At 66.4% G+C, this 57,671-nt stretch carries 44 protein-coding genes and 1 tRNA gene (2 of these 45 running past the window's edge); 15 read left to right on the top strand and 30 right to left on the bottom strand.

The window, feature by feature from the left end:
• The 9 genes in view from BZF59_RS14200 to BZF59_RS14160 are tightly spaced (at most 22 nt apart) and all read right to left on the bottom strand, a layout consistent with a single transcriptional unit that may run on beyond the window.
• A protein-coding gene (locus BZF59_RS14200; protein WP_086608887.1) for an ATP-binding response regulator crosses the window boundary here: on the bottom strand, positions 1 to 1,242 show its 5' portion. Its footprint begins 228 nt before the window's first position; only the first 1,242 of its 1,470 coding nucleotides appear in the window; it begins with the start codon at positions 1,240 to 1,242; its stop codon lies off the left edge, out of view.
• Position 1,243: 1 nt separating this feature from the next.
• On the bottom strand, positions 1,244 to 3,010 hold the full coding sequence (gene atzF / locus BZF59_RS14195; protein WP_211277404.1) for an allophanate hydrolase: 1,767 nt from the start codon (positions 3,008 to 3,010) through the stop codon (positions 1,244 to 1,246).
• Positions 3,007 to 6,549, bottom strand: coding sequence for an urea carboxylase (gene uca, locus BZF59_RS14190; protein WP_086608885.1), 3,543 nt, complete (start codon positions 6,547 to 6,549; stop codon positions 3,007 to 3,009). Before uca ends, atzF begins: the two co-directional genes overlap by 4 nt.
• Positions 6,546 to 7,181, bottom strand: coding sequence for an urea amidolyase associated protein UAAP2 (locus BZF59_RS14185; RefSeq protein ID WP_086608884.1), 636 nt, complete (start codon positions 7,179 to 7,181; stop codon positions 6,546 to 6,548). Before BZF59_RS14185 ends, uca begins: the two co-directional genes overlap by 4 nt.
• A gap of 22 nt (positions 7,182 to 7,203) precedes the next feature.
• Positions 7,204 to 8,025 carry an urea amidolyase associated protein UAAP1 gene (locus tag BZF59_RS14180; protein WP_086608883.1) on the bottom strand — a complete coding sequence of 274 codons (822 nt, stop codon included), beginning with the start codon at positions 8,023 to 8,025 and terminating at the stop codon, positions 7,204 to 7,206.
• A complete protein-coding gene (locus BZF59_RS14175; RefSeq protein ID WP_245806169.1) occupies positions 8,022 to 8,498 on the bottom strand; it encodes a CopG family ribbon-helix-helix protein in 477 nt (158 codons plus the stop codon). The genes BZF59_RS14180 and BZF59_RS14175 overlap by 4 nt, the downstream gene beginning before the upstream one ends.
• 12 nt (positions 8,499 to 8,510) lie before the next feature.
• On the bottom strand, positions 8,511 to 9,314 hold the full coding sequence (locus tag BZF59_RS14170) for an ABC transporter ATP-binding protein (protein WP_086608881.1): 804 nt from the start codon (positions 9,312 to 9,314) through the stop codon (positions 8,511 to 8,513).
• A 3-nt stretch (positions 9,315 to 9,317) separates the two neighbouring features.
• The gene (locus BZF59_RS14165) at positions 9,318 to 10,133 is read right to left on the bottom strand and encodes an ABC transporter permease (protein WP_086608880.1); all 816 of its coding nucleotides are present in this window, start codon (positions 10,131 to 10,133) and stop codon (positions 9,318 to 9,320) included.
• Between the two features lie 4 nt (positions 10,134 to 10,137).
• Positions 10,138 to 11,223 (bottom strand): putative urea ABC transporter substrate-binding protein, encoded by a 1,086-nt coding sequence (locus BZF59_RS14160; protein ID WP_086608879.1) that lies wholly within the window; start codon positions 11,221 to 11,223, stop codon positions 10,138 to 10,140.
• 171 nt (positions 11,224 to 11,394) lie between these two features.
• Here BZF59_RS14160 and BZF59_RS14155 point away from each other — a divergent pair, with 171 nt between their 5' ends.
• The gene (locus tag BZF59_RS14155; protein WP_086609232.1) at positions 11,395 to 12,366 is read left to right on the top strand and encodes a Vgb family protein; all 972 of its coding nucleotides are present in this window, start codon (positions 11,395 to 11,397) and stop codon (positions 12,364 to 12,366) included.
• 82 nt (positions 12,367 to 12,448) lie between these two features.
• Here BZF59_RS14155 and BZF59_RS14150 read toward each other — a convergent pair whose 3' ends face one another.
• Together BZF59_RS14150 and BZF59_RS16270 are read right to left on the bottom strand one after the other, a co-directional pair.
• Positions 12,449 to 14,986, bottom strand: coding sequence for a TonB-dependent receptor (locus BZF59_RS14150; protein WP_086608878.1), 2,538 nt, complete (start codon positions 14,984 to 14,986; stop codon positions 12,449 to 12,451).
• A 50-nt stretch (positions 14,987 to 15,036) separates the two neighbouring features.
• Positions 15,037 to 15,192, bottom strand: a complete 156-nt coding sequence (locus BZF59_RS16270) for a hypothetical protein (protein WP_211277403.1) — start codon at positions 15,190 to 15,192, stop codon at positions 15,037 to 15,039.
• A gap of 178 nt (positions 15,193 to 15,370) precedes the next feature.
• On the opposite strand from BZF59_RS16270, the gene BZF59_RS14145 reads away from it, so the two are divergent.
• The 8 genes from BZF59_RS14145 (at position 15,371) to BZF59_RS14110 (ending at position 29,758) form a co-directional block, all read left to right on the top strand.
• Positions 15,371 to 16,036, top strand: coding sequence for a GntR family transcriptional regulator (locus BZF59_RS14145; RefSeq protein ID WP_086608877.1), 666 nt, complete (start codon positions 15,371 to 15,373; stop codon positions 16,034 to 16,036).
• Positions 16,037 to 16,219: 183 nt separating this feature from the next.
• Positions 16,220 to 17,128: a hydroxymethylglutaryl-CoA lyase gene (locus tag BZF59_RS14140; RefSeq protein ID WP_086608876.1), complete on the top strand. Its 909-nt coding sequence runs from the start codon at positions 16,220 to 16,222 to the stop codon at positions 17,126 to 17,128.
• A 15-nt stretch (positions 17,129 to 17,143) separates the two neighbouring features.
• Entirely contained in the window at positions 17,144 to 19,201 is a 2,058-nt protein-coding gene (locus BZF59_RS14135; protein ID WP_086608875.1) for a hydantoinase/oxoprolinase family protein, read from the top strand.
• Positions 19,202 to 19,205: 4 nt separating this feature from the next.
• Complete coding sequence (locus BZF59_RS14130; protein ID WP_086608874.1) at positions 19,206 to 21,095, top strand: hydantoinase B/oxoprolinase family protein; 1,890 nt, start codon at positions 19,206 to 19,208, stop codon at positions 21,093 to 21,095.
• Positions 21,092 to 22,276 carry a CaiB/BaiF CoA transferase family protein gene (locus BZF59_RS14125; RefSeq protein ID WP_086608873.1) on the top strand — a complete coding sequence of 395 codons (1,185 nt, stop codon included), beginning with the start codon at positions 21,092 to 21,094 and terminating at the stop codon, positions 22,274 to 22,276. The genes BZF59_RS14130 and BZF59_RS14125 overlap by 4 nt, the downstream gene beginning before the upstream one ends.
• Positions 22,276 to 22,914 carry an isochorismatase family protein gene (locus tag BZF59_RS14120; protein ID WP_086608872.1) on the top strand — a complete coding sequence of 213 codons (639 nt, stop codon included), beginning with the start codon at positions 22,276 to 22,278 and terminating at the stop codon, positions 22,912 to 22,914. The genes BZF59_RS14125 and BZF59_RS14120 overlap by 1 nt, the downstream gene beginning before the upstream one ends.
• A 134-nt stretch (positions 22,915 to 23,048) precedes the next feature.
• The gene (locus BZF59_RS14115) at positions 23,049 to 24,263 is read left to right on the top strand and encodes a M48 family metalloprotease (protein WP_211277402.1); all 1,215 of its coding nucleotides are present in this window, start codon (positions 23,049 to 23,051) and stop codon (positions 24,261 to 24,263) included.
• The gene (locus BZF59_RS14110; protein WP_245806168.1) at positions 24,260 to 29,758 is read left to right on the top strand and encodes an AAA domain-containing protein; all 5,499 of its coding nucleotides are present in this window, start codon (positions 24,260 to 24,262) and stop codon (positions 29,756 to 29,758) included. Before BZF59_RS14115 ends, BZF59_RS14110 begins: the two co-directional genes overlap by 4 nt.
• Positions 29,759 to 29,813: 55 nt before the next feature.
• Here BZF59_RS14110 and BZF59_RS14105 read toward each other — a convergent pair whose 3' ends face one another.
• The 5 genes from BZF59_RS14105 to BZF59_RS14085 all read right to left on the bottom strand — a co-directional run bounded on the left by BZF59_RS14105 (position 29,814) and on the right by BZF59_RS14085 (position 38,153).
• Positions 29,814 to 33,341, bottom strand: a complete 3,528-nt coding sequence (locus BZF59_RS14105) for a CHAT domain-containing protein (RefSeq protein ID WP_086608871.1) — start codon at positions 33,339 to 33,341, stop codon at positions 29,814 to 29,816.
• A 14-nt stretch (positions 33,342 to 33,355) separates the two neighbouring features.
• Positions 33,356 to 34,213, bottom strand: a complete 858-nt coding sequence (locus BZF59_RS14100) for a caspase family protein (RefSeq protein ID WP_086608870.1) — start codon at positions 34,211 to 34,213, stop codon at positions 33,356 to 33,358.
• 39 nt (positions 34,214 to 34,252) lie between these two features.
• Positions 34,253 to 35,338 (bottom strand): ComEC/Rec2 family competence protein, encoded by a 1,086-nt coding sequence (locus tag BZF59_RS14095; protein WP_086608869.1) that lies wholly within the window; start codon positions 35,336 to 35,338, stop codon positions 34,253 to 34,255.
• Positions 35,335 to 36,645 carry a S8 family peptidase gene (locus tag BZF59_RS14090; RefSeq protein WP_086608868.1) on the bottom strand — a complete coding sequence of 437 codons (1,311 nt, stop codon included), beginning with the start codon at positions 36,643 to 36,645 and terminating at the stop codon, positions 35,335 to 35,337. Before BZF59_RS14090 ends, BZF59_RS14095 begins: the two co-directional genes overlap by 4 nt.
• 65 nt (positions 36,646 to 36,710) lie before the next feature.
• Complete coding sequence (locus tag BZF59_RS14085; RefSeq protein WP_086608867.1) at positions 36,711 to 38,153, bottom strand: alpha/beta hydrolase; 1,443 nt, start codon at positions 38,151 to 38,153, stop codon at positions 36,711 to 36,713.
• 361 nt (positions 38,154 to 38,514) lie between these two features.
• Here BZF59_RS14085 and BZF59_RS14080 point away from each other — a divergent pair, with 361 nt between their 5' ends.
• Positions 38,515 to 40,299 (top strand): IlvD/Edd family dehydratase, encoded by a 1,785-nt coding sequence (locus tag BZF59_RS14080; RefSeq protein ID WP_086608866.1) that lies wholly within the window; start codon positions 38,515 to 38,517, stop codon positions 40,297 to 40,299.
• A 491-nt stretch (positions 40,300 to 40,790) separates the two neighbouring features.
• Positions 40,791 to 40,988, top strand: coding sequence for a DUF5818 domain-containing protein (locus BZF59_RS16110; protein ID WP_143738181.1), 198 nt, complete (start codon positions 40,791 to 40,793; stop codon positions 40,986 to 40,988).
• On the opposite strand, the gene BZF59_RS14075 is transcribed toward BZF59_RS16110, so the two are convergent.
• Complete coding sequence (locus BZF59_RS14075; protein ID WP_086608865.1) at positions 40,985 to 42,271, bottom strand: tyrosine-type recombinase/integrase; 1,287 nt, start codon at positions 42,269 to 42,271, stop codon at positions 40,985 to 40,987. The two genes, BZF59_RS16110 and BZF59_RS14075, sit on opposite strands and share 4 nt — an antisense overlap.
• A 157-nt stretch (positions 42,272 to 42,428) precedes the next feature.
• Positions 42,429 to 42,518, bottom strand: a tRNA-Ser gene (locus BZF59_RS14070).
• A gap of 180 nt (positions 42,519 to 42,698) precedes the next feature.
• Between BZF59_RS14070 and hspQ the strand changes: the two genes are divergently transcribed.
• A complete protein-coding gene (gene hspQ, locus BZF59_RS14065) occupies positions 42,699 to 43,079 on the top strand; it encodes a heat shock protein HspQ (protein WP_086608864.1) in 381 nt (126 codons plus the stop codon).
• A gap of 200 nt (positions 43,080 to 43,279) precedes the next feature.
• Here hspQ and BZF59_RS14060 read toward each other — a convergent pair whose 3' ends face one another.
• Entirely contained in the window at positions 43,280 to 44,128 is an 849-nt protein-coding gene (locus BZF59_RS14060) for an ABC transporter permease (protein ID WP_086608863.1), read from the bottom strand.
• A gap of 141 nt (positions 44,129 to 44,269) precedes the next feature.
• Between BZF59_RS14060 and BZF59_RS14055 the strand changes: the two genes are divergently transcribed.
• Together BZF59_RS14055 and BZF59_RS14050 are read left to right on the top strand one after the other, a co-directional pair.
• Complete coding sequence (locus BZF59_RS14055; protein WP_086608862.1) at positions 44,270 to 44,974, top strand: GcrA family cell cycle regulator; 705 nt, start codon at positions 44,270 to 44,272, stop codon at positions 44,972 to 44,974.
• 85 nt (positions 44,975 to 45,059) lie between these two features.
• Positions 45,060 to 46,031, top strand: coding sequence for a DUF481 domain-containing protein (locus BZF59_RS14050; RefSeq protein WP_086608861.1), 972 nt, complete (start codon positions 45,060 to 45,062; stop codon positions 46,029 to 46,031).
• Here BZF59_RS14050 and BZF59_RS14045 read toward each other — a convergent pair.
• The 6 genes from BZF59_RS14045 to BZF59_RS14020 all read right to left on the bottom strand — a co-directional run bounded on the left by BZF59_RS14045 (position 46,028) and on the right by BZF59_RS14020 (position 51,850).
• Positions 46,028 to 46,669, bottom strand: a complete 642-nt coding sequence (locus BZF59_RS14045; RefSeq protein ID WP_143738180.1) for a hypothetical protein — start codon at positions 46,667 to 46,669, stop codon at positions 46,028 to 46,030. The genes BZF59_RS14050 and BZF59_RS14045 overlap by 4 nt on opposite strands.
• 60 nt (positions 46,670 to 46,729) lie before the next feature.
• Complete coding sequence (locus BZF59_RS14040) at positions 46,730 to 47,407, bottom strand: polyamine aminopropyltransferase (protein ID WP_086608859.1); 678 nt, start codon at positions 47,405 to 47,407, stop codon at positions 46,730 to 46,732.
• A 145-nt stretch (positions 47,408 to 47,552) separates the two neighbouring features.
• Positions 47,553 to 49,844, bottom strand: a complete 2,292-nt coding sequence (gene pnp / locus BZF59_RS14035) for a polyribonucleotide nucleotidyltransferase (RefSeq protein WP_086608858.1) — start codon at positions 49,842 to 49,844, stop codon at positions 47,553 to 47,555.
• Between the two features lie 175 nt (positions 49,845 to 50,019).
• Entirely contained in the window at positions 50,020 to 50,289 is a 270-nt protein-coding gene (rpsO, locus tag BZF59_RS14030) for a 30S ribosomal protein S15 (protein WP_086608857.1), read from the bottom strand.
• Positions 50,290 to 50,303: 14 nt separating this feature from the next.
• Positions 50,304 to 51,278, bottom strand: a complete 975-nt coding sequence (truB, locus tag BZF59_RS14025; RefSeq protein ID WP_086608856.1) for a tRNA pseudouridine(55) synthase TruB — start codon at positions 51,276 to 51,278, stop codon at positions 50,304 to 50,306.
• On the bottom strand, positions 51,275 to 51,850 hold the full coding sequence (locus BZF59_RS14020; RefSeq protein ID WP_086608855.1) for a thymidine kinase: 576 nt from the start codon (positions 51,848 to 51,850) through the stop codon (positions 51,275 to 51,277). The genes truB and BZF59_RS14020 overlap by 4 nt, the downstream gene beginning before the upstream one ends.
• An 81-nt stretch (positions 51,851 to 51,931) precedes the next feature.
• Here BZF59_RS14020 and BZF59_RS14015 point away from each other — a divergent pair, with 81 nt between their 5' ends.
• Positions 51,932 to 52,519 (top strand): YceI family protein, encoded by a 588-nt coding sequence (locus BZF59_RS14015; protein WP_086608854.1) that lies wholly within the window; start codon positions 51,932 to 51,934, stop codon positions 52,517 to 52,519.
• Positions 52,520 to 52,600: 81 nt separating this feature from the next.
• Here the strand turns inward: BZF59_RS14015 and rbfA are convergent, their stop codons facing one another.
• The 5 genes in view from rbfA to nusA are tightly spaced (at most 9 nt apart) and all read right to left on the bottom strand, a layout consistent with a single transcriptional unit that may run on beyond the window.
• A complete protein-coding gene (gene rbfA / locus BZF59_RS14010) occupies positions 52,601 to 52,996 on the bottom strand; it encodes a 30S ribosome-binding factor RbfA (RefSeq protein WP_086608853.1) in 396 nt (131 codons plus the stop codon).
• On the bottom strand, positions 52,996 to 53,439 hold the full coding sequence (locus BZF59_RS14005) for a PaaI family thioesterase (RefSeq protein WP_086608852.1): 444 nt from the start codon (positions 53,437 to 53,439) through the stop codon (positions 52,996 to 52,998). Before BZF59_RS14005 ends, rbfA begins: the two co-directional genes overlap by 1 nt.
• A complete protein-coding gene (gene infB / locus BZF59_RS14000) occupies positions 53,436 to 55,985 on the bottom strand; it encodes a translation initiation factor IF-2 (RefSeq protein ID WP_086608851.1) in 2,550 nt (849 codons plus the stop codon). Before infB ends, BZF59_RS14005 begins: the two co-directional genes overlap by 4 nt.
• A 9-nt stretch (positions 55,986 to 55,994) precedes the next feature.
• Positions 55,995 to 56,774: a DUF448 domain-containing protein gene (locus BZF59_RS13995; protein ID WP_086608850.1), complete on the bottom strand. Its 780-nt coding sequence runs from the start codon at positions 56,772 to 56,774 to the stop codon at positions 55,995 to 55,997.
• Positions 56,755 to 57,671, bottom strand: partial view of a transcription termination factor NusA gene (nusA, locus tag BZF59_RS13990; RefSeq protein WP_086608849.1) — the 3' portion only. 712 nt of this gene lie beyond the right edge of the window; the window shows 917 of its 1,629 coding nt (coding positions 713-1,629); its start codon lies beyond the right edge, outside the window — the gene reads right to left on this strand; the stop codon is at positions 56,755 to 56,757. The genes BZF59_RS13995 and nusA overlap by 20 nt, the downstream gene beginning before the upstream one ends.

Genomic DNA, 57,671 nt, shown 5'->3' with positions numbered 1-57,671 from the left:
CGAAGGCGCAGCGCCCGCGGCCGCCGGAGCCGCCCCGGCCACGCGCAGCCACACGAGCTCCAATTGCGCGGCGATCACATCGAGCAGCACGGCAAAGTCGAAAGGCTTCATCACGAAAGCATCATTGGCCGGGAGGGCAGCCGGGGCAAGAGCCGAGAGCGGCCCTTCCCCCGACACCATCACGATCCTGAGCGCTTCGCCGTGGCGACGACGCAACTGCGCGGCGATGTCCCACCCGTTCTCGCCCGCCAGCATCACGTCGCACAGCACCAGATCGGGCTGGACCTCGGCGGCAAGTGCCAGCGCGCGCGCTCCCGTGCTGGCATCGTGCACCTGAAAGCCGAGCGGTTCGAGCAAGCCGCGCAGCATCGTCAAGTGCGCCGGATCGTCGTCGATCAGCAGCACCCGGCGCTCGCGCCCGAGATAGCCGGTCACTGCACCCGCCGCCGGGGCCGGATCGGTCGGCGGGCTGAGCGGCTGCGACAGCATCAGCCGCACGCGGAAGCACGATCCCTCGCCCGGCATGCTCTCCACCGTGATCTCGCCGCCCATGATGTGCACCAGCGCCTGCGTGATCGCGAGGCCGAGCCCCACGCCGGGCCGCTCGCCGCCGACCCGCTCGAACGGCGCAAAAATGCGCTCCGCATCGGCAGGCGCGATGCCGATCCCGGTGTCGATCACGCTGAAGGTTGCCAGCTGATTGCGGTATTCCACCCTGAGCGTGACCGTGCCCTGATCGGTGAACTTGATCGCGTTGGTGACGAGGTTGATCAACACCTGCCGCAAGCGCTTGGGATCGGTGTTCACGAACTCGGGCAGCCCCGGCGGGCGATCGAGCACCAGCGCCAGCCCCTTGGCCCGCGCCTGCAATTGCAGCATGTCGATCAGCTGATCGAGGAACTCGGGAAAGCGGATCGGCTCGCGCGCCAGCGTCAGCGCGCCGCCTTCGATCTGGGCGATGTCGAGCAGGCCCTCGACGAGGCTGGAGAGATGCTCGGCGCTGCGGCGGATCACCCGCGCGGCGGCGAGCGGGTCGGTGCCCTCGCTGCGTTCAAGCAGCTGGGCATAGCCGTAGATCGCATTGAGCGGCGAGCGGATTTCGTGCGCCAGACTGGCGAGGAAGCGGGTCTTGGCCTCGTTGGCGGCCTCAGCCGCGTCCTTCGCGGCGGCAAGGCGGGCGAGCGCGTCGGGCGCGGATGCGCCTTCCGCCGTCAGCCCGTCATGCCGCTGCCCCGCCATCATCTCACCGTGACGCGATGAAGGCGCGCCAGCCGCCCAGATGGGTGATGTCCTGCGCCCCGGTCAGCGCGCGCGGCTCGGCGACGAAGCCCTTGACGCTGCTGCCATCGGCGAGCGTGACCGTGCCGATCGCAAGCGGCGGGGGCACCTCGGCGACGAAGCTGCCAAAGCTTGCCATGTCGAGCTCGTAGACCTCCAGCGCGATGGCGGCGCCGTCCTCGGCATGCACCAAAGCAGGCTTGGGGGGCACGGAATCGGCCATGGCGTAGAGCCGGTAGTTGGGCGCGGTGGTGAAGGCTCCGACGAAGGTCGCCCCCCGGCTGGTCAGCTGCCAGTGCAGCGGCATGCCTTCGAGGTGGGCGCCCACGACGGCGAGTTTGACGGTCTCCATACGGTCTCCAAGATCGAGCGGTGGTGGGGGCTTCAGGGCGGCTACGGACAGATAGGCACCCGCGAGGGCGATCAGTGCCTTGTCGCTATGGGCCGGGCCGATCAGGGTGATACCGAAGCCCGTGCCGTTGGACTTCGCCCCCGCCGGGACGGCAATCGCAGCCATATCGAGCAGGTTCACGAAATTGGTGTAGCGCCCGAGATTGCTGTTGAGCGCCACCGGCGCTTCGAGCAATTCGGCCACGCGGTAGGTCGTGCCGGTGGTCGGAAAGGCGAGCGCATCGACCTCGCCCCACATCGCCTCGGCATGGCGCTGGAGTTCGGCGAGGCGGTAGATGCCGTTCCACAACTCGGTAGCCAGCATCGCGGCGCCCGGCGCGATCACCTCGCGCACCACGGGGTCGATCGCGAGCGGGTTGCTTTCGAGCAGCGGCGCGATCGCGGCGGTGCGCTCGGCCACCCAGGGCCCGCCATAGAGCAGCTGCGTGGCCTCGAGCAGCGGGTCGATGTCGATCTCCACCAGCACATGATCGCGGGCCAGCGCCTCCAGCGCGCGGGTGTAGAGATACTCTGCCTCAGTATCGCCGAAGAACTGCCGCTGATCCACGCGCGGCACCCCGATCCGTCTGCCCCCCAGCGCGACATCCTGCGGCGCGCGGGAGAAGGCATCCTCGGCATCGAAACCCGCCAACACGCCATCGACCAGCGCCGCATCCTCAAGGCGGTCGGCAAACACCGTGATGCAATCGAGCGTGCGGCAGGCCGGCACCAGCCCGCGCGTGCTCCAGCGGCCCTTGGAGGGCTTCAGGCCGACAAGATGATTGAACGCCGCCGGCACGCGCCCCGACCCGGCTGTGTCGGTGCCGAGCGCAAAGGCTACCAGCCCCGCCGCAGTCGCTACGGCACTCCCCGACGACGACCCGCCGCTGACATAGTCGCGGTTGTAGGCATTGCGCGGGATGCCATAGGGGCTGCGCGTGCCCACAAGGCCCGTGGCGAACTGGTCGAGATTGGTCTTGCCCACACAAATCGCACCCGCCGCTTCGAGCCGTTCGATCACCGTGGCCGAGCGTTCGGGCCGATAGGCGAAGGCCGGGCAGGCGGCGGTGGTCTCGAACCCCGCCACGTCGATATTGTCCTTGGCCGCATAGGGCACCCCGGCGAGCGGCAGGTGCTCGCCCGCTGCGACGCGCGCATCGATGGCGCGGGCGGCGGCGCGCAGGGCTTCGGGGTCGGCGCGGGAGATCCACACCTGCGGCTGATGCGCGTCGTAGGCGGCGAGACGCACGAGGGTCTCTTCCATCACGGCCAGCGCGGTGGTCGCCCCGCTGCCGACGGCCCCGGCGATCTCGCCAGCGGAAAGGCGGGCGAAGTCGGTCACGAGGCCCTCCTCAGCGCCAGCATCGGCGCGCCGGGGGCGAGCGACTGGCCCTCGCCGATATAGACGGCCTCCACTGTGCCGCTGGCAGGGGCCTCGAACGGACATTCCATCTTCATCGCCTCAATCACCGCGATCACATCGCCCTCCACCACCGCATCGCCGGGGCTGACCAGCATCTTCCACACGCTTCCGCCAAAGGGCGCCTCGATCAGGTCCGCGCCTTCGGGAACGTCGATGGCGGCGGCATCGCCTGTCCCGTCCTCCGCCCCGAGCAGTTCGCTCACCCGGTCGAACTCGCCGCTCGCCTCCCACGCGGCGCGCTCGGCATCGAAGGCAGCCTGACGGGTGCTCTCGAATTCGGCGATGCTGGCGGCGTTGTCGGCGAGGAAGGCGCGGTAATGGGCGAGGCGGAAGGTGGTCTCCTCGACCCGGATCGCGCGCCGCCCATGCGGGAAGTCGCGCCGCCATTCGACAAGCTCCTCGGCGCTGACAGGGAAGAAACGGATCTGGTCGAAGAACCGCAGCAGCCACGGCTTGCCCTCGGTAAAGTCCTGTGTCTGACGGTGCGTGTTCCAGACCTGAATGGTGCGCCCGAACAGCTGGTAGCCGCCCGGGCCTTCCATGCCGTAGATGCACATATAGGCCCCGCCGATCCCCACCACATTAGGCGGCGTCCAAGTGCGCGCGGGGTTGTATTTGGTGGTGACAAGCCGGTGTCGCGGATCGACCGGGGTCGCGACCGGCGCGCCGAGATAGACGTCTCCCAGCCCGAGCACGAGGTAGCTCGCATCGAAGATCAGGTCTTCCACCGCCTGCGTGTCGGGCAGGCCGTTGATGCGGCGAATGAACTCGATATTGTCGGGGCACCACGGCGCATCGTCGCGCACGGTGCCGACATATTTGGCGATGGTCTCCGCGATTGCCGGGTCGCGCCAGCTCAGCGGCAGATGGACGATCCGCGAGGGCGCCTCGAAGTCGGCAAGGTCGCCCATCGCCGCCTCGGCCTGCTGCAAGGCGGCAAGCGCGCGGGCCTGATCGAGCCGCTCGCCGTCGAAATGCAATTGCAGCGAGCGGATGCCCGGGGTGATGTCGATCACGCCGGGGAGTGCCATTGCCTCCAGCGCCTGCATCAGCGCATGGATGCGGATGCGCAGCTCGATGTCGAGCACGATCTCGCCATATTCGACAAGGATGTTGCGGTCGCCCTGCTGGCGATATGTGGTGCGCGGGCGGCAGCTTGTCGCGGGGAATTCGGCGAGGATCGGCGAAAGGTCGGCGATGGGGCGCGGCACGGCGGTGTCGGCAATGCTTACGGGCACGAAGCGCACCCGGTCATCGGGGCTCAGCTGGCCGATCTTCCACCGGTCGTCGGCGATCACAGTGAAGGGGCAGACGAAGCCGCCCAGCGACGGCCCGTCCGGCCCGAGGATGATCGGCATGTCCCCGGTGAAATCGACTGCGCCGATGGCGTAGGCGTTGTCGTGGATGTTCGAGGGGTGCAGCCCCGCCTCCCCCCCGTCACGCCGCGCCCATTCGGGCTTGGGGCCGACGAGGCGCACCCCGGTGCGATTGGAGTTGTAGTGCACCTGCCACTCGGCTTCGAGAAAGCGGGCGATGTCGCCCTCGGTGAAGAAATCGGGCGCGCCGTGGGGGCCGTAGAGGACGCGCAGCTCCCATGTTCGGGTGAGCGCGGGGAGCGCTGCGGGTTCGGGCGCGCTGGTCGGGCCGTCGCCCAGATGCAGCACATCGCCCGCCACCAACCCGCGCGCCGCATGGCCGCCGAACTGGCCGAGGGTGAAGGTTGCCGCCGAGCCGAGATAGGGCACCACATCCAGCCCGCCCGCGATCAGGATATAGCCGCGCATCCCCCCGCCGCTGGCCCGCCCCATGGCGAGGGTCTGCCCGGCGTGGATGCGGAGCGCTTCACCGCGCGGCACCGCCACGCCATCGAGCGTCGCCCCGAAATCCGCACCGGCAAGGTAGATGGTCGCATCGCTCTCGAACAGCAGAGTCGGGCCGCTGGCGGTGACCTCCAGCCCGGCCGTGCCCTCGGGGTTGCCGAGGATGCGGTTGCCGGTGCGGAAGCTCAGGTCATCCATCGGGCCGCTAGGCGGCACGCCCACGTTCCAGAGCCCGAGCCGCCCCGGCCAGTCCTGTACCGACGTGGCGGTGCCGCCGGCGATCACGCGGATCGCGTGGCGCCGGTAGTTCACGCCTTCGAGCAGTCTGGTGGAGACATTGCCGCTGGTGAAGCCCTCTTGCCGGACAACCTCCCGCAGCCAGCGCAGGTTGGTCTCGATCCCGTCGATTCGGGAATGGTCGAGCGCCGCCTGCATCGCCGCAATCGCATCCTCGCGGGTATCGGCGTGGGTGATCAGCTTCGCCAGCATCGGGTCGTAAAAGGCGCTGACCTCGCTGCCCGCCATCACCCAGGTCTCGGCGCGAATGCCTTCGGGAAAGGCGACATTGGTGAGCGTGCCGGTGGTGGGGCGATAGTCCTGTCCCGGATCCTCGGCGTAGAGCCGCACCTGCACGGAATGGCCGTGCGGCCTCGGCGCGGGGGCATCGAGCATCGTGAAATCGCCCGCCGCGCCGCGGATCATCCATGCGACCAGATCGATCCCCAACACTTCCTCGGTGACACCGTGTTCGACCTGAAGGCGGGTGTTCATCTCGAGGAAGAAGAAGTCCTCGCGCTGCGCATCGTAGAGGAATTCCACGGTGCCTGCTGACAGGTATCCCGCCGCCTCGCCGAGCCGGACGGCGGCGGCAATCAGCTCGGCGCGCTTGGTGTCGGAGAGGCAGGGCGCGGGGGCCTCCTCAACGACCTTCTGGTTGCGCCGCTGGAGCGAGCAGTCGCGCTCTCCCAGCGCCATGACGCGGCCCTTGCCATCGCCGAAGATCTGCACTTCGATATGGCGCGCGCGGAGGATGTAGCGTTCGAGGAACACGCCCGCATCGCCGAAGCTCGCCTCGCCCTGACGCACCACGGCGGCGAACCCCTCGCGCACTTGCGCCTCGGTCTCGCACACCCGCATCCCGATGCCGCCGCCCCCAGCGGTGGCCTTGAGCATCACCGGATAGCCGATCCGCGCCGCTGCCTCCGCCGCCGCGTCCTCGCCGGTCAGCAGATCGGTGCCGGGCGCGAGTGGCAGGCCGTGCGCCTTCGCCAGCGCGCGGGCAGAGTGCTTGAGGCCGAAAGTGCGGATATTCTCCGGCGTCGGTCCGATGAATGCGATCCCCGCCGCCGCGCAGGCTTCCGCAAAGTCGGCATTCTCGGCGAGGAAGCCGTAGCCCGGATGGATCGCCCCTGCCCCCGTCGCCTTGGCCGCTGCGAGGATCGCCTCGACATTCAGATAGCTCTGCGCCGCCGGCCCCGGCCCGATGCACACTGCTTCGTCCGCCGCGCTGACATGGAGCGAGCCCGCGTCGGCCTCGGAATAGACCGCCACCGTCCTGAGCCCCATCCCGCGCGCGGTGCGGATGATCCGCGCCGCAATCGCGCCCCGGTTCGCGATGAGGACGGTATCGAAACTCATGCCGCAACGATCATCCGCACCGGCGTGGGGTTGAATCCGTTGCAGGGATTGTTGATCTGCGGACAGTTGGAGACGACGACGATCACGTCCATCTCCGCGCGCAGGTCCACCGTCAGGCCCGGCGCCGAGATGCCGTCGACGATGCCGAGCGTCCCGTCATCCTCGACCGGCACGTTCATGAAGAAGTTGATGTTCGAGACGATATCGCGCTTGCCGCGCCCTTGGGTGAGGTTCGCTTCAAGGAAATTGTCGACGCAGGCGTGTTGATGCCTGGTATGATGTCCATAGCGCAAGGTGTTGGATTCGCAAGAACAGGCGCCGCCGATGGTATCGTGATATTCGACCGCGCTGTCGACGATGGTCATCAGCGGGTTGCCCTCGTTCGAGAGCAGCACGGTGCCCGTGCGCAGGAACAGGTTGCCCTGCGCCGCCACCGTGTCCTGTGCGGAGTAACGCTCGGCATCGTCGGCTGCGGCGTAGATCAGGAAATCGACCGCCTGATTGCCCTCGACATCGACGATTCGCAGCACCTCGCCCTTGCGGACATGGTGCAGCCACGGCGCGCGGGCGGGCACGATTTCGTCGTGGACGATGGAGCCGGAAAGGCCGGAGAGGGCCGGATCGTCGGTCATGTTTTGCCTTTGGACGAAGGGGTTAGCGGCGGTAGTAATCCTCGGTGTTGAGGAAGGCGCGCTGCCCTTCTGGCGTGGCATTGCGCACGGGGTCTTCGTGTGGAGTGATCGGGCCACGCCACGCGGTGACTCGCAGCGGGGTCGAATGGTATCCGGGGCGCGGGTCGAGCACGTGGGGGCAGTTTGCGATCACGAGGATCACCTCCATCTCGGCGCGCAGCAGCACGGCGCGGCCTGCGTCGAATGGGCCGATAAGGGGGGTGATGCCGCCATCGGCCTCGATCTTAGTGCCCTTGAACAGGTTTATCGCCGGATGGACATCGCGGCGCGTCAGCCCATGCTTGGCCGCGCCGAGGATCAGCCGGTCGCGCCCGTTGGGGTAAGCACCCGAATTGCGACCCTCGCCATATTTCCGCAGGTTGCTGGCGGCATTTGAGACACCGCAGAAGGTGTCATGCGTCCCCGAGCCGTCTTCCAGAATGCTCGCCAGCACCCGGCCCATGTCGCTCAGCAACAGCTTGCCTTCGCCCAGATAGGCGTTCCACTGCACCTTCACCGTATCGGCGACATTCAGCCGCTCGGTCGGCATTTCGGCGTTGAAGATATTGAGGCTCGCGCAGGCATCCCCTGCTTTGTCGATCAGCCGCAGCCGCGTGCCGCGCGCGATCCGGCGCGAGGTGTAGCCGCCGGGGGCGACGGTCTCCTCCCAGACGAGGTCTTCCGGCGCGACACCGTTAGGCAAGTCGTCGGCGACCGGAGGCAGCACCGGCATGGTCTCGACCCGCGTCCCGCCTTGCGCGCGGGCGTGTTCACGCGCCGACTTGGGATCAGCGGTGCCGCTCATTCGGCGGCCTCCTGCGCAGGGCTTGCATCCTGCTCGTGCAGCGGCGGGAGCAGCGCGGTGGTGGTGACGAGCTGCAATTGCTGCACGCCCCGGATCTTGCGCAGCGCATCGCAGAGCTGCTTCAGCCGCACCGCCGGGCCCTGCACCAGCAACACCTCGAGCGACTGGTCTTCCTCGAGGAAAACGTGCTGCGAGGAGATCACCTCCTTCAGATAATCCACCTGCGTTTCAGCGAGTTGCTGGCGCACCCTGCCACCGCCTCCAGCATAGACGATGGTGATCGTGCCCGCGAGCGTCTCGTCCGGGCGGGTCAGCGCTTCATGCTCGGCAAGCGCATGGCGGATCAGTTCGGCGATCAGCTGCGAGCGCGAGGGCAGCCCGCGTTCCTCCACCATCATGTCGAGCTGGCGGAACAGCTCGGCCGGCAGGCTCATCGAAAGGCGAGCAAGGCGGGAAGGCTCGGAAGTGCTCATGCGCAGACCATTTCAATTATTACCAACTGTGTCAATCGTAATACCAGCGGCCGCGATACCGGCAGCCATCTCCGCCGCTTCGGTCTCGTCACTCACCGCCTGCTTGCGGGTCAGTTCGAGGTCATAGACCACACCTGCCCCGTAGCGGTGCGGCGCGTGCGGATCGTGGCGGCGCTTGTCGAGCGTGAGCACGCGGGTGCCGAGGCTGAAAGCCTCCTTGATGTCGTGCGTCACCATGATGATGGTCAGCCCATGCTCGCGCCACAACCGGGTGATGAGCGTGTGCATATCGGCGCGGATACCGGGGTCGAGCGCGCCGAAGGGCTCATCGAGCAGCAGGATGCGGGGCCGCTTGATCAGCGCTTGCGCGATGGCGAGGCGCTGCTGCATCCCGCCCGACATCTGCGCCGGATAAAGCTGCGCGCTATCGGCCAGCCCCACCTGTTCCAGCATCGCCTCCGCCTCGGCCCGCGCGGCGCGGCGGGCGCTGCCGAACAGGCGCGCCGTGAAGGGCGATGCGCCGAATTCCAGCCCGAGCAGCACATTGCCCAGCACGGTAAGATGCGGGAAGACCGAATAGCGCTGGAACACCACGCCGCGGTCGGGCCCGCATTCCTCCGGCAGCAGCGCCCCGTCAAGGCTGATACGCCCGCGCGTCGGCTGCTCCTGCCCGAGGATCAGGCGCAAGAGGCTGCTCTTGCCCGCCCCCGATGGCCCGATGATCGAGACGAAGGACCCCTTGGCGATATCGAGCGAAATCCGCTCGAGCACGACCTTATCGCCATATTCGACCCAGACGTTGCGCAAGGTCAGCATGGCTCAGTGCGCCCCTGCATGGGCCCAGCCGAACAACCGGCGGCTGGCCTGCGTGAGCGCGAAGTCCATCACCACCGCCAACAGCGCGATCCACACCACGTAGGGCAGGATCACGTCCATCGCGAGGTAGCGCCGCACGAGGAAGATGCGGTAGCCGAGGCCGACATCGGCAGCGATCGCCTCGGCCGAGATCAGGAATACCCATGCAGGGCCGAGCGAGAGGCGCAGGGCCTCGATCAGGCGCGGCATTGCCTGGGGCAGCGCAACGCGCAGCATCACGCCCCACGAATTCGCGCCGAGCGTCAGCGCCTTGATCACCTGCTCACGGGGCAAAGCGCCGATGTGGCCGGCGACGTCACGGATCATGAACGGCGCGACCCCGACCACGATCAGCGCCACCTTGGCGGTCTCGCCCAAGCCGAAAACGATGAACAAAATCGGCAGCAGCGCGATCGGCGGGACCACCGCGATCGCCGTCACCAGCGGGCCGAGCGTGCTTCTGACCGGCGGCAGCGTGCCCAGCACCAGTCCGACCACGAGGGCCGAGAGCGTCGCGATCCCCAGTCCCGCCCCCAACCGCCACAGGCTGGCGAGCGTATCGGCCCAGAACAGATACTGGCCCGAGAGCGGATCGGGCTCGAACACCAGACCCGCCATCGCCGCCGCCATCGCGCCGGGGAGCGGCAGGATCTTGTCGGCAGGGTTCTCCGCATGGCGTGCGGCGGCGGCGATGATGTAGGCCAGCGCCAGCACCAGCAGCGGCAGCACGCCGAGCATGAGCCCGCGGCTGCGCTGCGGCTGGGCTGTCACCCAGCGCATCGGCTTAAAGCTTCCCGTCCGCGGCCATCTGCATATAGGTCGGATCGAAGCGCAGCGTGATCGCGGCCTTGTCGCCGAGCGTCTTGCCACCCGGAAACTCCATCCCCACCGCATCGGCCGAGCGCGCGCCCTGTCCGAACAGGCCCTGCGCGAAGGAGAAATCGCGCACGCGGGTCATGGTGGTCAGCAGGTCGCCCGATTGCATCGCCGCGACCGCCGCCTTGGGATCGGTGTAGAGGAAGGTGGTGGCGAGCTGGCCTTCGAAGGCCTCCGGGGTCGTGCCCGCCAGCTTCGCCATCGCGGCGCGCGCGGCTGCGCCTTCGGCATCCTGCCGCGCCATCAGCGTCATGGTCTCGTACCAGATCCCGGCAAGCGCCTTGCCCAAGTCGGGATTGGCCTTGAGCGTCGCGGTATCGACCACCAGCAGGTCGAGGATCTCGCCCGGAATATCGGCCGAGGTGAACACCACCTTCGTCCCCGCAATCCCCTTCATGGTGGTGACCTGCGGGTTCCAAGCCACCGCCGCGGTGACATCGGGCGACGAGAAGGCGGCGGCAATATCGGCATCCGAGGTGTTGACCGTCTTCACGTCAGTCAGCTTCATTCCGCTGGTTTCGAGCGCGCGGGCGAGCAGGTAGTGCGAGACCGACAGCTCTGCGAGATAGACCTGCCGGCCCTTGATCCCGGCTACCCCGTCCGCGCCCTTCAGCAGCACCGCGTCATTGCCGTTGGAATAGTCGCCGAGGATGATCGCCGAGGTGTCCTTGCCGCCCGCTGCGGGAATGGTGAGCGCATCCATGTTGGCGACCGTCACCCCGTCCAGCTTGCCGGCGGTGTACTGGTTCACGCTCTCGATGTAGTCGTTGACCTGCACGAACTTGATATCGATGCCGTATTTGTCGCTCCACTTCTTCACGATCCCGGCTTGCTGGGCATAGGGCCAGGGCATCCAACCGGCATAGATCGACCAGCCGATCGCGAATTCGGTCTTGGGTGCGGCGGGTTCTTCCTCGCCCCCCGAACAGGCGGCCACCGCCAGCGCGCAGGCAAGAAGCAGGAAACGAGCCGCACGGCGAAGCTGATCGAGCATGATTCGGGGGTCCTTTCGCAAGCGCAGCATCCCCGCAAACCTGGCGTTTGTCCATGGGGAATTATTACGATTGATTGCAAACGTAATATGGTGATGATGGGCCCCACGATGGCAGGAAATGCGCCCGCCGGGTGCACCGATCTCTCCCTGCCCCGGATGGAGGCACGACCCATGATCCGCACACCCGTTCCGCGCCCGATCGTCACCGTTATCGCTGCGTCTCTGGCCCTTAGCGCCTGTGCGCCCGAGGCTAGCGAGCCTCCGCAGGACACCACCGGCTCCGCGCCCGACCTAACCGAGAACGCGATGAAGGTGCCCGGTTTTGCCGACTTTCTCGCGGTCGATGGCGATACCGTGTGGGTCACCAATGACGGGCGGGTCGAACAGTGGTCGCCCAGCGGAAAGATCGCCGCGACGCCTGTCCCGCGCCCCTGCGGCACGATGGCGATTGCGGAAGGCGCGCTGTGGGTCGCCAATTGCAAGGGCGGGGAGGTGTGGCGCATCAACCTGAAGACCGCGGCGGTCGAAGCCAAGATTGCGACCGGCCTTGCCAATCCCAAGGGGGAGACCAACGTGGTCGCAGGCGCAGGCGCGGTGTGGGTGCCGTCCGACGCGGCGGGCAAGGTCGCGCGGATCGACCCTGCCACCAACACCGTCACCGCCACCGTGAGCGTCGCGCCCGAGACCTGGTATCTCGCCTATGGCTTCGACGCGCTGTGGGCGGTGTCGAGCGAAGGCAAGCTGCTCCAGAAGATCGACCCGGCCACCAATGCTGTCACCGGCACGGCGGCGCTCGGCGACACGCCGGGCTTCCTCGCAGCAGGCGAGGGCGCGGTGTGGGTGCAGGAACAGGGCGACGGCACCGTGGCCAAGGTCGATCCGGCCGCGCTCACCGTCAGCGGGCGCACCAAGGTCGGCGACAATCTCAAATGGGGCGATATCGACGCGGCAGGCGGCGCGGTGTGGCTGCGCACCACCGACGATCAGACGATGGTGGTGATTGACCCGGCCAGCATGACACTGCGCGCGCGCATGGGCCCGGCGGTGGGCAGCGGCGCGCTGCGCTGGACACCGAAGGGCGTGTGGACCTCGGCCCACGACAACGAAACGCTGTCATGGTGGAGCGCGCCTGCCGGAAAATAGGCAAAAAGAAGCGCGCGGGGTGGGTCGCAAAACCCCGCGCGCTTCAACTTGTTTTATGCGACGCCCGAAGCGCTCTTATGTTCTAGAACTTGTAACCCAGCTCCACCCCGAACCGCTGGCGTCCGCCGGGCGAGATGAACGAACCGCCGAACTCGACCGCGGTGATCACCTCGTTCAGGTACTTCTCGTTGAACAGATTCTCGGCATAGGCGGTGATCGACCACTGATCGCCCTCAAACCCGACGCGCAGGTCCATCACGGCGAAGCTGTCACGCTGTGCCACCGAATAATCGGCATCGCCCACGAAGGCCGGCAGTGCCAGCGCCGATCCCGGCAGCAGCCCGCTGAACAGCGTCGGGTTGGTATCGTCCTGCAGCGTGTGGAACCACGTCGGCCCGGTGATGCGATAATCGGCGCGGGTGACGAAGTTGACGCTGCTGGACACTGGCAGATCCAGCTGGGTGCCAATGTTGATGGTGTAATCAGCGGTATAGGGCGACTTGTTGCCGACCGTGCCGGGGCGCGAGGCGTTTTCCTTGATCTCGCTTTCGGTCACGTTGGCCGATCCGAACACCGTCCAGCCATCGAGAATCTCGGCGGCTAGGTTCGCTTCCGCGCCGTAAAGCTCGACCTCGTCGATGTTAGACACGACGCGCAGCAGGCCGAAGCCGCCGACGAAGAATTCGAAGAACTGCATGTCCTCGACATTGGTGTAATAGCCCGCCAGATCGAAGGTCACCGCGCCATTCAGCAGGCTGCCCTTCACCCCGCCTTCGAAGGCGCTGGAGACTTCCTTGCGATACTGGTCGTCGATATCGACATCGGTGCCGATGAACTGGTTGAAGGCGGAATCGACGATCGCGGCCGAGCCCTGGTTGTTGAACCCGCCCGATTTGAAGCCGATCCCCCAGTTGCCATAGAGATTCACGTCCGGGGTCAGCTCGTAACGGAGCGAGATCTTGGGCTGGAATTGCTTGAAGGTCTCCGATTGCGGCGCGATCGGCTGCACCACCCCGCCGCTGACCGTCTGGCCGGGATTGATCGGGCCGCCGGTGAAGGGATCGAACACCGTCGGCACGAGGCTTTCGACCCGGCGATCCTCGATGTCGTAACGGCCTGCAAGGCTGAGATTGAAGCGGTCGTCCAGATCGGCATCGACCGCAGCGAAGACCGCGTAGACATCGGTGGTGAAGGCATCATTGTAGAGCTGCGTCGTGGGGTTGTCGCTGCCCGGCGCATTGTATAGCTCGCGGCTCACCCCGCGCCCCAAATCCGCGCCGAGGCTAACGCCCACTTCGCGGTCGATGTGCAGGTAATAGGCTCCGACCTGCCATTTCACCGGCCCGTCACCGCTGGAAGCGAGGCGGATTTCGCCGCTGATGTCTTCCTGATTGCGCACCTGCAGCTGGGTGCCGTCGCAGGTGGTGGGGCTGTAGGCGCCAAAGGTCGATCCGGTCGCGGGGTTGAAGATGAAGGGGATCGGGCTCGCCCCGATGAAGGTCGGCGGATTGAGGGGGTAGCCGGTCAGCGCCGCCGTGGTCGCCGCGCAGGAATTGGCCGCCGCAACCGAGGCCGGAGTCGCACCGGCGAAGGTGAAGCGTGCAAAGTCTGCCGAAGTGCCATCCGCAGTCAGCGACTGGTCGACATCGCTGTAGAGCACCCATGCGGTCAGCGTCACCGCATCGAACTCGTGCTCGAGCTTGGCCGAGGTCTCAAAGGTGGTCTGATCGTTGGTCGGGCGGATGTTCGAATAGAAATCGAAGGGATGCTGGTTCACATCCTCGAAGAAGGCCGGGTCCACGCCCGCGAAGTTGGGCAGGTGGAAGCTGGCATTGAAGTTGATCGAAGCACCGTTGAGGTCGGCATAGCGCGCCTTCACGTCGAGCTCGGTGCGCGGGCCCAGTTCCATCACCAGCCGCGCGTCGAGGCCGAACACCTCCTGATCGTCGATGGTCTCGGAATTGTCGAGGAAGCGGTTGCGGAAGAAACCGTCGGTGGTCGAGTAATTGGCCGACACCACCAACCCCGCGGTCTCGCCGATCGGGGTCGCGATATAGGCATTGGCGAGATAGGTGTTGTCCTGCGCGGCGCGCACCAGCACCCCGCCCTCGAGCGTATCGCCCGGCTTCAGCGTCTGCAGCACGATAGCGCCTGCCGCCGCGTTGCGGCCATAGAGCGCGCCTTGCGGGCCTTTGAGGATTTCGACCTGCCGCAGCGTGCCCTGGTTCTGGTTCAACTGCGCGGTGTTGGTCTTGAGAATGCCGTCGACCACCAGCGCGACCGAGCTTTCCGCATCGCGCGCGCCGTTGATCCCGCGGATATTGATCTGGGTGTCGCCCGCTTCCGCCGTGCCGGTGACGATGGTGACGCCCGGGGTCAGCTGGATGAAATCGTCGGCGCGCTGCACGCCGGTCTTGGCGAGGGTCTCGGCCCCGAACACGGTGACCGCCGCGGGCACATCGGCGAGGCTTTCCGACTGGCGGCGGGCGGTGACGATGATGCCCTGCCCCTCGTCCTCGGCTGCCAGATCGTCAGCCGTGGTCTGCTGCGCGGCGGCCGGCATGGCAAGAGCAAGCGCGCCGAGAGCCGCGCCAGAGGCAAGAACCAGACGGATATTCATAAGGCGGCTCTCCTGAAAGGGATCGAGAGGAAGGCGTGGCAAAGTGATGGTCAGGCGCGGGCCTCGCTAAGGCTGGCGCGATAATGGGCAAGACGCAGGGTAGCGGCGCAGGCACGCGCTGCCTGGGCAGGCTGGATCGCAATCGGCTTGCACTGCGAAGTGAACTGCACGGCATACACCCCTGTCGCCATATGGCTTGTTGCCATGGCGGCACGGGTTATTGTATACAAATTGCTCCCGTCAAGTGCTTTCCCCCAAATGGCGCATATCGGCCCCACAAGTGTGTTTTTGCCGCCGCACAGGCTTGCCGGAGACAGCCGATGACCGCACAAGGAACGGCATGACCCCCTCCCCTCTCCTCGCTCGCACCCCTTCCGGCCCGGCATGAGTCGCGCCTCGGACCAGGCCTATGCGAGGATTCGTGCCCATCTCTTGAGCGGCGCGATGGCGGCGGGCGAGCAGATCACTGAAGACCAGCTGGCGCAGATCAGCGGGGTCAGCCGCACACCAGTGCGCGAGGCGGTGCGGCGGCTGGAGGACGAGCTACTGCTGGTGCGCTCCGACACCAAGCGGCTGTTCGTGGCCGACTGGAGCCGCGACGATATCGAGGAGATGTTCGTGCTTCGCCAGATGCTTGAAGGCCATGCCGCCGAACGCGCCGCAAGCCGCCTTTCCCGAGAGCAGATCGCCGCGCTGGAGGCCGTCAATCGCGATCTCACGGCGGCGGTCGAACAGGCCAGCCCCGATGTCGCGCGGTTTCTCGAGGCCAACCGCGCATTCCATGACGTGATCATCGACGCCGCCCAATCGCCGCGCCTCGCACAGCTGCTGGCGCGGCTGGTCGAGGCGCCGGTGGTGCTGCGCACCGCGCGTACCTATACCCGCGAGGACCTGCTGCAATCGGCGCGCGATCACGATGAACTGATCGCCGCCTTCACCGCCCGCGATCCGGACTGGGCGCGCGCAGTAATGGGCAGCCACCTGCGCCGCGCCTTCCACACCTTTGCAAGGGCCGTGGGGCCGACGAAGGAGCGCGACGCAGCAGCGTAACGACCCTGCAACCACCCCGTGACGACCATGCAACGGCCACGCGACGCGCTCGCCCGTCGAAGCCCGCAGAAACGCAACGGACGACGACAGGTTCCCGGCCAAAAGCGACACCAGCGTCATTGCAATTGTATACAATTTGGCTAAACCTTGCGATGACGATCCCCCAATGTCAGGCGATTCACCATGAGCTTCGAGAACATCGAACTGGTCGAGGTCGGCCCGCGCGACGGCTTGCAGAACGAGCCCGACATCATCGGCACCGCAACCAAGCTGGCGCTGATCGACCGCATGATCGGCTATGGCGCGCGGCGGCTGGAGGTGGCGAGCTTCGTCCACCCGCAGCGTGTGCCGCAGATGGCGGATGCAGAAAACGTGATCGCGGGCCTGCCGGACCGGAAGGACTGCACCTATGTCGGCCTCGTCCTCAACAAACGCGGCGTGATGCGGGCGCTGGCGACCCGAGAGGGCGGCAAGCGGGGCGTCGATCAGGTCGGCTGCGTGGTGGTCGCCAGCGACACCTTCGGCCAGAAGAACCAGGGCCAGACCATCGCGGAAGGCATTACCGAAACCCGCGACATGCTGCGCTTCGCCCGTGCCGAAGGGATGCGCGCACAGGTCACGATCAGCGCCGCCTTCGGCTGCCCGTTCGAGGGCGAGGTCAAGCATTCCACCGTCCTCGCCATCGCCGAGGAACTGGCGATCGAAAACCCCGAAGAAATCGCGCTCGCCGACACCATCGGCGTCGGCACGCCCTTCGAGGCGGGCGAATTGTTCGGCAAGCTCGGCGAATTGCTCATCGGCAAAATCCCGATGCGCGCGCATTTTCACAACACCCGCGGCACCGGCATCGCCAATGCGTGGGAGGCCTACAAGGCGGGGGTGGGCATTTTCGACGCCTCATTGGGCGGCCTCGGCGGCTGCCCCTTCGCGCCGCGCGCCACCGGCAACATCGCCACCGAGGACCTCATCTACATGATGGCGCGTTCGGGAGTGGCGACAGGTATCGATCTCGACGCGGCGATCGCCGCCAACAAGTGGTTTGCGCAGCTGCTGGGGCGCGAATTGCCCTCAGCGGTTGCCCGCGCAGCATAATCAAGAGGAAACGGCATGACATACAGGTTGGGTGTGGACGTGGGCGGGACTTTCACCGACCTCTTGCTGTTCGACGAGGCAAGCGGTGCCTTCTGGCGGCACAAGACCCCCTCGACCCCGCATGATTCCTCGGAAGGCATCCTGACGGGGGTGAAGGCGATCACCGAGAAGGCGGGGATCACCGCCGCCGATATCGTCTATTTCCTCCACGGCACCACGGTCGCCACCAATGCCGTGCTAGAGGGCAAGGGTGCGCGCGTGGGCTTGGTCACGACACAGGGCTACCGCGACATCATGCAGATCGCGCGCAGCTTCGTGCCCGGTGGGCTTGCGGCTTGGATCGTGTGGCCCAAGCCTCAGCCTTTGGCGCGACTTGAACACACGGTCGAGGTGCCGGGACGGATGGATGCGCAAGGCCGCGAGGTCGCCCCGCTTGACGAGGATGCGGTCCGCGCTGCGCTGCGCAAGCTCAAGGGTGACGGGATCGAAGCGCTCACCGTCTCCCTGATGAACGCCTATCTCAACGGCGCGCACGAAGCCCGCATCGGGGAAATCGCCGCCGAGGAACTGCCGGGCATCCCCGTCTCGCTGAGCCACGAAGTCCTGCCCGAAATGCAGGAATACGAGCGCACGCTTTCGACCGTCGCCAATGCAGCGGTGCGCCCGGTGGTGTCGAAATACGTCTCGAACCTGCGCACCAAGCTGGAGGCGGAAGGCCTCAAGGGCCGCCTCTCGCTGCTGCGTTCCGATGGCGGGCTCATGTCGAGCCAGAAGGCCGAGGAGCACCCGGTCAACATCCTCATGTCCGGCCCCGCGGGCGGTGTGACGGGCGCGCTGTGGGTCGCCAAGAATGCGGGCTTCGAGAATATCCTGACGCTCGACGTGGGCGGCACCTCGACCGACGTCGCGCTGATACAGGGCCTCGAGCCGCGCCGTCAGCGCACCACCGAAGTCGGCCACCTCTCGGTGCGCGCTTCGGCATTGGACGTGAAAACCGTGGGCGCGGGCGGCGGCTCGATCGCCCACGTCCCGCAATTGACCGGCGCGCTGCGTGTCGGGCCGGAGAGCGCGGGCGCGGTGCCGGGGCCGGTCGCCTACAACAAGGGCGGCACGCTCCCGACGGTGACCGACGCCAATGTGGTGCTCGGCTACCTGCCCGAAGACCTGCTCGGCGGCAGCTTCAAGCTCGACCGCGAGGGCGCCAAGGCGGCGGTGCAGACCATCGCCGATGCGCTGGGCGTGACGCTGATGGAGGCCGCGCGCGGGATCATCGACATCGTCAACGAGAACATGTTCGGCGCGCTGCGGATGATCTCGGTCCAGCAGGGCTACGACCCGCGCGAATTTGCGCTGATGGGCTTTGGCGGGGCTGGCCCGCTGCATGTGAATGCGGTCGCTCGGCTGATGGGCAGCTGGCCCGCGATCTCCCCCGTCTCCCCCGGCGTGCTCTGCGCGCTCGGCGATGCCACCACGCGGATGCGCACCGAAACCGCGCGCAGCTTCTCGCGCCTCGCCCGCGACACCAGCATCGCTGATCTCGTGCAGGTGCTCGACGACATGGCCGAGCAGACCCGCGGCGAGCTGGTCGCCGACGGCATTCCCGAGGATCAGATCACCTCGCTGTTCGAAATAGACGTGCGCTACGCGGGGCAGGCCTTCGAAGTACCGCTCACCATCACGCAGGACATTCTCGAAAAGGACGGGATCGAAGGCATCCTGGCCCGCTTCGACGAAGAGCACCTGCGCCTGTTCACCTTCAACATGGACACCCCGCACGAGATCGTGAACCTGCGCGCCGTGGCGCAGGGGCAGGCCCCTGCGCTTCCCGCCGCCGAACTGCCCAAGGGCGACGGCAATCCCGCCGCTGCCAAAATCCGCGACCACATGATGTGGATCGGCGGCGAGGAGCGCGCGGCTGTCATCTACGACCGCGCCAGGTTGCGTCAGGGCGACGTCATCGAAGGCCCCGCGATCATCACCGAGATGGATTCGACCACGCTGGTCGAACACGATTGCCGCGCGGCCGTGGACGCGGTCGGCAACATCCTCATCACTCTCAAGGCGGAGGGCTAAGACCATGCCGGCTCGCATCATCGAAACCAACCCCGCCCCCTTCCAGAAGGTCGCAATCGACCCGGTCACGCTCGACATTATCGAGAACGCGCTGCGGAACGCCCGTATCGAGATGGACGCGACGCTCGTGCGCACCGCCATGTCCCCCGGCATCCGCGAGCAGGGCGACGCCTTCCCGCTGATCGCCGATCCTTCCGGCAAGATGATCGTCGGCCAGTTCGGCAGCTTCATCGACGGCTTCCTGATCAGCTATGACGGCACGATCGAGGATGGGGACATGATCTTCCTCTCCGATCCCTATTCCTGCGCGGGCGCAATCAGCCACTCGAACGACTGGCTGGTGCTGCTCCCCGTGTTCAAGGACGGTCGCCTGATCGCCTTCACCGCGATGTTCGGCCACCAGAGCGACATCGGCGGTTCGGTCCCCGGCTCGATGCCGATCGGCGCGTCCTCAATCTTTGAGGAAGGCGTGCGCATCCCGCCTGTGAAGATCTGGAAGAAGGGCGAATACAACGAAGACCTGATGAAGCTGGTGATGCACCAGACCCGCAAGCCCGACTGGTGCCAGGCGGACCTGAACGCGCTGATCGCCAGCTGCCGCGTCGCCGCGCGCCGAGTGGTCGAAATGGCCGACCGCTTCGGCGATGACGTTTACGTGTCCGCCACACAGGAGCTTCTGGCGCGCAACCACCGCGCGATGAAATCGCTGCTGGCGATGGCCGTGGCCGAGGAGCCGGTCAGCTTCGAGGATTACATCTGCGACGACGGCAAGGGCTACGGCCCCTACAAGATCCGCTGCACCATGTGGCGCGATGGGGACAAGGTGATCCTCGATTTCGAAGGCACCGACCCGCAATCGGCCGCCTCGATCAACTTCTTCCTCAATGAAAACATGTTCAAGATGTTCTTCGGCATCTACATGATCATGGTCTTCGATCCCCAGATCCTGTTCAATGACGGGTTCTACGATCTGATCGAGGTGCGCATCCCCGAAGGCTCGCTGCTGAAGCCGCACTTCCCCGCCGCGCTCTCGGGCCGCACGCACGCGCTGGGGCGGATCTTCGACATCCTCGGCGGGCTGCTCGGGCAGAAGACACCGGAGTTCCTCAACGCCGCCGGGTTCTCATCCTCGCCGCACCTGTTCTATTCCGGATGGGACAGCCGCGAGGACGGGACACGCGACTGGTTCCAGCTGTTCCAGATCGGCTTCGGCGGCATCCCCGGGCGTCCGCTGGGTGATGGGCCGGACGGGCATTCGCTGTGGCCGGGCTTCACCAATGTCCCCAATGAATTCCTCGAGCGCTACTTCCCCTTGCGGATCGAGCGCTATTCCACCGCGCCCGACAGCGGCGGGGCGGGCCTGCACCGCGGGGGCAATGGCATCCACATGACCTACCGCTTCCTCGCTGATGGCGAGATCGCGATCCATGACGACCGCTGGTTCGTGCCCCCGTGGGGCGTCAATGGCGGGCATCCGGGCGCGCGGGCGAAAAAGGTGCTTGAGCGGGCCGACGGGACGCAGGAGATCGTCGGCAACAAGGTCGAGAGCGTCGCGGTGAAGGCGGGCGACCTCCTCCACTTCATCACCTGGGGCGGCGGCGGCTGGGGCGACCCGCTGGCGCGCGATCCGGAACTGGTGGGCCTCGAAATCCGGCAGGGTCTCGTCACCCCCGATGGCGCGCGGGCCTATGGCGTGGTTGCGGATGGCGCGGGCGTCGTGGATACTGCCGCGACCGAGGCACTGCGCGCCGAAATGTCCGCGAGCCGGGGCGAACTCCCGCTGTTCGACTACGGCCCGGGCATCGACGCGCTGCGCGCCAATTGCGAGGCCGAAACCGGCCTTCCTGCTCCCGTCCAGCCGGTCTGGACGGCCTTACGGGAGGCGGCGGAATGAGCGGCGCTCTCCAAGGGATCAAGGTTGTCGAAATGGGCCAGCTCCTCGCCGGCCCGTTCTGCGGCCAGTTGCTCGGCGACATGGGCGCCGATGTGGTCAAGATCGAGCCGCCGGGCGCGGGCGATCCGATGCGCAACTGGGGCCAGGGCGACGAGAAGGTGCAGTGGGAAGTGATCGCGCGCAACAAGCGCTCGGTCACCTGCAACCTGCGTGTGCCCGAAGGTCAGGCGCTGGCGAAGCGGCTGATTGCCGAGGCCGATGTGCTGATTGAGAACTTCAAGCCCGGCACGCTCGAACGCTGGGGCCTCTCCCCCGCCGAGCTTCACGCCATCAACCCCGGCCTGATTATCGCGCGCATGTCGGGCTACGGGCAGGACGGGCCTTACTCCGACCGCGCAGGCTTCGGCGGGATCGGCGAGGCGATGGGCGGCTGGCGCTACATCGTCGGCGAGCCCGACCGTCCGCCTTCCCGCATGGGCATTTCAATTGGCGACACCCTGTGCGCGACCTACGGCTGCATGGGCGTGCTCGCCGCGCTCCACCACCGCGAGAAGACCGGCGAGGGTCAGGTCGTCGATTCCGCCCTCTATGAAGCGGTGTTGCAGGTGATGGAGGGCCTCGTCCCCGAATATGACCGCAACGGCGTGATCCGCGAACGCTCCGGCTCGGTGCTCAAGGGCATCGCGCCGTCGAACGTCTATTCCTGCAAGGACGGCAGCTACATGATCGGCGCCAACGGCGATGCGATCTTCACCCGCCTGTGCCAGGCGATGGGCCGCCCTGAACTGGCGCAGGACGAGCGCTATTCGACCCATATCGCGCGTGGGCGACATCAGGACGAGTTGGACGCGCTGGTGAACGCATGGACGGGCACGCTCACCGTGGACGAGGTGGACGCGCTGATGACCGAATATTCGATCCCCGCAGGCCGGGTCTACCGCGCCCCCGAAATGCTCGCCGACCCGCACTTTGCCGCGCGCGAGGCGATCATCGAGGTCGAGACCCAGAACCGGGGCAAGATCAAGATGCAGAACGCCTTTCCCAAGCTCTCCAAGACCCCCAGCACCATCAGCCGCCCTGCGCCTGCCGCGCCCGGACAGGACAATGCCGAGGTCTTTGCCGAACGGCTGGGCATGGGAGCGGACGAACTCGCGCGGCTGGCCGAAGCCGGGATCATCTGATGAACGGCCCTTCCGCATCCGACAATTACGCGGGCGTCTATGAAGGGCGGCTCCAGCCCGGAACGCGCCCGGCCCTGCTGATTGTCGATGTGGTCGCGGCCTATCTCACCAAAGGCTCGGCGCTGTTCATGGAAACCGCCGCCGCCGCACGCGACAGCAACGCGCGGCTGGCAGCAGCGGCGCGCGCCGGGGGCGTGCCGGTGGTCTTCACCAATGTCAGCTACAAGGCGGATGGCTCCGACGGCGGCGTGTTCTACCGCAAGGCTCCGGTGCTGAAGGCTTTCGTCGAGGGAACGCCGCTGGGCGCCTTCCCGCCCGAATTGACCCCGCAGCCCTCCGAACGCGTGTTCACCAAGCAATATCCCAGCGCCTTCTTCGGCACCGGGCTGGCCGAAGCGCTCCACGCCGAGGGCATCGATACGCTGCTGATCACCGGCTACTCCACGAGCGGCTGCGTGCGCGCCTCGGCGCTCGATGCGATGCAGCACGGCTTTATCCCGCTGGTGGTGCGCGAGGCCTGCGCCGATCGCCACCCCGCCCCGCACGAGGCCAATCTGTTCGACCTTCAGGCCAAATATGCCGAAGTCATCTCCGAGGCCGAGGCACTGGCGGTGATCGCCGCCGTCGCCCGACCCTGAACACGGCGCGCGCTGCGGCTTGAGCGCCGGGCCAGACCTGTCATACAAGCCCCTGAATTTGCCAGCCCCGAGTCACGCGCGCTTAAGAGTTGCGCGCTAGGACCACCGCACGGCGCAAGCGTTCGAGTGCTTTGATGATGCAGGATAATCAGGGGCAGGGCCTTCCGGAGCTCGACATCCACAACCGGCGGATGTTGCTCCCCCTCGCCTATCATCTCGATGTCGTCGACTACCTCCGGCGCGAGGAGCGGCACGCGTGGGAATGGTCGGGCTCGGGCCTCATGACTGACCAGACCGAAGGCGTGCGCGATGCGATGTTGCGCGACACCTACCGGCTCGAACCGCAGGGCCACCCGGCGGTGTTCGAGGCCTGCCACACGGCAATGGAGCGGCTCGGCATAACCGCGCCGGTGACGCTGTATCAGGCCAATGACGGCTCCATGAACGCCTCGCTGGTCTATGTTCCGGGCGAGATCCACCTGGTGTTCTTCGGCCCGATCCTTGAAAAGCTCGATGCGGCTGAACTGCTGGCGCTGATGGGCCACGAACTATCGCACTACCTGCTGTGGTCGCTGGGCGAGCGTGAGCATTACCGCGCCAGCCGGGTGTTCGATCACGCGCTGTCCTATCCCGATGCGCGCCCATCGCACCGCGAGACCGCGCGGCTGCTGAGCCTCAACACCGAGCTCTTCGCCGATCGCGGCGCGGCGATTGCGGCAGGCGCGCCGGGCCCGGCGGTGGCGGTGCTGGTCAAGGTGATGACCGGCCTCACCAATGTCGATCCCGAGGCCTATCTGCGGCAGGCGCAGGAGGTCGAGGCGGCAAGCGGCAAGTCGCGCGGGGTGTCTCACCCCGAAGCCTATCTGCGCGCGCGTGCGCTGCAGCTGTGGTGGGCGGATGATCCTGAGCTCGCCCAATGGCTCGAAAAGCAGCTGCAAGGCCCGCTGTCGATCGAGGCGCTCGATCTGATGGGCCAAAGCCGGCTGACCGCGATGACACGCGGCTTCCTTGCACGGTTCATGGCCGAAGCGGCGCATGGCAGCGACGAGATCGAGACCCAGCTGCGCGCGATGTTTCCCGGTTATGGCCGCTCGGAGGAAGTGCCGCTCGACCTCGCCCAGATCGCGCCCGAGCGGATCGACGATGCCACGCGCGACTATTTCATCGCGCTGATGTTCGATCTGGCGATGGCCGATCCCGATGCGGTCGATGCCAGCATGTTGGCGGCGGCCAAGATCGCCGCTGAAATCGGCGCGAGCGCGCAGCTGACCGCGGCGCTGCGGCGCGATCTCAAATGGACCAAGGCGCGCGCCGACAAGCTCGTCGCCCAGGCGGGCAAGGCAGCATGACCGACATGATGCACGATCCCGCCGCACCCGCCGCCGCTTCCACCCGTCCGCTGCGCGCGGTGCTGAAGCAAGGCAACCGCCTGCCGCCCGACGATCTTGTCCACGCAATGCTCGGCCTGATGCGCGAGGTTGCCGCGCTTCATGCTGCAGGCCGCGTGGCGCGGATCGCGCTCGACACGGTGATCGAGCGCGAGGACGGCCAGCTCGCCCTCGCCGATCCCGCCGGGCTGGCCCCGCGCAGCAACCTTGCCGCGATCCACGCCGTGCAGCCGCAGGCCGCAAGCGCGCTCAAGCTGGTCGTCAACTACCGCGTCACGCAGGACGAGGCGCTGGGCACCAAGGTCGACGATCTCACCGTGCTCGATGGCGACGAGGCAGAACCCACGCACCCGGCCTTCATCACCGGTCTCAGAAACTGGGAAAGCGCGCTCGGCCACCACGACGAGATCACCGACATCTTCCAGCTCGGCATGATCATGGCCGCGCTCGCCTGCGGGATCGACCTTGAGGATCACGAAGATCTCAAGCGCTTCTCGATGAACCGCGACAACCTGTTCGCCATCGCGCCGCGGCTCAATCCGGTGATCGCCTCGCTGATCCTCGAAGCGACCGAGCTGAACCGCCACGAACGCGCCAAGGATGTCGCCGAACTCGCCCAGCGGCTCGATACCTGGCGCGATCAACCCGCCGGGATCGATGTCGAGCGTGTGCTGGCCGAAGCGCAGGGCGTGCCCGGACGGCGCACCGCAGTCCTCAGCCACCTGCGCGACCGCCTGTTCGACCTGTCGCGCCGCAACCGCCTGATCCACTTCCGCCCGACCCAGAGCTCGATCAACTTCACCGATGCCAGCATCCCGATCGTGATGCGGATCGAAAGCGTGCGCGCCGATGCGCTGTGCACGTGGAAGGGCGCTTTTGCGAAGGACGTGCTGGGCGGCAAGGCGGTGCCGCTCAATCGCTGGCTGCGCTTCGAAGACCAGCCGCAGATCCCCTCGCAGCTCGACCGGATCATTCAGGAAAACCGGCGCAATCGCAACGAATACGGCTTTTCCAGCCTGCGCCTGACGGTCGCCTTCCTGCACTGGCACAACCTCAAGGAAGCGCCCGAGGAGCGCATCAGCTCGCCGCTGCTGTGGCTGCCGGTCGAGGTCGCCAAGCGCAAGGGCGTGCGCGATCAGTATGTGCTGACCTGCCCCGACAGCGTCGCCGAATTCAACCCGGCGCTGCGGCATATGCTGCGCCAGCTTTATGCCATCGAGCTGCCCGAAACGGTCGATCTGGCGCAGACGTCGATCGAGACGGTCCACGAGCTCATCCGCCGCCAGATCCACGAGAGCGAGCCCGGCGTCCGGCTGGAGCTGCAGGAACGCCCGGCGATCCGCCTGATCCTCCAGCGCGCGGTGGCGCGCGTAAACAAGTTTACCCGCCGCTCCGGCAGCCGCCAGACGATCAGCGCCAAGGCCGATTTCAGCTATTCGCGCGAGGATTATCGCCCGCTCGGCCTCGCGCTGTTCGAGAAATTCGTGAAGCCCGATCCCCTGCCGCAGCGCATCGCCACCGGCGGCGGCTACACCCCCAAGCGCGAGCTGATGGTCGCCGAGACCGAGAGCCTCGCCTACGGCAAGGTCGGGGGCGAAGGGCACAAGTACAGCTGGGAGCTCGACTGCACCTGCGTCACGCTCGCCAATTTCAACTACAAGAAAATGTCGCTGGTGCGCGATTACAACGCGCTGATCGACACGCCCGAAGCGCAGCCCGCCTTCGATCAGGTCTTCTCGATCGAACCGCGCCCCTTTGTCGAGGACGCCCCGCCGCCGATCCCGCCTGCCGAGCAATGGGGCGTGGTGGCGAGCGATGCGACGCAGGATCAGGCGGTCGCCTTCGCGCGCACGGGCCGCAGCTACATCATCCAGGGCCCGCCGGGCACGGGCAAGTCGCAGACGATCACCAATCTGATCGCCGACTATGCCGGACAGGGCAAACGGGTGCTGTTCGTGTGCGAGAAGCGCGCGGCGCTCGATGTGGTCTATCACCGGCTCGGGCAGGCCGGGCTCGATGGGCTGGCGACCATCATTCATGATGCGCAGGACGACAAGAAAGGCTTCATCGCCGACCTTGGCGAGCATTACGAGCGCTGGGGCCGCACGCCCGACGGGCTGGAGGATGCCCGCGCCGCACGCGCCCAGACCGTTGCCGCGCTGAGCGAGCATCTGCGCCAGATCGCCGCGTTCGAAACTGCCGTGGGTAGCTCCGATGCCGCCAGCGGCGCGGCGCCCTTGCGCGATCTGGTGCGCCGCGCCGCTGCCCTGCCCGCACCGCCATCGGGGATCGGCACCGCGATCCGCGAGAGCCTGCCGCCGCTGGCGCAGTGGGACGCGCACCGTGACACCGCCGCGCGCGCTTTCCGGGCCTTTGGCGAACTCGCGGGCGCGCCCAACCTCGCCGCGCATCCTTTCGCACGGCTCAAGGCGGAGCTGTTGCTGGGCGAGCGGCCCTATGCCCGGATCGAAGCCGCGCTGACCGATATGGCGGGGCACCTCGAACGGCTCGACCCGCTGTTTTCCGACGAAGGCGCGCCGCTCTCCGGCGACACCCCGCTGGCCGCAGCGCATGATGCGGTGATGCTCGCGCGCCCATTGGTGGACACCGGGCTGGTGCGCTGGCCGGGGCTGTTCGATCCGGCCTCGCCCGAGAGCCAGACCCTGCGCAGCGACATGGCGGCGATCAGCGCGCTTGAGACTGCCGAGGCAGCCGCCGCGCAGGCAGCCGCCGGATGGCGTGATCCGCTCGGGCCTGCCGATACCGCCGCCGCGCTGGAACTGGCGCGCGCAAAGGAAGGCTCGCTCTTCGCGGTGTTCAGCGGGGCCTGGCGCACGCTCAAGGCCACGGTGCGCGCCCGGTACGACTTTGCCGCCCATGCCGTCGCGCCCAAGGTGACCGCGGTGCTGGAGCAACTCGCCGCGCTGCATCAGGCGCGCAGCGATCTCGACAGCGCGCGTACGGCGCTGGCCCAGCGGCTCGGCACGCCCGCTCTGCCCGCACTGCTCGCGCTCCATGCGCGCCTCGCGGACCACGCCGCCACGCCGCCCAGCGCCCGGATGCTCGATCTGGCGCGCACGGGCGACGGTCAGGCCGCATTGGCGCGCCTTGCCCACCTCGCCCCGGTGATGGCGGCCCTCGCCCAGACCAGCGCCGACCTGTTCGACCAGCCAGAGACCCTTACCCTCGACGGGCTCGGCGAAGTGCTGCGCGACTTGCAGGAGAGCCTCGACGACCTGCCCGATTTGCTGCCGCACCTCGCCCCGGTGCTCGCCGCCCCGCCCGCGGTCGCGGCGGCGCTCACCCGCCTGCCGCTGCCGCTGGCGGGGATCGAGGCGCTGGTCGTCGACGAGGCCATCGCACAGCGTGAGCGTGCCCATCCCGACATTCGCCGCTTCGATATCGAGCGGATGATTGCGCTCTCCCGCCGCGCCGCCGCCGCGCGCGCAATGCTGCGCGATCAGAATGCCGCCGCAATCCGCGCGACGCTCCACCGCCAGTTCCGCGACAACGTCCGCCTGTCCGAAACCTCGGTCACCCAGCTCGACTCCGCCGGGCGCGAGCTCAAGCGCGTCTATGCCAATGGCCGGCGCGAGCTGGAGCACGAATTCGGCAAGACCATGCGCTACAAGTCAATCCGCGAGATCGCCAGCGCCGATAGCGGGCGGGTGGTGGCCGATCTGAAGCCGGTGTGGCTGATGAGCCCGCTTTCGGTCTCCGACACGCTGCCCCTCCAACCCGACCTGTTTGACGTGGTGATCTTCGACGAGGCGAGCCAGGTGCCCACCGAAGACGCCGTCCCCGCGCTCTGCCGCGCGCGGCAGGTGGTGATCGTGGGCGACGAGATGCAGCTGCCGCCCACCAGCTTCTTCAGCGCCGCGCAGTCAGACGACGAGATGGAAGTGCTGGCCGAGGAAGACGGCGAGCGGATCGCCATCGTGCTCGATGCCGACAGCCTGCTGGCACAGGCCGCGCGCAACCTGCCCGCCACCTTGCTCGCCTGGCATTATCGCAGCCGGTTCGAGGCGCTGATCAGCTTCTCCAACGCGGCTTTCTATGCCGGGGAGCTGGTGACCATCCCCGACCGTTCGCTGCGCCTGCAATCGGCGACGGGCGGTGCGGTGGAATCGGGCGACGATGCCGCTTGGGCAGCGGGGGCAGACCGTCTGCTCGCCGCCCCGATCACCACCCACCGCATGGCCGACGGAGTCTACGACCGCCGCGCCAACCTGCCCGAAGCGCGCTATATCGCGGGCATTGTGCGCGAGCTGCTGCGCCGCGACACCGGCCTCAGCATCGGCATCGTCGCTTTCTCCGAAGCCCAGCAATCGGAAATCGAGGACGCGCTCGAACGGCTGGCGGCGGAGGACGAGGCGTTCTCCACCCTGCTCACCCGCGAGGTCGAGCGCGAGGAGGACGGGCAGTTCACCGGGCTGTTCGTCAAGAACCTTGAGAATGTGCAGGGCGACGAGCGCGACATCATCCTGATGAGCGTGTGCTACGCCCCCGGCCCGGACGGGCGAATGGCGATGAATTTCGGCCCGATCAACCAGCGCGGGGGCGAAAAGCGGCTCAACGTCATCTTCAGCCGCGCCAAGCGGCACATGGCCATCGTCAGCACCATCGCGCCCGAGGCGATCACCAATGTCCACAACGATGGCGCCCGCGCGCTGCGCAGCTTCCTTGCCTATGCCGAGGCGCAATCGTCGGGCGCGCAGGACAAGGCGCAGGCCGTCCTCGCCACGCTCAACCCCGATGCGGCGCGCACCTTCGACGGTCAGCTTCCGCCCGATCCGGTGCGAAGTAGTCTCGCCGCTGCCCTGCGCGCGCGCGGGCACGAGGTGCATGAACACGTCGGCGGCGCGAGCTTCCGCTGCGATCTGGCGGTGGTCGATCCCGAAGGCGGCGGCTACCGGCTGGCGGTGTTGCTCGACCGCGCGGGCACGCCCGATGCGGCGATCGAGGAGCGCTTCGTCTTCCGCCCGGTGATCCTGCGCGCCTTTGGCTGGCGGGTGCTCGATGTGCCGGTCAGCAGCTGGCTACGCAACCGCGCCGGGGTGGTCGAGCGGATCGAGCAGGAGCTGTCCCGCTCGAGCTGGGATCTCGCCGATCCCGATCCGCTGGCGGGCACCGGCATCACCGCGACTGCCCCTGCGCCCGGCGTGGTGCAGCCTTTCGCCGATCAGCCGCTGGCCGATGAAGCGCCGGTTTTCGACGTGGCCGAGCCCCCCGCCGCAACCCCGGCCGGGATGACAGAATTCCGCCTCGTCGCGGGCACATCGAACAAGTTCTGGCGCGTGGGTGTGTTCGGCACCGATCTGATCGTCGAATACGGCCGCGTCGGCACCAAGGGTCAGCGCGTGGTCAAAAGCTACGACGACCCCGAAAGGGCTCGGCGCGAGGCGACCAAGCTGACGCTCGAAAAGACCCGCAAGGGCTATGAGGAATTCGGCTGAGACCGCGCCTCAAAACGCTAGCCGGCGTTTCGGCACCGGCAGGGAAGAACGACCGTCACTCGCCGGGGGGCACCGTTTCGGCCCGGCACTGGTCGAGCATCAGTTCGACATCTTGCGGCACCACCGAGATCGCCGCCCCGCTCAGGTTCGGTGCCGAGGTAACGCCATCCTCGGCGCGTTTGGTCCAGGGCCAGGCGCATTGCCGCGCCACGATCTCGACCCGTCCGCCATAGGCGCGGCGCACCCGATCGGCGACGATCGCGAGCCATTCGGCGTTGCGCTCTGCCACGGCGAGAAAATTCTCGCCCTCGCCCAGCGGCATTTCGAGATGGATCGCGGCAAAAGCGGGAACTCGTGCGGGGCAATCCGGACCGTCGCAATCGTCGATGTCCGCAGCGCGCCGGTCGGCCGCTTCCAGCCACCCGGCGAGCGCATCGATCTGGCGCGTCGGCACCACCAGCGCATCGCCGCGCTCCTCGTAATCGAGCTGCGGCAGGCCCCCGATGCGCAGCCGCACCTCAAGCCGGGATCCTTCGCCCGGTGGTGGCCCGTCGTTCACTGCGAAGATGCGGCGCGGGGTGGTGACGGTGAAGCGGTCGAGCGGGTTCGCGGCCTCGGCAGCAGTCCGTCCGGATGGCGCGGGCAGAAAGATCTCCGCCACCTGCCGGTCGCGCCGCCGCGCACACACGGCAAGGCTATCACGCGCCTGACGCATCTCGCCTTCATCCCACCCGAAATCGGCCATATCGAGCGCGGTGTAGAGCGCGTCGCGCAGCAGATATCCGTCGCACAATGCCAGCCGACGATCGTCGGGGTGCATGTAGGGCGAGGCGATTTCGACCCGCAGATCGGAATGATCCTCCAGCGCCCCGGACAGCGCCCGCTGCTCGGCCCACAGCTTTTCGCGGTAGGCGTCGCGCTGGTCTGCCACGTCCTCCAGCGCGTTGGTCAGCGCGGCCAAAGCGTCGTCCAGCCGCGCCGTGTCGTCGCGATAATCGGCAAGGGCCCAGTCGTTGCCCACATAGGTCTCGGCGCGGGCCGTCCGCGCAGCCTCCACGGCCCGCCGCAAGGCGCTGCGCTGCCGGGCGGTGATTGTCGGGATCGCGAGGCTGGACTGGCCCTCGGCAATCGCCTTCTCAGCCGCCGCGATCGCCTCCGTGTGATCGCTCAACGCGATGGTCACCATGCGGGCCTCGTCCCGTGCGGCGCGGAGTGCGGCGATCTGGCGGTCGAGCGCCGCCTGCCCGTTGGCGAAATCGGCGACGGTCTCGCGGGTCGCGGCGCGTTCGGCACGCAGCAGGGCTTCGCTGGCAAGGCGTTCGATCTCCAGCCTGTCAAAGACCGGGCGCAGCGACGCGGGAAGCGCATCAGCAGGCGGGATCGCAGCGCTTGCCCAAATCTCGCTATCCAGCACTCTAAGCTGCCTGCGATAGGCGCTGCGCGCGGTTTCATAGGCGATCTGCGCAGCATCGACCTGACCGGGAAGGGCGCTGTCCCAGCCCAGCTCGGTGATCTCAACCCGGTTGTTTTCGGAGGCTGCCTCGCCGTCGATGGTCGCAATGCGCGGCTGGCTTTCCCCGGCACCGAGAACGTAGATTTCCGCGTCGGGCAGAATGGCGCGCAGTTCGGCCTTGATCCGTTCGGCGCGGCGCAGCGAGAGCGCGAGGCTCTCCGCAGCGCTCGGCACACGGTCGGTGTGGCCGACGACCAGCACCCGCTGGGAATAACAGACGCCCGGATTCAGCCCGCGCGACCAGTCGGTGAGCGGGATTTCGCTCGACCCCGCAAAATAGACCACTTGGGGAAAGCAGGACCCCGCACTGGGTGGCGGAGGCACCGTCATCGGTGGCGGCGGCGGTGGTGGTGGCGGAACTGGCGATCCCAAGTCGATCTCGCGATAATCGCGTGCGCGGCTTTCGAGGCGGCCAGCCCCGTCAGATGGATAGGCCCCGATCGAATAGCCATATTCGATGGGTTCCTCATACCCGCCCGCCGGATTGCGCCCGCCCGAACCGTAGCCACTTCCGTAGCCGCCGCCGTAGCCCGGTGAGCCGCCGCTGTCGGGAAATTCGTCCCCCGCCGATTCAACCATGGCTTCCTCGCCGTCCGGCCCCGCTTGCGCGTCGTCGGGCGCGGAACCGACCGGCTGCTCCACCTCAGGCGGCGGATCGCCGCTTGAGCCCGACTGCTCCGAAGACCCATCGCCGAGCGCGAGCATGACGCCGACCGCTCCGACCACCAGCGAAGCGATGCCCATCAGCACCATGACCTGCTTGTCGTTCTCGCCGATCCACTTCCATGCCCGCGCAAAGGGGCCACCCGGTTCGTCCGGCAGGACAGGCGGCGGCAACGGCACCGGCGGCGCGGGCAGGCTGAGCAGCGGGCCAAGCTGGTCGTTCGGCAGGCTCGAATAGATCACCGGGATTGAGAAGCTGACCTTCATCCAAGCGTCGTTCCCGGAGGCGGTCAGGATCGCATGGCGGCCCAGCGCAGCGGCGACGGTCGGGCTGTTCAAATCCTTGGTCAGTGCGTCGGTCTGCACCAGCTCCCGATAGAAGCGCGCCGCAAAGCGCCGGGCGACCTCATCGGGCACGTCGGTCCGCATCGCGACGACATAGGGCACTTGCGCGCGGACCAGCGTCCGCGCGAGGCCGGTGAAATATTGGACCAGCGTCGTCTTCCCGGTGCCGCAGGCGTTCAGCACCACCAGCGAGGGCAGCGAATTCTTGAGCGCTTCGCGTAGTTCCTCATCGAAGACTGGTTCGGGCAGCTCGGGGTTGTAGTGATGCACTTCGATGAAGTGCCGCCCCTCGGCCTCGTCGAAGCCGCCGTGGCCAACGAAATGGATGATGTCCCAATGTTCGCCAAGCTGCGTGATCAGGCCGGGCTTCGACACATTGGCCATGACCGTCCACTGGATCAGACCGTCTGCGGCAAGCGGAACGTCGATCTTCGTGTCAGGCGCCGTGGGCATCTGCTCCAGCTTGAGCTGGGTGACAGCCTCGATCTCGGCGAGGATATCTAGCTCCGGCCCTGACGCCGGGTTGGCCGCCAGAAACAGTGCCCTCGCGACGCCTTCAATCTGCGGCTTGGGCGGCGAGCCGCTGCTCTGGCCCTTGGCAAAGTATCGCGACACCGGTGTGCCCGCGCTGGTGGCGAGGAAGTGGACCGTGTCTTCCTCGGGCAGGCCGAGCAGTTCGAACGGCGCATCTGCCAGATCGGGACATTCAGTGAGATCGAAGCGGAGTTCGACCCGCTCCCCGCTCTTGCGGTTGCCGATCAGGACCTGAAGGCGACTGGACAACCAGTTTTCGAACAGTCTAGCCCCGATCGCCTGCATCTGGGCAACCGTGTTGATCGAGATTTCCGCGGGCGGTGCGGTCTCTTCGCCCGAACGGCGATAGACGATCCCCGGCTCGCCCGCACCCGTCGCCGCGTCCAGGCTCAGGTCGCTGACGAGATGGGGGATTTCACACTCGCCCTTGAGGAAATCATTTTCCTCGCCATTCTCGCGGACGAGCTGCCTGAAGCGACCCGGGCCGTCCCCGGTGCCGAACCTGATCTCGAAGATTGTTTTCGCCACCGCCCTGCCCCCGGTCAGATCGCGAAGGCGCGCTGGGTGTCGAAGGCCGCATCGCCCCCGCCGAAGCGGGCCAGTTGCGGGGTCTGGTCGGACCGGACGCGTTTCAGCACTTCGCGGTGCAGCGCCGAATGCGTGCCCCTGAAGGCGCCCCCAGCCCACACCTCCAGCAGTTTTTCGGTGAAGTGGCCGTTGGTATCCCCGTCATGGCTGAACTGGTGGTCCATGCAGCCGCTGAAATGGACCGCCGCTGCCGCCACCGGAAAGGCGAGCTCCTGACGCACCCCCTTCCACTCGCGCGCGAACAGGCCATGTTCGGTGGTGCGGTAGTGATCCTCGTTGCGTTGGTAGGTGCGCCGGGCGATGCTCGAGGGCATGGCCCGGATGCGCGGCACCGACGCATCCACGTTCCGCGCGGCGGCCCGTTCGCCGCGGAACACCGTGCCGCTGTGGCAGGAATCCGAGATCATCACGATCCGCACCCCGGCGGCGAACCGGCCAAGGCAGGTGAAGATCTCGTCGTCGATCAGCTGGCTATCGAACAGGCACCAGGTCTCGTCCATCCGGTCGGCCTCATCGCCGCTCCAGTCCTGGATCTGCCCGCCGTGCCCCGCGTAGGTCAGCATCACGATGTCGCCAGGCCGGGCATCGGTGGCAACGCGGGCCAGTCGGTCCAGCACCGCCTCGCGGGTGGCTGCAGCCGTCAGCAGAAGTTCGGGGGCAAAGCCGTTTGCCTCGGCAATGGCGGCCATCACCTGGGCATCGGCCTCGCAGGCGACGAGCTGCCCGTCCCAGCCGCTGTAATGCGCCGGATCGACGTGGTTGACGCCGATGTGCAGGGAATAGCCCCTGCCGCCGGGCACCGCGTCGCTCATCGTCGGATAGCCTCCCCAAGGTCTCGATCTACTCGCGGATCAGACATCGATCACCAGCCCTCCCGGCGCGGCGTCGGGGAAGACGCAGGCATAGTCCCACTGCGCCTTGAGCGCCGCATCGTCCAACGGGGTGGTGCGATCGGTGGCATAGTTGAAGTAGAGCGTCTTCGGGCCGGGCGTCCCGAAGCGCAGCAGCCGGGCGATGCATTCGGGATCGGGATGGCCGAAGCGCGAGCCATTGGTGGAGATCGCGAAGCGGCGGCAATCGATCCGGGCGAGCAGCGCCTCGGTCAGATTGCCGCGGCTGCCGTGATGCGACAGCTTGAACAGGTCGATCGTCACGCGCGCCTCATCGCCCGCCGCCTTCGCCAGCCCTGCCTCGATCAGATCGGCATGGGCATCGGCGGCGAGCAGCACGCGCTTGCCCGCATATTCGGCGATCATCGCGATCGAGGAACCATTGGCCTCGCTGTTGTCGTCGCCGCCCGGAGCGCTGAGCGCCTCGACATCGAGCACGTCGGGCATCTCGCGCTTGCCCAGCGGCGCAAGCGCTGCCTCGGCGGGGGATGGCGACAGGCCGGTGCCGCCGTCGTCCTGCCCCTCGCGCCATTTCTCCCATTCGCGGCGCAGATCCTCCAGCTTGCCGCGATCGGGCGAGATCAACGTGAGGGTCAGCCCGGCGAAGGTGAAGGGTTCGGGCCGCGCCTCGATCATCACCGGGCCGCGGTTGAAATCGGCGTTGACCGGCCAGCCCAGTTCTTCGAGCAGCAGGCTGTACTGGTCCGCGCCCTTGAAGCCGAGCGGGGCGACACCGCCCAGCGGGGTAAGCCGTTTGAGCTGATCGAACCCGTTGTACCACACGGCTTTGGGCACCAGCGGCGAACCCTTTTCGGCCATCGCGATCAGCCCGTCGAGATGATCGGCATCGATATGGCTGAGCACCATCAGGTCGATCGTCTCGCCGCGCGCGGCGACGGCGCTGAGCGCGGCTTCGAGATGCCGCCAGGTGGCCTTGCGCCCGCCGTCGATCAGCACGTGGCGCAGATGGTCCTCGTCCTCGCCATAATCGAGCAGCAGGCAGTCACCCTCGTTGGCGGGGAGCATGGTGAGCCGCAGAATGCTCATGGTGCCATCACCCGCCCGCGGCCGAACTCGGTCTGATTGTACGGCTGGGGCAGGCCATCCGCGACCGCGGCGGCATAGAGCCGCTCGCGCACTTCGCGGGCGCTGACCCGCGGATTGATGCTGCGCATCTGTTCCCACCACAGCGCCGCGATGCCCGCGACATGGGGGCAGGCCATGCTGGTGCCGCTCATGGTGGTGAGACCGGTCGTGCCCGCCTTGGCGGAGAGGATCCCCACCCCCGGCGCGCACAGATCGACATTGATGTTGGAAAAGGGCGCGAGGGTGAAGCCCGCCCCGCCCTGCGCCAGCGCGCCGATCGCCTCCACCCCTTCGGCCGAACTCGGCAGCCCGGCCGAGATCGCGGCGGGCTGGCTGCCCGTGTGGCGGGATTCGTTGCCTGATGCCGCCACCACCAGCGCATCGCGCCCGAACGGGGCCTGCGCCTCGAGAAAGTCGATCAGCGCATCGAAGGCGCGCAGGTTCTGGGCGAAGGCGACCAGCGCCTCGGAGGCGGCGGCGTCGGGCGCGAAGTCGTAATCCTCGATCAGCCGCCTGACCATGCCGGGATAGTCGAAGCCCAGCGACATGGAGATCACCTGCGCCTGTTCCTGCGCCGCCCAGTTGATCGCATCGAACAGCCATTTGGTGTCGCTCTGGCCGCTGTCGGCGAGCACCTTTGCGATCAATGCCTTTTCGATCCCCCGGGCAAGGCCGATACGGCGCCCGCCGACATCCTGCCCGAAGATCGTGCCTGCACAGTGTGTGCCGTGACCGTCGATATCGTGGCCGGAGCCGGTCGCACTGGTGAAGTCGCGGACTTCGATCCGGCTCGTGATCGCGGCGAAGGCGGGATGCGCGAGATCGATCCCGGTATCGAGCACCGCCACCCTCACCCCCGCTCCGGTCAGCGTCGAGACATCCGCCCCGGTCGCCACAATTCCCCAGCTATCGCCCGCTAGAGGCGCGGCGCTGGCGGAGTCTCCCTCGCTGGCCGGGCGGATCAGCCGCATCGGCATGCTTTCGAGCACCAGACGCGGCCGGTCGGGCGCGGCCGACTGGCGCGCTTCGGCGGCCTGCGCCTCGCTCAGGGAATGTTCCTGAATGTCGAGCTTGACCGGCTGCGCCCGGGCCGTGGGGACTGCCGCTGCCTCCACGCCGAACCGCTTGAAGGCCGGCGGAGGCGGCATGCTGCGCGCAGTGCGCGGGGGTGGCGGGGGCGGAGCGGCTTCGGCCCAGTCTGATCCGGCGCTTTCGGGCATGTCGCCCATCGCCTCGATGATAATGTAGCGCCGATCGTGCTTGGCCATGCGTCCCCGCTCCTCTGCTCGTGGGCAAGGTCGCCGCTGCGGCCCCGCGCCACACGTCGTCTAAATCACGCCCTGAAACGCCAGTAGCGCGCCTGATCGGGCGTCATCGCCGGCATCAGCCGGAACCGCTGGTCGGGCGGCGACCCATCCTTCAGCAATTCGTGCATGTCGACCAGCACCTCGTCACTGCTGCCGACATAGCCGTGGCCGAGCAGCGTCAGATCGACCTTCTCGACGCTGATCGTGTCGATATCCGCGATCACCGGAACCGGCGGGGTGAACCCGATCCGGGCGGCACCATTGACCAGCCGCGAGGCCCGCACCGCGAGATCGGCGGGCGAGACATAGAGCGTCGTGCGCTCGGCCAGCGCATTGTAAGCCGAAGCGAGCTGGCGGAAGGTCTGCGCATCAACATCGGGCGCGGCGAGGATGATCTGACCGAAGCGCTTGTGCGTCAGCGCGGCGGCGTGGCCGACGATCCTGCTCATCGCCCCGAGCAGCCCCCTGTTGCCCATCGAATGGGCGATGACATGCACCCGCCGCGCGCCCGATTTTTCCGCGACATCCACCAGATATTGCGCGATCGCACCCTCGCTCGCCTCGATCGTCGTGCCGTCCATCAGATAGCCCAGCAGCCGCCCGCGCGAGGGCCAGCTGAAAAAGCTCATCGCGCCGGTGAAGCCGAGGTCGGCGCCGATCTGCGCGGTCTGGAGCGCGGCGGCGCGGAACGAGACGTTGTAGCCGTGGATGAACACCAGAGCGTCGTCCGCGCCGTCGCCGCCGATCCGCTCGCGCATCCATGCCCACAGATCATCGGCCCCGGCGACCTCAGGACGATCGTAATGCAGCCGGTCGTCACCCGTGAAGATGCGCCGCCACCAGGGCGAACCGGTGGTGCCGATGCGGCGGTTTTCGGGGATCACCACGTCGCAGAAGCCATAATGCACCGTCTCGCCGCGCTGGCCGGTGAAGTCGGTGACCTTGTCCCCCTTCATCGCGGGCACGCGGGTGGTGGCAAAGCCGACGCGGTAGACGTTCTTTTCTTCCTGCGCCTTGGGCGAAGGCCTGACCGGATCGACGCCGGCAACCGCTGCGGCCCGCACCAGCGCGGTCAGGGCTGCCTGAAATTCAGCCACCATCGCGCGCGCCGTTTCGGTCTCGTTCGCGCTAAGGCTGCCGGGGGAGACATCCTCCAGCACCTCGGTGATCTGCGCCTCGGCGCGGGCGATGATTTCGCGCAGCGGACCGAGCCCGGTCTGCGCCGCCCGCGCGGGATCCTCGAGCCCGATTGCGAGCGCGGCGGGGTCCTCGACCTCGATCCCGGTGCGTGCGATGATGGCTGTGGCCAACTGTTCGCGCGCCTGCGCCGCCTCGCCAAGCAGCGCCGCGAGATCGACCGGACCGACATGTTCCGCAGCAATGCGATAGATCTGCGCCGCGCGCAGCAAAGCTGTGACGAGCGCGCGCTGTTCGAACGCGCTGTCAGGTGCCACTTGCGTGCCTTCCATGACCCGTTCCCCTTTGCCGGTTCCCGCGCGTGCAGCCGATACCGCACACGTGCATGTCAGCTCTGACCACCGAACCCGGCGATACAGAGCAGCAGACCCATTCTTTTTTCGGATAGGCCCGCAGGATAAAGCCGCGCGCCCTGCAATACAAGGACAATTCCCCGAGATTGCAGAAGCGTTCAGTCTGTCGGCGGCTCAGTCCCACTCGCTCGGGGGCGGCAGGGAGCTTTCCGCCTTGTCTTGCCCAATTGTATGCGCATAGGGACAGCAGGTCGATCAGCACACTGGCTGGAGGGTCTATGTTGAGAACGGGATGGCGCCGCGTTGCCGCGCTGGCATCGGGGCTGATGGCAGGCATGCGATGACCCGCAAGCTGCGTTCGCGCGCATGGTTCGACAACCCGGACAATATCGACATGACCGCGCTCTATCTCGAGCGCTATCTCAACTTCGGCCTCAGCCTCGAGGAGCTGCGTTCGGGCAAGCCGATCATCGGCATCGCCCAGACCGGGAGCGACCTGTCGCCCTGCAACCGCCATCATCTGGTGCTGGCCGAGCGGGTGCGCGAAGGCATTCGCGAGGCGGGCGGCGTTGTGATCGAGTTTCCGGTGCATCCGATCCAGGAAACCGGCAAGCGGCCCACCGCCGCACTCGACCGCAATCTTGCCTATCTCGGGCTGGTCGAGTTGCTCTACGGCTATCCGCTCGACGGGGTGGTGCTGACGGTCGGCTGCGACAAGACCACGCCCGCCGCGCTGATGGCCGCCGCCACGGTCAACATCCCCGCCATCGCGCTGTCGGTCGGCCCGATGCTCAACGGCTGGCACAAGGGCGAGCGCACGGGATCGGGCACGATCGTGTGGAAAGCGCGCGAGATGCTGAGCCGGGGCGAAATCGACGATGCGGGCTTCATCAAGCTGGTCGCCAGCTCCGCCCCCTCAACGGGTTACTGCAACACCATGGGCACGGCGACGACGATGAACTCGCTGACCGAGGCGCTGGGCATGAGCCTGCCCGGCTCCGCCGCAATCCCCGCGCCCTATCGCGACCGGCAGGAGAATGCCTATCACACCGGCAAGCGCATCGTGGAGATGGTGCATGAGGATCTGAAACCCTCCGACCTCATGACGCGCAAGGCGTTCCTCAACGCGATTGTCGTCAACTCCGCGATCGGCGGGTCGACCAACGCGCCGATCCACCTCGCTGCCATCGCCCGCCACCTCGGCGTCGAACTGTCGATCCGCGACTGGCAGGAATACGGCCACCGCGTGCCCTTGCTGGTAAACCTGCAACCGGCGGGGCAATATCTCGGCGAGGATTTCTACCGGGCGGGCGGGGTTCCGGCGGTGGTCGCGCAGTTGATCGAGCAGGGGCTGATCCGCGAAGAGGCGCTGACCGCCAACGGCAAGACCCTCGGCGCAAATTGCCGCGATGCCGTGATCGAAGACGAGGACGTCATCCGCCCCTTCGCCCGGCCGCTCAAACCCGATGCCGGGTTCGTCGTGCTCTCCGGCAATCTGTTCGACAGCGCGATCATGAAGACCAGCGTCATCAGCGAGGATTTCCGCGCGCGCTACCTCTCCGATCCCGACGATCCCGACGCTTTCGAAGGCCCGGTGATCGTGTTCGACGGGCCGGAGGATTACCACGCCCGGATCGACGATCCCGCGCTCGCGATCGATGCGCGCACGCTGCTGGTGATGCGCGGTGTCGGGCCGGTCGGCTATCCCGGCTCGGCCGAGGTCGTGAACATGCGCGCGCCCGCCTATCTGCTGCGCGAAGGCGTCGCCAATCTGCCGTGCATCGGTGACGGGCGACAATCGGGCACCTCGGGCAGCCCCTCGATCCTCAACGCCTCGCCCGAGGCGGCGGTGGGCGGCGGCCTCGCGCTGCTCAAGTCGGGCGACCGGGTGCGGATCGACCTGAAGCGCGGGACGGTCGACGTGCTGATTCCCGAGGGCGAGCTGGCCGAGCGCCGCGCCGCGCTGGAGGCAGCGGGGGGCTATGCCTACCCTGCCTCGCAGACCCCGTGGCAGATGATCCACCGCGCTTATGTCGGCCAGATGGAGAGCGGCGCGATCATCGAAGGGAGCGAACAGTTCCAGCGCATCGCCCAGACCCGCGGTCTGCCGCGCGACAATCACTAGAGCAGCCTGCGGCTGTAACGGACAATTCTGTATTCTTGCCGGTGCAAATCGAGCGTGGCGATGCGGCACCTGATCGCGCTCGCGCTCCACGACATTAAGCTTCAGCCCGCCGAATGAACTCGCGTTGCTGTCGCGCACAGCATCCTTGCGCTGAGCGCACTGATGATTGCGCTACCTTGAGTCGAAATCAGTCGGGAATTTCCTTGTCTGACGGTTAGCTCCGCACGATTACGCCACCTAACTCAATGCAATATGACCGATTTCTGCGCGATCAAAGTGCAGGTCGAAGCACATTGACTCCTGCAAATAGCTGAATATAACGCAACATATGGTAGCGCTATCATCCATGCCGACGCGGCATGGTGCGCTGCCTTGAGAGTGGCAAAATGTCACCATGGGAGGGAGATCAGTCATGAAGGCCTTAGCCAATAAGCACCATGTCGGGAACACGGTCGCGAACCTTGGCGAGCGCGACAGAGGGACGATTTACGGTGAGCACCCAGCGGAAACGCATTTCAGGTCGGTTGACGAAGGGCGCGCGAAGCCTCCTTCTCACGACTTCCAATGCGCAGACCTGGATCGTCGACGCGCTGGACGTCGACCAGACCCTCGTTGGCAAAAACGTCATCGTCGACGGCATTTCAATAGCGGCCGACCGCATCAAGGCGGACTGGATCGGGTGCGCCTAGCGAGCGGGAAGCCCCAATAGCTTCGACGGCTCTGGAAAGCCTTCGAACAACATCTTCGCCCACACCTCGGCGATTTCGCGGCGACGCTCAAGGAATGCCGCTCGATTGTACGCGCCTTCAGAGCCTGACACTCCCTCCGGAATGTGGGCAAGCATCAGATCTATAACGAGCCTGTCGCTCGCCGTTCCGTTCCTCTCGGCCCATTCATTCATGATCGTGGAGAATGATGCCCGCCAGCCATGCGGCACATGCCTGCCCTGATATCCGCAGCGGTTGTAGAAGTAGCTCAGCGTATTTTCGCTTATCGGAACTCGGGCGCTCCGGTTGCTCGGGAATACAATGGGTCCCCGCCCGGTGAGCTGCTTGGCCGTCCGCAAGACAGCAACGGTCTCAGGCGCCAGTGGCACCAGGTGATCGAACCTCTCGTCCTGCTTCAAGTCATTTGCCAACTTCATGTGACCTGCAGGAACACGCCAAAGAGCCTCGGGGCACAGCCCGTCTCCATCCCAGTCGATGTTTTCGAACTCGCCCCATGCCATGCTTCTGATGGCCCCAAGCCTCTGAGCCGTCAGTGCCGCGAAACGCGATGCGAGCTTAGTGAGCGGCGAAGCCAGTTGCGCTTCGGTTTTGCGGATCATATCGTGAAGCGCTTCGATGTTCACAAGTGCAGGCCGCTTGCGTGCGCGTGGTACTGGCTTGAGGGCTTTGCCCACCACAGCGGCCGGATCCCTCGCCGCAAGCCCTTCAGCAATCGCCTGCACGAAAACGGCTGACGTGCGTTGGCGTACGCGATGAGCCGTCTCGATGGCCCCTCGCTTTGCAATCTTCCTGAGTACGGAAAGCACGATCGGCTCATCAAGCTCGGCGATCGGCAAGGCGCCGATCCACGGAAACACCTCTTTTTCCAAGCTGGAGACTACGTCCCTTGCATGGACAGGCGTCCACCGGTCTTCCTGAAGTGAAAACCAGTTGCGCGCCACAACCTCGAAGGTGTTCGAGGCTGACATGGCTCGGGCAATGGCTGCCTTCTTGGCTTCGAGACCGGGGTCCCTGCCTTCAGCAAGCAGCTTGCGAGCATCACACTTCCTCTCACGCGCTTCCTTCAGCGACAACTCGGGATAGGCACCCAGGATCAGCCGTCGCTCTTTCCCGGCAAAACGATATTTGAGACGCCAGCTTCGACGGCCTGATTTGGCCACGAACAGATAGAGCCCTTCGGAATCGGAGAGCTTGTAATCCTTGTCCTTCGCCTTCGCTTGCCGGACTGCCATTTCGCTGAGCATCTGTGCCCCCAAAACTGCGTTTCGATGCCCCCAGAAATGCCCCCAATCGTTGCGGATGCATGCGGAAATATCGAAACAAATGCAGAACGATCTCTAGCACGAAATGGCTAAAAATCAAGGAAAGCAGCGGTTTTTTGGACGCTTGCGGAAGGGTGACTGGCGGAGAGGGTGGGATTCGAACCCACGTTACCGTTGCCGGTAAACCGCATTTCGAGTGCGGCGCATTCGACCACTCTGCCACCTCTCCGCGAGGCCTGTTGCGGTTCTGGAGGCCGCTTGGTCGCAAGCGGCGGGCAACAGGAAGCGCGCCCGTTAGCCCAAGGCGAAGGCCTTGCCAAGACCTGCCGCACCACAAAATGCGGGCATATTTCGCACCTGCAAAAAGGTGCTGCTTGTTTTGCGCCGTCAAAGGTCCATATTGCCGGATATGGAACGCGCAGAGTTCTTCTCGAGCCAGGCCGGACGCACGATCATCGCCCCGCGCCAGACCCGTGCCCGCTTCGGCATTGGTGACGTGGTGCGCCACCGCCTGTTCGCCTTCCGCGGCGTGGTGTTCGATATCGATCCGGTTTTTGCCAATTCGGAAGAATGGTACCAGTCGATCCCCGAGGACATCCGCCCGTGCCGCGATCAGCCGTTCTACCACCTGCTCGCAGAAAACGAGGATTCGTCCTACGTCGCCTATGTCAGCCAGGGCAACCTGATCGCCGATCCCGAAGGCGGTCCGGTCGATCACCCGACGGTGCGTCAGCTGTTCGACAGCTTCAAGGACGGCCGCTACCGGATGCGAGCGTCGCTGACGCATTGATTGTTTTGCGTTGACCCATCCGGGCCAACGTCCTCGCTAGACGCGCAGCAAGCTGCGCCAGCTGCGGGCGGGCGGTCGCGCTTGCGGCCCTGCGGGCGTATTTGAGTGGCAAGCCGTCCGGCTTGCCGGTCCTCGCAAAGGCTCGGGCGGGCGGTCGCCCTTGCGGCCCTGCGGGCCGGGCTCTTGGCCCGTGCGCCTCGTCAGCTCTTCAGCTTCCAGCCGCTCCGCAGCACGGCGTAGACCGCCGCCGCGAGCGCCAGATTGAGCGCGAGCAGGCCGCCCGCCGCCAGCGCCACCGCGCCCGCGCTGCCGATGTCGCTTTCTCCAAGGAACCCATAGCGGAAGCCCGAGATCACGTAGAAGAACGGGTTGGCGCGGCTGACCCACTGGAACGCCGGATCGAGGTTCTCGATCACGTAGAACGTCCCTGACAGCAGCGACAGCGGCGCGATGATGAAGTTGGTGATCGCGGCGTTGTGATCGAACTTCTCGGCCCAGATCGAGGTCGCCAAGCCCAGGGTCGCCAGCAGCAGCGCGCCCATCAACCCGAACCACACCACCGCCCACAGATGCGCGATCCCGAGCGACACCCCCGGCCACAGCGCCATTGCCAGCGCCACGGTGAAGCCCACCGCGATCGCCCGCGTCACTGCCGCCGCCAGAATGCCCGCCATCAGCTCGCCCGAGGACAGCGGCGGCATCAGCAGGTCGATGATCGTCCCCTGCATCTTGCCCGACAGCAGCGAGAAGGACGAATTGGCAAAGGCATTCTGCATCATCGCCATCACGATGAGCCCCGGCGCAACGAAGGTGGCGAACGGTACACCCAGTACCTCGCGCCCGGAGCGGCCCAAAGCGACGCTGAAAATCACCAGAAACAGCAGCGTCGTGAAGGCCGGAGCCCAGATCGTCTGCGTCTGCACCTTGAGAAACCGCCGCACCTCCTTCATATAGAGAGCGAACAGGCCCACGCGGTTGATCCCGGTAATCACCGGACGCCCGCGCGGAGCAAACCGGATGCCCCCGCCGGTCTTGTCTTGCGCCGTCATTTCCGGCACGGGAGCAGTGTTATCGAGGGGATGTGCAGGAACGTTATCGGCCATGGCTGAGGTGCCTAGGCCGCAGGGGCGTTTCTGACAAGCATCCCGCCCCCGCATCCGGGGGCCAGACCACAGGAACAGGTAGAACATATGAGCTGGACGGACGAGCGCATCGCAACGCTCAGGAAGATGTGGGAAGGCGGCGCCACCGCCAGCGAGATCGCGACCGAACTCGGCGGCGTCAGCCGCAATGCGGTGATCGGCAAGGCGCACCGCCTGGGGCTCAAGGCGCGCCCCTCCCCGGTCAAGGCCAACGACAAGAAGAAGACCGCCGCTCCGGTGAAGAAGACCGCTCCGCCGCCCGAGCGCGCGCCAGCGGAACCGCGCGCCGAACCGGCTGCGCGCGCTGCTGCGCCCGAGCGGGCCGCGCCGCGTGCCGCCGATCCCGCGCCCCGTGCCGAGCCCGCGAGCGACAACAGCACTCCCTCGCAGGCGATCCCCAACCCGCAGGCTGATCTGCCCAAGATCGTCTCGGTCGGCCCGGGCGGCTTCCTGCGCCAGGGTCCCGGCGATCAGCAAGCGCCGATCCCGCCCGCCCCGCCGCGCCGTCTGGTGCCCGCCAAGCCGAGCCCCGAGATCGCGGGTAAGACCACCCTGCTCGATCTGTCGGACAAGGTCTGCCGCTGGCCGATGGGCCACCCGGGCGAGCCCGATTTCCATTTCTGCGGCGAACAGGTGAACCCCGGCTTCCCCTATTGCGTCGACCATTGCGGCCGTGCCTATCAGGCCCAGCTCCCACGCGGCGTGCGCCGCCCGCCCCCGCCGCTGCCGTTCGGTGGCCCCCGTGTGCGCTAATTGCGTTGACTAAAGGCGTAAGCTGAAGACTTGCCCTGCGATGTGAAGCGCTTCTATGCAGGGCGCAGGCAGAGGGAGCGCTAACATGGCCATTGGGAACAAGGCCCGGCTTGGCAAGACGCGGCATGCCGTCATCATCGCCCTGCTGTGCGCAGGCCAGCCCGCACTGGCCGAACTGCCCGAGCCCGTGCGCGCGATGATCGACGCTGCGGTCGCCACTGGCGATCCCGCCAAGGTGCGCACCGTCGCAGATCTCGCCCGCCAGACCAACCCTACCGAAACTGCCGAAATCGACGCGCTCGTCGCCGCCTTCGAAACCGATCTCGCCGCGCGCAAGGCTGCCGAGGCCGAGGCCCAGCGGGCCGCGCTGCGCAAGGCCGACCTGTTCGACAACTGGAACGGCAAGGGCGAGCTCGGCGGATTCCGGGCGACCGGCAACACCAACAACACGGGCGTCACTGCCAGCCTCTCGCTCAACCGCGAGGGGATCGACTGGCGCCATCGCTTCACCGCGCGGGTCGATTACCAGCGCACAGGAGGCGTGACCACGCGCGAGCAGTTTCTGGCGCGTTACGAGCCCAATGTGAACGTGTCGGACCGGTTCTATGTCTATGCCTTGGCGCAGTACGAGCGCGACCGCTTTCAGGGCTTCGAGGGGCGCTATGCGATCTCGGGCGGGATGGGGTATCAGGCGCTCAAGAAAGATGATGTGCAGCTGTCGGTTAAGGCAGGCCCGGCCTACCGCGTCACCGAATTCGTCGACGGGCGCAGCGAAAGCCGGATCGCAGGGCTGGTCGCGCTCGATTTCGACTGGAACATCACCGATCGGCTCAAGCTGACGCAGGATACTAACGCGGTCGCTGAAACCGGCGGATCGGCAGTGGCGATCATCGATTCGCGCAACACCTCGATCGACTTCGTCACCGGGCTCGATGCGGCGATCGCCAAAAAGCTGAAGGCGCGGATTTCCTACGCGATCGAATATGACAGCAACCCGCCGCCGGGTGCGGTACAGACCGACACGCTGAGCCGGATAACGCTGATCTACGATTTCTAGGCGGAGCGCCCTCCAGCGGGCGTGCGCAGCACCAGAACGACCGCAAGCGGGAACACCACCGCATAACCGATGATGCCAAGGTTGCGCAGCATCATCGCGCCGGTGAGCGGCCCGGCCAGGCCGGTCAAGGCCAGCAGCCCGGCAGCGAGGAACGTCCGGCGCGCAGCGAGCATATGCGGCACCTCGCGCAGAGCCATCGCGCAGCACAGCAGGCCGAGCGCGAAGAACCAGTCCCACGCCAGAATGTCGATGGCATAGGCCACAGATGGCCATGTGAAGCCGAGCGGCCCAGCCGGGGCGACCAGCGGACTTTCGCGGCCAAGGGCGAGGATCATCGTGTGTAGCGAGGCGGACAGCGCAAAGGTGACCACGGCCAGCGCCAGCGCCACGTGGATCCAGACCTGCCTAGCGCCCTCGATACGTCCCAGCGCTGCGAGAAACAGAAGCACAGCCGGCCCGATCAGGATGATGAGCCACTCCATCGCTGCGAACCACGGATCGGCAATCGGCGCGTCATGAAGCTCAAGCGCGACGAACCCGCAGGCGGTGACTGCGGCATAGGCAAAATGCAGCCCGATCACGGCAAGGCCTGAGAGCCGGATCAGTCGTCGATCGCCATCCGCATAAGGTCCGGCCATCCAAGCTCTCCCGATGCGGCCCGCTGCGGGCTGGACCGCGGCGGCTTTTTTACCCGGTGATCATTTGCTTGCAAACCAGATGATGTGATGTGCGCCCTTGTTGTTCGGGCGCGAGCGGACGTTCCATTCGACCACGTCAAGCCCGGTATCGTACAGCCGCTTGCGAAAGGCAGGATCAGGCCCGGCTGACCACACCGCCAGAATGCCGCCCGGCTTCAGCGCATCGCGCGCCTTAGCAAGCCCGGTGCGCGAATAGATGCGGTTGTTGGCATCGCGTACGATCCCGTCGGGGCCGTTGTCGACATCAAGCAGGATTGCATCGAACTTGTCGCTGGTGCCGTCATTTGCGTCGTCGATCAGCGCGGCGACATCGCAGATCCTGAGATCGAGGCGGGGGTCCGAGAGGCCCTCGCCGGTCAGCGCCGCCATCGGGCCTTTCGCCCATTCGATGATCGCTTCGGATATCTCGGCGACCACGATCTGCGCCTTGGCCGCCAGCTTGGCAGCGGCAGCGCGGTAGGTGAAGCCCATGCCGTAGCCGCCGATCAGGATGCGCGCATCGGCCTTGCCCAGCCGATCGATGGTGAGATCGGCGAGCTGCTCCTCGGAAAAGCGCATCCGCGTGCTCATCAGCTCGTTGCGGCCCATCACGATCATGAAGTGACCGGCATGGGTGTAGAGTTCGAGGAGAACGCCATCCTCGATCTGGGCGGTGTCTAGAAGTTCGCGCTGGAGCATGGATTATGCCTTTAATCGAAAGGCCGCCCGGAATGAACCGGGCGGCCTTTGCATTCATTGTGAGCACCCGCGCAGGCGGGTGTCTCATGCGATTTCGGACGAAGCCGAATGAGATCCTCGCCTACGCGGGGACTCACGCCTTGCCTTAGTCCTTCAGGAAGTCGGGCAGGCCCGCCGGGCCGCTATCGCGCTCACGCCCGCCGCGGTCACCGCCGCCACGTCCGCCGCGATCGCCGCCACGGCCACGGTCGCCGCCGCCACGCGGGCCACGCCGATCGCCGCGATCGCCGCGATCACCGCGCGGTTCACGCGGTTCGCGCGCCGGACGGGTGTCTTCCAGCTCTTCACCGGTTTCCTGATCGACAACGCGCATCGACAGGCGGACCTTGCCGCGCTGGTCGATCTCAAGCACCTTGACCTTCACTTCCATGCCTTCGGAGACGACATCGGTGGGCTTTTCGACCCGCTCGTTGCGCATTTCCGAGACGTGGACGAGACCGTCCTTGCCGCCCATGAAGTTCACGAACGCGCCGAAATCGACGATGTTCACGACCTTGCCGTTGTAGATCTTGCCGACTTCGGCTTCCTCGACAATGCCGAGGATCCACTTCTTCGCCGCTTCGATCTCGTCGACGTTGCTGGACGAGATCTTGATCACGCCTTCATCGTCGATGTCGACCTTGGCGCCGGTTTCGGCGACGATCTCGCGGATCACCTTGCCGCCGGTGCCGATGACGTCACGGATCTTCGACTTGTCGATCTGGATCGTCTCGATGCGCGGGGCGTGCTTCGACACTTCGGTGCGGGCACCGGTCAGCGCCTTGGCCATCTCGCCCAGGATGTGCTGACGGCCGGCCTTGGCCTGCTCCAGCGCCTTGGCCATGATTTCCTGCGTGATGCCGGCAACCTTGATGTCCATCTGCATGGTGGTGATGCCTTCGGCAGTCCCGGCCACCTTGAAGTCCATGTCGCCGAGGTGGTCTTCATCGCCCAGAATGTCCGAGAGGACGGCGAATTCGTCACCTTCGAGGATCAGGCCCATCGCGATGCCGCTGACGGGAGCCTTCACCGGCACACCAGCGTCCATCATCGACAGACAGCCGCCGCACACCGTCGCCATCGAGGACGAGCCGTTGGACTCGGTGATGTCGGACAGAACACGGATGGTGTAGGGGAAGTCTTCCTTGCTCGGCAGCACGGGATTCAGCGCGCGCCAGGCGAGCTTGCCGTGACCGACTTCGCGGCGACCCGGCGCGCCGAAGCGGCCCACTTCACCGACCGAATAGGGCGGGAAGTTGTAGTGCAGCATGAAGCTGGAATAGCTGAGGCCTTCCAGACCGTCGATCATCTGCTCGGAATCCTTGGTGCCGAGCGTGGTGGTGCAGATCGCCTGCGTTTCGCCGCGGGTGAACAGCGACGAGCCGTGGGTGCGCGGGAGGAAACCGACGATTGCTTCGATCGGGCGCACCTGATCGAGTTTGCGGCCGTCGATCCGCTGGCCATCCTTGAGGATCGCAGTGCGCACGATTTCGGCTTCGAGCTTCTTCATCAGCTTGCCAGCGACCATCTGGGTCTGGCCGCCTTCGTCCGCGAACGCCGCCTTGGCCTTGGCCCGGGCTTCGTTCAATGAATTCGAACGCGCCGACTTGTCGGTCAGCTTGTAAGCCGCCGCGATGTCGGCACCGATGAGGTCCTTGAGCTTGGCCTTCATGTCGGCGGTGTTGTCGCTGGTGTCGACGTCCCACGGATCCTTGGCGGCCTGCTCGGCCAGTTCGACGATCGCGCCGATGACCTTGCGGATTTCGTCATGCGCGAACATGACGGCGCCGAGCATTTCGTCCTCGGTCAGTTCCTTGGCTTCGGATTCGACCATCATCACCGCGTTCTGGGTCGCGGCAACCACGAGGTCGAGGCGGCCTTCGGCGAGCGCCTTGTCCTGCTTCGGGTTGAGCGTGTATTCGCCATCGACATAGCCGACGCGCGCGGCGCCGATCGGGCCCATGAAGGGCACGCCCGAGATGGTGAGCGCAGCCGAGGCCGCGATCATCGCAACGATATCGGCTTCGGTCTCACCGTCGAACGACAGGACCTGACAGATAACGTTGATTTCGTTGTAGAAACCTTCGGGGAACAGCGGGCGGATCGGACGGTCGATCAGGCGGCTGGTCAGCGTTTCCTTTTCGGTCGCGCCGCGTTCACGCTTGAAGAAGCCGCCCGGGATGCGCCCGGCAGCCGAGAACTTTTCCTGATAATGGACGGTGAGCGGGAAGAAGTCCTGCCCTTCCTTGACCGACTTGGCGGCGGTCACGGCGCACAGCACCACGGTTTCGCCATAGGTGGCCAGAACGGCGCCATCGGCCTGACGGGCAATACGCCCGGTTTCCAGAGTGAGGGTCTTGCCGCCCCACTCCAGCGATACGGTTTTCGTCTCGAACATTGGTTTTCCTTCTGAACCCGCACGGCCGCATTGCCGGGCGGGGCCTCTAGTGCCGGGGAAACAACCGTCCCGGTCCGGTGCGGAGCGCTTCGGCCCCAAGGCACGGCAGACCGGATGTCTGCATGCCCAATATGCAAGAAGGGCGGCCCCTTGAGCCGCCCTTCCCGCTAAACTCTTACTTACGCAGACCCAGCTTCTGGATCAGGGCGTTGTAGCGCTCGACGTCCTTCTTCTTCAGATAGGCGAGCAGCGTGCGACGCTTGTTGACCATCATCAGAAGGCCACGACGCGAGTGATTGTCCTTGTGGTGATCCTTGAAGTGCTCGGTCAGGTTGCGGATGCGCTGCGTGAGGATCGCAACCTGCACTTCGGGGCTGCCGGTGTCCTTGGGATCACGGGCATTGTCAGCAATGATGGTCTGCTTAACTTCGGCGGTCACCGACATAGTACGTCTCTTTCTTACTCAGCGACATCGGGAAAGTTGAACCCCCGGACGACCTTGGCCGTCCCCTCCGTGATTTCCATCAGCGCGACGGGAACAGTGCCCAGCTTCGCCAGATAGAGCCCGGATGATTGGGGCATGTCAGACAGCACCCGGCCCTGTCGGACCGCCTGCGCGCTTGTCTGATCGAGGTGAAGGGCCGGGATGTCGTCCAGCCCTGCCTCCAGCGGCAGGAGAAGGTGTTCAAGGCCTGCGCCCTTAGCGGCTTGCTCCAGATTGTCCAGCGAAATCGCCTGTTCCTCGCGGAACGGCCCAGCCTTGATGCGCCTGAGATAGGTGACGTGCCCGCAGGTGCCAAGGGCGTGCGCGATGTCCCGAGCGAGCGAGCGGATATAGGTGCCCTTGGAGACGTGGGCGACGAGGGTGACCTTCCCAATCTCCGTTCGGGCTGAGCTTGTCGAAGCCCCGTCTTTTGCTTCGGAAGAAAAGTGCAACCCTTCGACAGGCTCAGGGCGAACGGCGAGGGTATGTATCGTCACCGCCCTCGCCTTCAACGCCACCGTCTCCCCCGCCCGCGCCAGATCATAGGCGCGCTGACCGTCGACCTTGAGCGCGGAATAGGCCGGGGGCACCTGTTCGATCGGCCCGGTGAAGCGGGGCAGCACCGCCGCGACTTGAGCCAGCGACGGACGCACATCGCTGGTCGCGATCACAGGCCCCTCGGTGTCCAGCGTGTCGGTTTCCTCCCCGAACCTGACCGTGAAGGCATAGATCTTGTCGCTATCGAGCATCCGTCCGGCAAGCTTCGTCGCCTCGCCCAGCGCGATCGGCAGCACGCCTTCGGCCAGCGGATCGAGCGTCCCGCCGTGGCCGACCTTGGTCTTGGCATAGCCGTTCTGGCGCAGCACGCGCTTGACCGCGCTGACGCCCTGCGTCGAGCCCATCCCGCGCGGCTTGTCGAGGATCAGCCAGCCTGAGAGGGGCGCACTCATCCGTTCAGCGCCTCGGAGAAATGCTTGCGGCACAGCGCGACATAGCGGTCGTTCCCGCCGATCTCGGTCTGCTGGCCCTGCCGCACCGCTGCGCCGCTTTCATCGACGCGCAGGTTCATCGTTGCCTTGCGCCCGCAGTGGCAGACGGCCTTCAATTCCACCAGGGCATCGGCGATCCCCAGCAGCACGGCGGAACCGGGAAACAGTTCGCCCTGAAAATCGGTCCTGAGACCGTAGCACAGCACTGGAATGCCGCCCTCGTCCGCCAGCCGCGCCAATTGCCACACCTGATCGGGCGTCAGGAACTGGGCTTCGTCGACCATCACGCAGTCCAGCGGCTCGACCTTGTGCGCGGCGCTGACAACGGCCCACAGATCGGTGTCGGTATGAAAGCGGTGTGCGTCGCTCTCGAGCCCGATGCGGCTCTTCACCATTCCTTCCGAGCGGCTGTCGAGCGCGGCGGTCCACAGCATCGTGCGCATCCCGCGCTCGCGGTAGTTGAAGTCCGCCTGAAGCAGATGCGAGGATTTGCCTGCATTCATGCTGGCGTAGTAGAAGTAGAGCTTGGCCATGGCGTTTGCGTAACCGCTGACAGCGCGGCGAGCGAGCGCGGATTTGAACCTTTTGCCCGATTGCAACGTTGGCGAGACATCATGACCCGACAGATTGCAGCCATAGGCCTGATCCTGCTACCGCTGCTGGCGCTGTTCGCGCTTGCCAATGCGGCGGCGGGCGTGCCGCAGCGCTATGCGCTGGATGCCTCGGCCAGCAATGTCTCGGCCAGGGTGCCGTTCTTCGGGCTGGCCAGCAAGACCGCACGCTTCCCGCGGATGCATGGCGCGGTCACCATCGTCCCCGGCGCGCCCGAACAGGCGATGATCGACGTGACCTTCGATGCCACCGCGATCGAGGCACCGGATTCGGTCACTCTCGAACGGCTGCGGGGCGAGAAGTTCTTCTGGGTCGAGAAATATCCGACGATCCGTTTCGTCGGCCGCTCGCTGAAACTCGCCAGCCCCACCCGCGGCACGGTGACGGGCGAGCTGACCGCGCGCGGGGTGACTCGCCCGGCAACGCTCAGCGTGACTTTCGACGCCGATCCCATCGCGCAGGCCGGCAAGCCGGTCAGCTTCACCGGCACCACCACCATCGACCGGCGCGATTTCGGGATGAAGTCCTATCAGCTCATCGTCGGCAACAAGGTCGACATCACGCTGAAGGCGCGGATGGTGCCGCGCTAACGGAGCAGTGCGCCCCCGCGCGGGCGGGGGCCTCGGTCGGCGTCGAGCAAAGTCGCCCGAGTTCCCCGCCTTCGCGGAGAATCATTCCTCTTCAAGATCCCTTACCACCTTGGGATCGCGCAGCAGCGCCTCGATCCGGTCGGCCTCGGCGAAGCTCTCGTCCTTGCGGAACTTCAGCTTGGGCGCAAACTTCAGGCCCAGCCGCTGCGCGACCTCGCGCTGGAGGAAGGCGGTGTTCTGGCGCAGCGCGGTCACCACGTCATCCTCGCCCGCCCCCATCAGCGGCTTGATATAGGCGGTGGCGTGGCGCAGATCGGGGGTCATGCGCACCTCGGTGACCGAGATATGCGCCGCGCTCACCACATCGTCATGCACCTCGCCGCGCGCGAGCAGTTCCGACAGGATGTGCCGCACCCGCTCGCCCACCTTGAGCACGCGGACCGATTGCTGTTCGGCGGTGAAAGGAGCCTTTGCCATCACACCATCCCCGTTTCTGTCGGCGTCGGGCGCGGGGTCGGCAGAGCGGTGGAGGTGGAACGCGCATAGAGCGTCCCGTCCTCTCCCAGCAATTCGCCTTCGAGGAAGATCACGCGCCGCCCGCCTTTCACCACCCGGCCCTTGCCGATGATGGTCGCGCCCTCGGGTATCAGGCGGATGAGGCTCATCGAAATGTCGAGATTGAGCGGCGCCATCTCGCCCCCCGTGGCCGCCACATAGGCATAGCCCATCACGTCATCGAGATAGCCCGCAACCAGACCGCCCTGCACGCCGCCGCGCCAGGTGCACATCTCGCGCTTGACGGTGAAGCGCATGCTTGCGGTCTGGGTCGCTTCGTCAAAGCTGACGAACTCGGAGCCGAGCAGCGCCGTGTGCGGCGACTGCCCGGCATCGTTAGGGTAGTGAGAGTCGTTCAGGCTCACAGGGTCCGCTCACGCTCCTCGACCGAGAAGACTTCAAGCTGGTCGCCCGGCTTGATGTCGTTCGTGTCTTCCAGCACCACACCGCATTCGAGGCCGGTGCGGACTTCGTCAACATCGTCCTTGAAGCGCCGCAGCGAGGCGATCTTGGTGGCAGAAACGATAACGTCGGCGCGGGTGAGGCGGGCGAAGAGACCCTTGCGGATAACCCCTTCTTCCACCAGCAGACCGGCAGCCTTGTCGCGCTTGCCCGACTTGAACACCTCTTTGACCAGCGCCCGGCCAACCACGTGCTCGATCCGCTCTGGGCCAAGCTCGCCGATCATCTCCTTCGCGATGGCATCGGTGAGGTGATAGATGACGTCGTAATACATCATCCGCACGTTATCGCGCTTGAGCAGTTCGCGCGCCTTGGCGTTCGGACGGACGTTGAAGCCAATGATCGGCGCCTTCGAGCCGCCTGCCAGCACTACGTCGCTTTCCGTGATCGCGCCCACGCCTGCATTGAGCACGCGCACCTTGATGTCGTCGTTAGAGAGATTGTGGAGCGCGTTTACGATCGCTTCGACCGAGCCCTGCACGTCCGCCTTCACCACCACCGGGAATTCGATGACGTCGGAGGCGAGGTTGTTGAACATCGTATCGAAATTGGTCGGGGCCAGCGCGGTGCGCTTTTCGGTGGCGAGTTCCTGACGATACTTGGCCACTTCGCGCGCACGCTGCTCGTTCTCGACCACGGTGAGATTGTCGCCCGCAGACGGCACTCCGCCAAGGCCAAGCACCTCGACCGGCATCGAGGGGCCGGCTTCCTTGAGCTGCTGGCCCTTGTCGTCGACAATCGCGCGAACCTTGCCGCTCTGCGTGCCGACCACGAAGGTGTCGCCGCGCTTCAGCGTCCCGCGGGTGACGAGCACGGTCGCAACCGGCCCGCGGCCCTTGTCGAGCTGGGCTTCGATCACGGTCGCCTCGGCATCGCGGTCGGGGCGGGCTTTCAGTTCGAGCAGTTCGGCCTGAAGCCCGATCGCCTCGATCAGCTTATCGAGCCCCGCGCCGGTCTTGGCCGAGACTTCCACATCCTGCACGTCGCCGCTCATCGCCTCGACCACGATTTCGTGTTCGAGCAGACGTTCGCGGATCTTCTGCGGGTTGAACTCGGGCTTGTCCGATTTGGTGATCGCCACGATCATCGGGACGCCCGCCGCCTTGGTGTGATTGATAGCCTCGATGGTCTGCGGCATCAGTCCATCGTCGCCCGCGACCACCAGAATGACGATGTCGGTGACATTCGCCCCGCGCATCCGCATTTCGGTGAAGGCCGCGTGGCCCGGCGTGTCGAGGAAGGTGATCTTCGACTTGTCCTTGGTGGTGATCTGATAGGCGCCGATGTGCTGGGTGATGCCCCCGGCCTCGCCCTTCACCACGTCGGTGCCGCGCAAGGCATCCAACAGGCTGGTCTTGCCGTGATCGACGTGGCCCATGATCGTGACCACCGGCGGACGCGGCTTCTGCGTCTCGATCGGATCGGCGTCGGCGCTGGTGTCGATATCGACATCGCTGGCCGAGACGCGGGTGATGTTGTGGCCGAATTCCTCGACCAGCAGCTCGGCAGTGTCCTGATCGATGGTCTGGTTGACCGTGACCATCATGCCCATGTTGAACAGCGCCTTCACGAGGTCGGCGCCCTTCTCGGCCATGCGGTTGGCGAGTTCGCCGACGGTGATCGCCTCGGGCACGACCACGTCGCGCACCTGCTTTTCACGCGGCTTCGATGGGCCGCCCTGACCGCGGCGTTCCTTCTCGCGCGCACGCTTGAGCGCGGCGAGGCTGCGCGCACGGCGGCCTTCGTCCTCGTTCAGGGCACGGGTGACGGTGAGCTTACCCGAACGACGGTTGTCCTTGCCCGCATCGATCGGGGCGGCGCGCTTGTCGTCCTTCTTCTTGCCCTTGACCTCGGGCGCGGGGCGCTTGGGTTCGGGGCGTTCAACGGGCGTGAAGCGGCGCGCGGCAGGCACGGCGGTGTCGGCCTTGGCAGCCGGCTCGGCAGACGCGGGCGCTTCATCGGCGGCAGGTGCAGGCGCAGCATCGGCATCGGCTTCGGGTGCGCTGACTTCTTCAGTGCGCTGCTTCTCGGCCGCTTCCTCGGCCTTGCGATTTTCCTCGGCGCGGCGGCGTTCGTCCTCTTCGGCGCGCTGACGCTCTTCATCCTCGCGCTTGCGCGCTTCCTCAGCCATACGCAGCCGCTCTTCCTCGGCTTCGAGCTGGAGGCGCTTCACGCGCTCCTGCGGGGTCTCGCCCGCAGGCGCCGGACGCGCGGGGCGCGGCGGCGGAGTAGCCGGGCGCGGAGCCTCGGCGACGGGCGGGGGCGGCGGGGGAGGCGGCGGCGGCGCGGCGGCCTCACCGGGCTTGCCGAGCACACGGCGACGCTTGACCTCGACCACCACCTTGTTGGTGCGGCCGTGGCTGAAGGTCTGCTTGACCTCGCCCGCATCCACCGACCGCTTGAGGCCGAGGGGTTTGCGAGTGCGCTGGTTGTCGTTTTCGTCGCTCATTATCGCTCGTCAGTCCTTCACGTATTCATCAATAACCGCTGCCCCGCCGTCCGGCAGGTCTGCGTTGCCGGGTGCGCCCCGGCCTGTCTCTTGCGTCGCGTTCGCCCGATCCGTCCCGGCATAATGCACCAGCCGGGACACCGCCTGGAGCACGCGCTCTGCGGCGCGCATGTCGCCGGGATGGCCGGCGACGCCCAGATGGACCACGTTGTCGCGGCCCAATGCCACAGACAGCGCGGTGCGGTCTAGGGGCAAGACCTGACCGGTAAGGCCCGAGCCTTCGGCATCGGTGCCCACGCGCCACGCCTGATCGAGCTTGCGCCGCCCATCGGCGCTGCTGTCGGCGGCGTGGAGCAGCACCGCGATCCGTCCGGAGCGGGCCTGTTCCTCGATCCGGGCCGAACCCAGCACGATGTTGCCGCTGCGCAGTTCCAGACCCAGCCGGTCGCCCAGATGGCGCGCCAGCGCGGCCTCGACCCGCTCGGGCAGGTCTTCGGGAATGGTGAGAGGCGCACCCTTGAAGGCGCGCATCAGGGCTTTCTTCAGATGGCCATCGGCGAGCGCTTCTTCAAGCGCGCAGCGGGTCGCCCCGATCCACGCGCCCCGTCCCGGTGCCTTGGCCCCGGCATCGGGCAGCACCAGCCCGTCGGGCGAAATCGCCAGACGCACCAGCGTATCCCGCGCCGAGGTGTCCCCGGAGAGGATGCAGCGCCGCTCGCTCCCCGCAGCAGCGGAAAGCGACGGCTCAGCGATGTCGGACGTCAGGCGCTCATTGGGTGGAGTCCGCATGGGCGGCCTCCTCGGTCGGCTCGTCTTCGAACCAGTGCGCGCGCGCGGCCATGATGATCTCGTTGCCCTGCTCTTCCGAGAGGCCGTATTCACCCAGCACGCCGCCCTTGTCGGTTTCACGCTGCGGGCGACGCTGCGGCGGGCCGTCGGCATTGTTCCGGCGGCGCGGCGCTTCGCGCTTCTTGGCGATCAGCTCGTCGGTGGCGAGGTCCGCCAGATCGTCGAGCGTCTTGATCCCCGCCTTCCCGAGCGTGACCAGCATCGCTTCGGTCAGATGCGGGATCTCGGCGAGCGCGTCCTCGACGCCCAGACCACGGCGCACTTCGCGGTGCGCGGCTTCCTGACGCTCGAGCGCTTCGAGCGCACGGCTCTGGAGTTCCTCGGCGAGTTCCTCGTCAAAGCCTTCGATCGTGGCGAGTTCGGCGAGGTCGACGTAAGCCACTTCGACCAGCTCGGCAAAGCCTTCGGCGACCAGCAACTGCGAGAGGGTTTCATCGACGTCGAGCTCTTCCTCGAACATCTTCGAACGCTCGGCGAATTCCTTGGAGCGCTTCTCGGAAGCCTCTTCCTCGGTCATGATGTCGATCTGGTGGCCGGTAAGCTGGCTCGCCAACCGGACGTTCTGGCCGCGGCGGCCGATCGCGAGGCTCAGCTGATCGTCGGGCACCACCACTTCGATGCGGCCATCATCCTCGTCGAGCACGACGCGGCTGACCGTGGCGGGCTGGAGCGCGTTGACGACGAAGGTCGCGGTGTCCTCGCTCCAGGGGATGATGTCGATCTTCTCGCCCTGCAATTCCTGCACGACGGCCTGCACGCGGCTGCCCTTCATGCCGACGCAGGCGCCTACCGGGTCGATCGAGCTGTCGCGGCTGATCACGCCGATCTTGGCGCGGC

This window comes from Erythrobacter donghaensis, assembly GCF_002155425.1.
Lineage (GTDB): Bacteria > Pseudomonadota > Alphaproteobacteria > Sphingomonadales > Sphingomonadaceae > Erythrobacter > Erythrobacter donghaensis.
Note: the sequence above shows the minus strand (reverse complement) of the source record. Positions and strands in the feature narration are given on the sequence as shown.

Bases quoted from the DNA above. Each gene is read 5' to 3' on its own strand.
- uca (WP_086608885.1), bottom strand. From the start codon at position 6,549: ATGAGTTTCGATACCGTCCTCATCGCGAACCGGGGCGCGATTGCGGCG.
- BZF59_RS14185 (WP_086608884.1), bottom strand. From the start codon at position 7,181: ATGACCGACGATCCGGCCCTCTCCGGCCTTTCCGGCTCCATCGTCCAC.
- BZF59_RS14180 (WP_086608883.1), bottom strand. From the start codon at position 8,025: ATGAGCGGCACCGCTGATCCCAAGTCGGCGCGTGAACACGCCCGCGCG.
- BZF59_RS14175 (WP_245806169.1), bottom strand. From the start codon at position 8,498: ATGAGCACTTCCGAGCCTTCCCGCCTTGCTCGCCTTTCGATGAGCCTG.
- BZF59_RS14170 (WP_086608881.1), bottom strand. From the start codon at position 9,314: ATGCTGACCTTGCGCAACGTCTGGGTCGAATATGGCGATAAGGTCGTG.
- BZF59_RS14165 (WP_086608880.1), bottom strand. From the start codon at position 10,133: ATGCGCTGGGTGACAGCCCAGCCGCAGCGCAGCCGCGGGCTCATGCTC.
- BZF59_RS14160 (WP_086608879.1), bottom strand. From the start codon at position 11,223: ATGCTCGATCAGCTTCGCCGTGCGGCTCGTTTCCTGCTTCTTGCCTGC.
- BZF59_RS14155 (WP_086609232.1), top strand. From the start codon at position 11,395: ATGATCCGCACACCCGTTCCGCGCCCGATCGTCACCGTTATCGCTGCG.
- BZF59_RS14150 (WP_086608878.1), bottom strand. From the start codon at position 14,986: ATGAATATCCGTCTGGTTCTTGCCTCTGGCGCGGCTCTCGGCGCGCTT.
- BZF59_RS16270 (WP_211277403.1), bottom strand. From the start codon at position 15,192: ATGGCAACAAGCCATATGGCGACAGGGGTGTATGCCGTGCAGTTCACT.
- BZF59_RS14145 (WP_086608877.1), top strand. From the start codon at position 15,371: ATGAGTCGCGCCTCGGACCAGGCCTATGCGAGGATTCGTGCCCATCTC.
- BZF59_RS14140 (WP_086608876.1), top strand. From the start codon at position 16,220: ATGAGCTTCGAGAACATCGAACTGGTCGAGGTCGGCCCGCGCGACGGC.
- BZF59_RS14135 (WP_086608875.1), top strand. From the start codon at position 17,144: ATGACATACAGGTTGGGTGTGGACGTGGGCGGGACTTTCACCGACCTC.
- BZF59_RS14130 (WP_086608874.1), top strand. From the start codon at position 19,206: ATGCCGGCTCGCATCATCGAAACCAACCCCGCCCCCTTCCAGAAGGTC.
- BZF59_RS14125 (WP_086608873.1), top strand. From the start codon at position 21,092: ATGAGCGGCGCTCTCCAAGGGATCAAGGTTGTCGAAATGGGCCAGCTC.
- BZF59_RS14120 (WP_086608872.1), top strand. From the start codon at position 22,276: ATGAACGGCCCTTCCGCATCCGACAATTACGCGGGCGTCTATGAAGGG.
- BZF59_RS14115 (WP_211277402.1), top strand. From the start codon at position 23,049: ATGATGCAGGATAATCAGGGGCAGGGCCTTCCGGAGCTCGACATCCAC.
- BZF59_RS14110 (WP_245806168.1), top strand. From the start codon at position 24,260: ATGACCGACATGATGCACGATCCCGCCGCACCCGCCGCCGCTTCCACC.
- BZF59_RS14100 (WP_086608870.1), bottom strand. From the start codon at position 34,213: ATGAGCGACGCGGTGCCCGGCGGCAGGGGCTATTCCCTGCACATCGGC.
- BZF59_RS14095 (WP_086608869.1), bottom strand. From the start codon at position 35,338: ATGAGCATTCTGCGGCTCACCATGCTCCCCGCCAACGAGGGTGACTGC.
- BZF59_RS14090 (WP_086608868.1), bottom strand. From the start codon at position 36,645: ATGGCCAAGCACGATCGGCGCTACATTATCATCGAGGCGATGGGCGAC.
- BZF59_RS14085 (WP_086608867.1), bottom strand. From the start codon at position 38,153: ATGGAAGGCACGCAAGTGGCACCTGACAGCGCGTTCGAACAGCGCGCG.
- BZF59_RS14080 (WP_086608866.1), top strand. From the start codon at position 38,515: ATGACCCGCAAGCTGCGTTCGCGCGCATGGTTCGACAACCCGGACAAT.
- BZF59_RS14075 (WP_086608865.1), bottom strand. From the start codon at position 42,271: ATGCTCAGCGAAATGGCAGTCCGGCAAGCGAAGGCGAAGGACAAGGAT.
- hspQ (WP_086608864.1), top strand. From the start codon at position 42,699: ATGGAACGCGCAGAGTTCTTCTCGAGCCAGGCCGGACGCACGATCATC.
- BZF59_RS14060 (WP_086608863.1), bottom strand. From the start codon at position 44,128: ATGACGGCGCAAGACAAGACCGGCGGGGGCATCCGGTTTGCTCCGCGC.
- BZF59_RS14055 (WP_086608862.1), top strand. From the start codon at position 44,270: ATGAGCTGGACGGACGAGCGCATCGCAACGCTCAGGAAGATGTGGGAA.
- BZF59_RS14050 (WP_086608861.1), top strand. From the start codon at position 45,060: ATGGCCATTGGGAACAAGGCCCGGCTTGGCAAGACGCGGCATGCCGTC.
- BZF59_RS14045 (WP_143738180.1), bottom strand. From the start codon at position 46,669: ATGGCCGGACCTTATGCGGATGGCGATCGACGACTGATCCGGCTCTCA.
- BZF59_RS14040 (WP_086608859.1), bottom strand. From the start codon at position 47,407: ATGCTCCAGCGCGAACTTCTAGACACCGCCCAGATCGAGGATGGCGTT.
- pnp (WP_086608858.1), bottom strand. From the start codon at position 49,844: ATGTTCGAGACGAAAACCGTATCGCTGGAGTGGGGCGGCAAGACCCTC.
- rpsO (WP_086608857.1), bottom strand. From the start codon at position 50,289: ATGTCGGTGACCGCCGAAGTTAAGCAGACCATCATTGCTGACAATGCC.
- truB (WP_086608856.1), bottom strand. From the start codon at position 51,278: ATGAGTGCGCCCCTCTCAGGCTGGCTGATCCTCGACAAGCCGCGCGGG.
- BZF59_RS14020 (WP_086608855.1), bottom strand. From the start codon at position 51,850: ATGGCCAAGCTCTACTTCTACTACGCCAGCATGAATGCAGGCAAATCC.
- BZF59_RS14015 (WP_086608854.1), top strand. From the start codon at position 51,932: ATGACCCGACAGATTGCAGCCATAGGCCTGATCCTGCTACCGCTGCTG.
- rbfA (WP_086608853.1), bottom strand. From the start codon at position 52,996: ATGGCAAAGGCTCCTTTCACCGCCGAACAGCAATCGGTCCGCGTGCTC.
- infB (WP_086608851.1), bottom strand. From the start codon at position 55,985: ATGAGCGACGAAAACGACAACCAGCGCACTCGCAAACCCCTCGGCCTC.
- BZF59_RS13995 (WP_086608850.1), bottom strand. From the start codon at position 56,774: ATGCGGACTCCACCCAATGAGCGCCTGACGTCCGACATCGCTGAGCCG.